The sequence below is a fragment of the Streptomyces sp. RGM 3693 genome (genome assembly GCF_050471125.1).
In the GTDB taxonomy this organism is placed as follows: domain Bacteria; phylum Actinomycetota; class Actinomycetes; order Streptomycetales; family Streptomycetaceae; genus Streptomyces.
The window spans coordinates 1144742-1201245 of sequence record NZ_JBMPPQ010000003.1 but is presented as its reverse complement, the minus strand read 5'-3'; the positions used below and the strand labels follow the sequence as shown (position 1 = coordinate 1201245).

Annotated in this window: 51 protein-coding genes and 4 pseudogenes (1 of these 55 cut by a window edge); 33 read left to right on the top strand and 22 right to left on the bottom strand. The window is 70.5% G+C overall.

Features of this window, described 5'->3' with window-relative positions; translation table 11 throughout:
- Window positions 1–30 precede the first annotated feature (30 nt).
- Complete coding sequence (locus tag ACO0M4_RS33650) at window positions 31–525, bottom strand: nucleotide triphosphate diphosphatase NUDT15 (RefSeq protein WP_430375351.1); 495 nt, start codon at window positions 523–525, stop codon at window positions 31–33.
- A gap of 154 nt (window positions 526–679) precedes the next feature.
- On the opposite strand from ACO0M4_RS33650, the gene ACO0M4_RS33645 reads away from it, so the two are divergent.
- Entirely contained in the window at window positions 680–1747 is a 1068-nt protein-coding gene (locus ACO0M4_RS33645; protein ID WP_430374862.1) for a DUF5954 family protein, read from the top strand.
- Between the two features lie 35 nt (window positions 1748–1782).
- Here ACO0M4_RS33645 and ACO0M4_RS33640 read toward each other — a convergent pair whose 3' ends face one another.
- The 4 genes from ACO0M4_RS33640 to ACO0M4_RS33625 form a co-directional block, all read right to left on the bottom strand.
- Entirely contained in the window at window positions 1783–2379 is a 597-nt protein-coding gene (locus ACO0M4_RS33640) for a hypothetical protein (RefSeq protein ID WP_430374861.1), read from the bottom strand.
- 172 nt (window positions 2380–2551) lie between these two features.
- The gene (locus tag ACO0M4_RS33635) at window positions 2552–2794 is read right to left on the bottom strand and encodes a hypothetical protein (RefSeq protein ID WP_430374860.1); all 243 of its coding nucleotides are present in this window, start codon (window positions 2792–2794) and stop codon (window positions 2552–2554) included.
- Between the two features lie 242 nt (window positions 2795–3036).
- Complete coding sequence (locus ACO0M4_RS33630; RefSeq protein ID WP_430374859.1) at window positions 3037–3231, bottom strand: hypothetical protein; 195 nt, start codon at window positions 3229–3231, stop codon at window positions 3037–3039.
- A 10-nt stretch (window positions 3232–3241) separates the two neighbouring features.
- Window positions 3242–3727: a MarR family winged helix-turn-helix transcriptional regulator gene (locus ACO0M4_RS33625; RefSeq protein ID WP_430374858.1), complete on the bottom strand. Its 486-nt coding sequence runs from the start codon at window positions 3725–3727 to the stop codon at window positions 3242–3244.
- 98 nt (window positions 3728–3825) lie between these two features.
- Here ACO0M4_RS33625 and ACO0M4_RS33620 point away from each other — a divergent pair, with 98 nt between their 5' ends.
- From ACO0M4_RS33620 to ACO0M4_RS33610, 3 genes are all read left to right on the top strand, one after another.
- Window positions 3826–4200 (top strand): cupin domain-containing protein, encoded by a 375-nt coding sequence (locus ACO0M4_RS33620; protein WP_430374857.1) that lies wholly within the window; start codon window positions 3826–3828, stop codon window positions 4198–4200.
- 58 nt (window positions 4201–4258) lie between these two features.
- Window positions 4259–5032: a nuclear transport factor 2 family protein gene (locus ACO0M4_RS33615; protein ID WP_430374856.1), complete on the top strand. Its 774-nt coding sequence runs from the start codon at window positions 4259–4261 to the stop codon at window positions 5030–5032.
- Window positions 5033–5141: 109 nt separating this feature from the next.
- Window positions 5142–5951 carry a transposase family protein gene (locus tag ACO0M4_RS33610; RefSeq protein ID WP_430374855.1) on the top strand — a complete coding sequence of 270 codons (810 nt, stop codon included), beginning with the start codon at window positions 5142–5144 and terminating at the stop codon, window positions 5949–5951.
- A gap of 27 nt (window positions 5952–5978) precedes the next feature.
- Here the strand turns inward: ACO0M4_RS33610 and ACO0M4_RS33605 are convergent, their stop codons facing one another.
- On the bottom strand, window positions 5979–6272 hold the full coding sequence (locus tag ACO0M4_RS33605; RefSeq protein ID WP_430374854.1) for a hypothetical protein: 294 nt from the start codon (window positions 6270–6272) through the stop codon (window positions 5979–5981).
- 152 nt (window positions 6273–6424) lie between these two features.
- Between ACO0M4_RS33605 and ACO0M4_RS33600 the strand changes: the two genes are divergently transcribed.
- Window positions 6425–7816 (top strand): IS1380 family transposase, encoded by a 1392-nt coding sequence (locus ACO0M4_RS33600; RefSeq protein ID WP_430371067.1) that lies wholly within the window; start codon window positions 6425–6427, stop codon window positions 7814–7816.
- A gap of 279 nt (window positions 7817–8095) precedes the next feature.
- Here ACO0M4_RS33600 and ACO0M4_RS33595 read toward each other — a convergent pair whose 3' ends face one another.
- The gene (locus ACO0M4_RS33595; RefSeq protein ID WP_430374853.1) at window positions 8096–8467 is read right to left on the bottom strand and encodes a hypothetical protein; all 372 of its coding nucleotides are present in this window, start codon (window positions 8465–8467) and stop codon (window positions 8096–8098) included.
- A 30-nt stretch (window positions 8468–8497) separates the two neighbouring features.
- On the opposite strand from ACO0M4_RS33595, the gene ACO0M4_RS33590 reads away from it, so the two are divergent.
- The 4 genes from ACO0M4_RS33590 (at window position 8498) to ACO0M4_RS33575 (ending at window position 12244) form a co-directional block, all read left to right on the top strand.
- Window positions 8498–8797, top strand: coding sequence for a hypothetical protein (locus tag ACO0M4_RS33590; RefSeq protein ID WP_430374852.1), 300 nt, complete (start codon window positions 8498–8500; stop codon window positions 8795–8797).
- Window positions 8798–9092: 295 nt separating this feature from the next.
- Window positions 9093–9557 carry an IS200/IS605 family transposase gene (gene tnpA, locus ACO0M4_RS33585; protein WP_430374851.1) on the top strand — a complete coding sequence of 155 codons (465 nt, stop codon included), beginning with the start codon at window positions 9093–9095 and terminating at the stop codon, window positions 9555–9557.
- Window positions 9541–10752 (top strand): RNA-guided endonuclease InsQ/TnpB family protein, encoded by a 1212-nt coding sequence (locus tag ACO0M4_RS33580; RefSeq protein WP_430374850.1) that lies wholly within the window; start codon window positions 9541–9543, stop codon window positions 10750–10752. The genes tnpA (ACO0M4_RS33585) and ACO0M4_RS33580 overlap by 17 nt, the downstream gene beginning before the upstream one ends.
- Window positions 10753–10939: 187 nt before the next feature.
- Window positions 10940–12244, top strand: coding sequence for an alpha/beta hydrolase family protein (locus ACO0M4_RS33575; RefSeq protein ID WP_430374849.1), 1305 nt, complete (start codon window positions 10940–10942; stop codon window positions 12242–12244).
- Window positions 12245–12347: 103 nt separating this feature from the next.
- Here the strand turns inward: ACO0M4_RS33575 and ACO0M4_RS33570 are convergent.
- A pseudogene (locus ACO0M4_RS33570) lies at window positions 12348–13147 on the bottom strand (transposase family protein).
- A gap of 436 nt (window positions 13148–13583) precedes the next feature.
- Window positions 13584–13862: a hypothetical protein gene (locus tag ACO0M4_RS33565; RefSeq protein ID WP_430374848.1), complete on the bottom strand. Its 279-nt coding sequence runs from the start codon at window positions 13860–13862 to the stop codon at window positions 13584–13586.
- Window positions 13863–14367: 505 nt separating this feature from the next.
- On the opposite strand from ACO0M4_RS33565, the pseudogene ACO0M4_RS33560 reads away from it, so the two are divergent.
- A pseudogene (locus ACO0M4_RS33560) lies at window positions 14368–15095 on the top strand (IS5 family transposase); the annotation flags it as partial.
- 82 nt (window positions 15096–15177) lie between these two features.
- Here ACO0M4_RS33560 and ACO0M4_RS33555 read toward each other — a convergent pair.
- The 7 genes and pseudogenes from ACO0M4_RS33555 to ACO0M4_RS33525 all read right to left on the bottom strand — a co-directional run bounded on the left by ACO0M4_RS33555 (window position 15178) and on the right by ACO0M4_RS33525 (window position 26866).
- Window positions 15178–15924, bottom strand: a complete 747-nt coding sequence (locus ACO0M4_RS33555; protein WP_430374847.1) for a phosphotransferase family protein — start codon at window positions 15922–15924, stop codon at window positions 15178–15180.
- A gap of 347 nt (window positions 15925–16271) precedes the next feature.
- Window positions 16272–18236, bottom strand: a complete 1965-nt coding sequence (locus tag ACO0M4_RS33550; RefSeq protein WP_430374846.1) for a hypothetical protein — start codon at window positions 18234–18236, stop codon at window positions 16272–16274.
- 186 nt (window positions 18237–18422) lie between these two features.
- A complete protein-coding gene (locus tag ACO0M4_RS33545; protein WP_430374845.1) occupies window positions 18423–19694 on the bottom strand; it encodes a TIGR02679 family protein in 1272 nt (423 codons plus the stop codon).
- Entirely contained in the window at window positions 19691–21172 is a 1482-nt protein-coding gene (locus ACO0M4_RS33540; protein WP_430375350.1) for a TIGR02680 family protein, read from the bottom strand. Before ACO0M4_RS33540 ends, ACO0M4_RS33545 begins: the two co-directional genes overlap by 4 nt.
- Before the next feature lie 107 nt (window positions 21173–21279).
- A pseudogene (locus tag ACO0M4_RS33535) lies at window positions 21280–23928 on the bottom strand (TIGR02680 family protein); the annotation flags it as partial.
- A complete protein-coding gene (locus ACO0M4_RS33530) occupies window positions 23925–25250 on the bottom strand; it encodes a TIGR02678 family protein (protein ID WP_430374844.1) in 1326 nt (441 codons plus the stop codon). The gene ACO0M4_RS33530 and the pseudogene ACO0M4_RS33535, both read right to left, overlap by 4 nt.
- On the bottom strand, window positions 25247–26866 hold the full coding sequence (locus ACO0M4_RS33525) for a TIGR02677 family protein (protein WP_430374843.1): 1620 nt from the start codon (window positions 26864–26866) through the stop codon (window positions 25247–25249). The genes ACO0M4_RS33530 and ACO0M4_RS33525 overlap by 4 nt, the downstream gene beginning before the upstream one ends.
- 50 nt (window positions 26867–26916) lie before the next feature.
- Here ACO0M4_RS33525 and ACO0M4_RS33520 point away from each other — a divergent pair, with 50 nt between their 5' ends.
- The 6 genes from ACO0M4_RS33520 (at window position 26917) to ACO0M4_RS33495 (ending at window position 31604) form a co-directional block, all read left to right on the top strand.
- Entirely contained in the window at window positions 26917–27039 is a 123-nt protein-coding gene (locus ACO0M4_RS33520; RefSeq protein WP_430374842.1) for a hypothetical protein, read from the top strand.
- A 167-nt stretch (window positions 27040–27206) separates the two neighbouring features.
- Entirely contained in the window at window positions 27207–28430 is a 1224-nt protein-coding gene (locus ACO0M4_RS33515; RefSeq protein ID WP_430374841.1) for a sensor histidine kinase, read from the top strand.
- Between the two features lie 83 nt (window positions 28431–28513).
- A complete protein-coding gene (locus tag ACO0M4_RS33510) occupies window positions 28514–29149 on the top strand; it encodes a response regulator (protein ID WP_430375349.1) in 636 nt (211 codons plus the stop codon).
- Between the two features lie 161 nt (window positions 29150–29310).
- A complete protein-coding gene (locus ACO0M4_RS33505) occupies window positions 29311–30327 on the top strand; it encodes a DUF418 domain-containing protein (RefSeq protein ID WP_430374840.1) in 1017 nt (338 codons plus the stop codon).
- A gap of 267 nt (window positions 30328–30594) precedes the next feature.
- Window positions 30595–31314 (top strand): HNH endonuclease family protein, encoded by a 720-nt coding sequence (locus tag ACO0M4_RS33500; protein WP_430374839.1) that lies wholly within the window; start codon window positions 30595–30597, stop codon window positions 31312–31314.
- Entirely contained in the window at window positions 31311–31604 is a 294-nt protein-coding gene (locus ACO0M4_RS33495; protein WP_430374838.1) for a hypothetical protein, read from the top strand. The genes ACO0M4_RS33500 and ACO0M4_RS33495 overlap by 4 nt, the downstream gene beginning before the upstream one ends.
- Before the next feature lie 247 nt (window positions 31605–31851).
- Here the strand turns inward: ACO0M4_RS33495 and ACO0M4_RS33490 are convergent, their stop codons facing one another.
- Both ACO0M4_RS33490 and ACO0M4_RS33485 read right to left on the bottom strand, forming a co-directional pair.
- Window positions 31852–32253: a DUF4345 domain-containing protein gene (locus ACO0M4_RS33490; protein WP_430374837.1), complete on the bottom strand. Its 402-nt coding sequence runs from the start codon at window positions 32251–32253 to the stop codon at window positions 31852–31854.
- Between the two features lie 57 nt (window positions 32254–32310).
- On the bottom strand, window positions 32311–32742 hold the full coding sequence (locus ACO0M4_RS33485) for a protein phosphatase (RefSeq protein WP_430374836.1): 432 nt from the start codon (window positions 32740–32742) through the stop codon (window positions 32311–32313).
- Window positions 32743–33147: 405 nt separating this feature from the next.
- On the opposite strand from ACO0M4_RS33485, the gene ACO0M4_RS33480 reads away from it, so the two are divergent.
- From ACO0M4_RS33480 to ACO0M4_RS33450, 7 genes and pseudogenes are all read left to right on the top strand, one after another.
- Complete coding sequence (locus tag ACO0M4_RS33480) at window positions 33148–33351, top strand: hypothetical protein (protein ID WP_430374835.1); 204 nt, start codon at window positions 33148–33150, stop codon at window positions 33349–33351.
- Between the two features lie 243 nt (window positions 33352–33594).
- Window positions 33595–34821: a helix-turn-helix domain-containing protein gene (locus ACO0M4_RS33475; RefSeq protein WP_430374834.1), complete on the top strand. Its 1227-nt coding sequence runs from the start codon at window positions 33595–33597 to the stop codon at window positions 34819–34821.
- Window positions 34818–35369 (top strand): hypothetical protein, encoded by a 552-nt coding sequence (locus ACO0M4_RS33470; RefSeq protein WP_430374833.1) that lies wholly within the window; start codon window positions 34818–34820, stop codon window positions 35367–35369. The genes ACO0M4_RS33475 and ACO0M4_RS33470 overlap by 4 nt, the downstream gene beginning before the upstream one ends.
- 444 nt (window positions 35370–35813) lie before the next feature.
- Window positions 35814–37667, top strand: a pseudogene (locus ACO0M4_RS33465) (ABC transporter ATP-binding protein); the annotation flags it as partial.
- The gene (locus tag ACO0M4_RS33460) at window positions 37644–38168 is read left to right on the top strand and encodes an NUDIX domain-containing protein (protein ID WP_430375348.1); all 525 of its coding nucleotides are present in this window, start codon (window positions 37644–37646) and stop codon (window positions 38166–38168) included. The pseudogene ACO0M4_RS33465 and the gene ACO0M4_RS33460, both read left to right, overlap by 24 nt.
- A 212-nt stretch (window positions 38169–38380) precedes the next feature.
- Window positions 38381–40069: a peptide-N4-asparagine amidase gene (locus ACO0M4_RS33455; RefSeq protein WP_430374832.1), complete on the top strand. Its 1689-nt coding sequence runs from the start codon at window positions 38381–38383 to the stop codon at window positions 40067–40069.
- Window positions 40070–40280: 211 nt separating this feature from the next.
- Window positions 40281–40457, top strand: a complete 177-nt coding sequence (locus ACO0M4_RS33450) for a hypothetical protein (protein WP_390014051.1) — start codon at window positions 40281–40283, stop codon at window positions 40455–40457.
- Between the two features lie 238 nt (window positions 40458–40695).
- Here the strand turns inward: ACO0M4_RS33450 and ACO0M4_RS33445 are convergent, their stop codons facing one another.
- A complete protein-coding gene (locus tag ACO0M4_RS33445; protein WP_430374831.1) occupies window positions 40696–41292 on the bottom strand; it encodes an AAA family ATPase in 597 nt (198 codons plus the stop codon).
- Between the two features lie 176 nt (window positions 41293–41468).
- On the opposite strand from ACO0M4_RS33445, the gene ACO0M4_RS33440 reads away from it, so the two are divergent.
- Window positions 41469–41729, top strand: coding sequence for a PH domain-containing protein (locus ACO0M4_RS33440; RefSeq protein ID WP_430374830.1), 261 nt, complete (start codon window positions 41469–41471; stop codon window positions 41727–41729).
- Window positions 41730–41792: 63 nt separating this feature from the next.
- Here the strand turns inward: ACO0M4_RS33440 and tnpA (ACO0M4_RS33435) are convergent, their stop codons facing one another.
- Window positions 41793–42209: an IS200/IS605 family transposase gene (tnpA, locus tag ACO0M4_RS33435; RefSeq protein WP_430374829.1), complete on the bottom strand. Its 417-nt coding sequence runs from the start codon at window positions 42207–42209 to the stop codon at window positions 41793–41795.
- A 26-nt stretch (window positions 42210–42235) separates the two neighbouring features.
- Here tnpA (ACO0M4_RS33435) and ACO0M4_RS33430 point away from each other — a divergent pair, with 26 nt between their 5' ends.
- Window positions 42236–43456 carry an RNA-guided endonuclease InsQ/TnpB family protein gene (locus ACO0M4_RS33430; protein ID WP_430374828.1) on the top strand — a complete coding sequence of 407 codons (1221 nt, stop codon included), beginning with the start codon at window positions 42236–42238 and terminating at the stop codon, window positions 43454–43456.
- Window positions 43457–43652: 196 nt separating this feature from the next.
- Here the strand turns inward: ACO0M4_RS33430 and ACO0M4_RS33425 are convergent, their stop codons facing one another.
- Entirely contained in the window at window positions 43653–44879 is a 1227-nt protein-coding gene (locus ACO0M4_RS33425) for an NAD(P)/FAD-dependent oxidoreductase (protein ID WP_430374827.1), read from the bottom strand.
- A complete protein-coding gene (locus ACO0M4_RS33420) occupies window positions 44876–45196 on the bottom strand; it encodes a bifunctional 3-phenylpropionate/cinnamic acid dioxygenase ferredoxin subunit (RefSeq protein ID WP_430374826.1) in 321 nt (106 codons plus the stop codon). Before ACO0M4_RS33420 ends, ACO0M4_RS33425 begins: the two co-directional genes overlap by 4 nt.
- A 282-nt stretch (window positions 45197–45478) precedes the next feature.
- On the opposite strand from ACO0M4_RS33420, the gene ACO0M4_RS33415 reads away from it, so the two are divergent.
- The 8 genes from ACO0M4_RS33415 to ACO0M4_RS33380 form a co-directional block, all read left to right on the top strand.
- Window positions 45479–46222 (top strand): IclR family transcriptional regulator, encoded by a 744-nt coding sequence (locus ACO0M4_RS33415; protein ID WP_430375347.1) that lies wholly within the window; start codon window positions 45479–45481, stop codon window positions 46220–46222.
- Between the two features lie 255 nt (window positions 46223–46477).
- On the top strand, window positions 46478–47563 hold the full coding sequence (locus ACO0M4_RS33410; RefSeq protein ID WP_430374825.1) for an S-(hydroxymethyl)mycothiol dehydrogenase: 1086 nt from the start codon (window positions 46478–46480) through the stop codon (window positions 47561–47563).
- Window positions 47560–50022: a GcvT family protein gene (locus tag ACO0M4_RS33405; RefSeq protein WP_430374824.1), complete on the top strand. Its 2463-nt coding sequence runs from the start codon at window positions 47560–47562 to the stop codon at window positions 50020–50022. Before ACO0M4_RS33410 ends, ACO0M4_RS33405 begins: the two co-directional genes overlap by 4 nt.
- A 49-nt stretch (window positions 50023–50071) precedes the next feature.
- Complete coding sequence (solA, locus tag ACO0M4_RS33400; protein ID WP_430374823.1) at window positions 50072–51259, top strand: N-methyl-L-tryptophan oxidase; 1188 nt, start codon at window positions 50072–50074, stop codon at window positions 51257–51259.
- Between the two features lie 11 nt (window positions 51260–51270).
- Window positions 51271–52431: an aromatic ring-hydroxylating oxygenase subunit alpha gene (locus ACO0M4_RS33395; protein ID WP_430374822.1), complete on the top strand. Its 1161-nt coding sequence runs from the start codon at window positions 51271–51273 to the stop codon at window positions 52429–52431.
- The gene (locus ACO0M4_RS33390; protein ID WP_430374821.1) at window positions 52424–53890 is read left to right on the top strand and encodes an aldehyde dehydrogenase family protein; all 1467 of its coding nucleotides are present in this window, start codon (window positions 52424–52426) and stop codon (window positions 53888–53890) included. Before ACO0M4_RS33395 ends, ACO0M4_RS33390 begins: the two co-directional genes overlap by 8 nt.
- A 12-nt stretch (window positions 53891–53902) precedes the next feature.
- On the top strand, window positions 53903–55468 hold the full coding sequence (locus ACO0M4_RS33385) for an APC family permease (protein WP_430374820.1): 1566 nt from the start codon (window positions 53903–53905) through the stop codon (window positions 55466–55468).
- A gap of 61 nt (window positions 55469–55529) precedes the next feature.
- A protein-coding gene (locus ACO0M4_RS33380) for a GMC family oxidoreductase (RefSeq protein WP_430374819.1) crosses the window boundary here: on the top strand, window positions 55530–56504 show its 5' portion. Its footprint extends 609 nt past the window's final position; the window shows 975 of its 1584 coding nt (coding positions 1–975); its start codon is at window positions 55530–55532; its stop codon lies off the right edge, out of view.

The following is a 56504-nucleotide window of genomic DNA, read 5'->3' as shown; positions in this document are numbered from 1 at the left end:
CCACCGGCGCCCAGCCGGCCGGGGGCTCCGTCAGATCGTCCCGACGCACATCACATCGAGCCGGTGCGCCGCCGGAGCGACGATCGCCAACTCCGGGCGCCACACGGTGAGGATCTGCGCGGACGGCGTGAACAGCGGCCCGGGCAGCGCCGTGGGGGAGTGCCACTCCCAGCGGCTGATGTGCTGCGGTTCCGCGACGTGCGGCGTCCCCCCGAAGCGGGTGACGAGGGACGCCATCGTGATGCGGTTCAGACCGTGGACGTCGTCGTGCAGCATCGCGAAGACCCGCACGTCGTCCGGCTCGGTGCGCAGACCGGTCTCCTCGCGGAGCTCCCGGGCCGCGGCGGACCGCACGCCCTCGCCCGGATCGACCTTGCCGCCGGGCAACTCCCAGGTCCCCGCGCGATGCAGACCGAGCAGGACCCGCCCGTCCGCGTCCAGCACGATGACGCCGACCCCGAACACCGCCTGTGCCTGCGGCGGTCGGTCCCCCCGCTGTCGGCTGGTCACCGCACCCGTACCCATGCCCGTTCCGCTGCCCATCCCGTCCCTTTCTCGGTTCTTCAGCGACCTGCCCCGTCACCGGGACGGCAACACTTTCCCGCACATTCACCCACAGGAGTGGGTCACATCCCTCGTTCCGGCCGAACCCGGCGCGCACAGCGGCCACAATGCGCGCATGACCGATGACTGGAAGCGACAGATCGATCGACTCCACCAGGACTTGCTGCGGCGCGACGACCCGGCCGAGTGGGTCGCCGAGGTGGATGCCGTGGACGCGTCCCGTCGCTATCCGGACCTGGCGCTCCGCGGCCCGGTCTTCGGTCTAGCCGTCCTCGACCCCGCGGGCACCGCGGATGCTACGGATGCCGCAGATGCCGCGCAGAAACCCGAACGCGGGCCGGAATGGCGCCTGTTGAAACCCGTCACGGACGGCACGCCGCAGGACACCCGGGACACACTCAACTCCCACCTGTGGTTCAAGGCCAAGGACGACACCGACGATCCCGTCGTGCGGCGCGAACTGCTTGGCGCGGTCGCGCGGTTGGAACGCGAACCACTCGACGAACTGACGGTCTGCGACGCCCGCTACCGGATCGTCCGCGGCGACGAGTTCGCCCGCACCGGCCAGGCCGGTCTGGAACCACCCCGGCCCACCGACCTCGAACCGGTCGACCGCACCTGGGACGGCCGGAGCGACACCACCCCGTCGCCGGACCGGGACTTCGCCCTCGTCCCCGGCCGCGAGACCAGCCCCATGGCCGCCGCCATGAAAGTCGCGCTTCAGGGCTTCGCCTACTCCGGGGCGCGTTTCCCCACCGCCGTCCGCGAAGAGTCCGAACGCGCCCGCACGGCTTACCCCGACGTCGTCCTGCTGCCCGTCGGCTTCGGCGTGGCCGAACGCCGCTTCGGAGGCTGGCAACCGAGGGGAGCACTGATGCCGACCCCGCACGAAGCCCGGCGGCTGCTGGTCGACGCCATGGTCGAATTCTGGCCCGAGCTGTACAAGTTCGGCGACGCGGAACGGAAGCGCTACGCGCAGGCCGCCGAGGAATTCAAGGCCGCAGGCCGCGCCAATGAGGTGCGGGTGGGCGACAAGGCGTTCCAGATCTGCCGCATCGAACGGATGGTCCGGACCGGCCCCGACGGCCCGGAGCCGCCCCGCCCGTCGGACGTCGACGACTACGGCCCGACGAAGATCCACCCGACCATGGACGAGGACGGCACGCTCCACTACGACAGCTGACCGCCGGCGCCCCGGCCTGGTGCGGGCCCCGCCGCTCAGCCGAGACCGCGGCGGGCCCGCTCGGCGTCTATGAGTTCGTCGGTCAGCTCCTCCGGGTCCACCGTGAACTCCAGCTCGTCGAGGGCGTCATAGTCGGTCACGCCGAGCGGCAGACCGAACTCGGCGAGCTGGGCGGACAGCAGCGCGAACGCCCGCCGTTCATCGGGATCGTCATGGTATTCGGCCTGGTCAGCGGCGCATGCCTCGGCAAGGGTGCGGCCGGCCATGCTCCAGTAGGTGAACTCGGTGTCGAGCTCGATGAGGGGCGTGGGGCCGTCCGCCGGCTCGTCGGGGTGGTGCCAGTAGCCGATCCAGCCCTTGCCGCCCTCGGCGACGAGTTTGACGTACCGGGCCATCTGCGCGGCCGCGGCGTTCACGGCCTGCATCTCGGGGTCGGCGCGTTCCTGTTCGCTGAGGTAGCTGGTGTCGAGGAGCGGGTGAAGCTGCCCGGCTTCGAGAAAGGCGAGGTCCAGCAGATCACTTATCTCGGTGCGGCCGCCCCACTCAGCCAACAGCATCGCGCGCAAGTCGTCCGGGATCGGACGGCCGTCCAGTCGCTCGCGGGAGAACTCGGCGAGCCGCTCTTCGAACATGGTCCCTCGTCACTGTCGAAACCGAAGCAGGATGCTGAGACGACTCTACGGGCGGCCACTGACAACCGGACTTGCCGCCTCCCACAACTCATACGTGGAGGAATGCGGTTCAGCTCCATGCCGGGGCATCAGCAGCCACCCGAACCGCCGCGTCAGGGCTGGGCGGGGCCGTTCAGCCGTTGTCCCGGCAAATCCGCCAGGCGGTCCGCTCAGCCATTTCCTCACCGACGGTGCGGGCCTCGTCGTGGAGGAACCGGTGCCCGAACTCGGGATCGTCGCGACGCGCGTGGAACAGGGCGTTGGCCCGGCACGCCTCGGCCAGCTCGGCGTCGGTCACCGGATGGGCCGGCCACCGGTAGTAGGGCTGGCGGGCCAGCCCGAGCACCCGGCACGTCACCGCCACCGGCACCCGCACGGGGCATCGGCGGCGGCCAGCTCACGGACGAGCGGGTACATCATTTTGCCGGGAGGTTCGCCTGCGACAAGTAGGCCGCTGACGCAGCGGAACAGGCCGCCAACGAGGCCCGTGCGGCAGCCAATCGAGCCGACGCGGACGCCACCGCCGCTGAAGAGGCAGCCAAGGACGCTCAGAAGCACGCGGAGTCCGCTCAGCAGGCAGCCGAACAGACCGAGCGCGGGGACGCGAACAAGCAGGTCTCAACGGGCGCCGGAACCGGCGTCGGCCGTCTGCATGCAGCCGCGCTCACCACTGCGCACCAAGCGCCACATCGCTTCCAGCCAGGTCGTCTTCGCCTCCGGTGGCGTGGGGTACCGGCCCTGGCCCAGCATCATCACCCCGCGGCAGCGCCACACCCTGGCCTCGGTGGGGGTGGGCTGACCTCGCTGGGACATGCCGGTGCGCTCACCACACCGGGCGGAACGGGACGGGCTGATCACCGTAGACGTGGTCGATGTAGGCGCGCAGGTCCCGGTCGAGTGCGGCGAGGCGGTCGGGGCCGATGACCTCGGCGAACCGCTGTTCCACCTCCGCCCACAGCTGGTCGGCCAGGCGCACGTACTCGCGGCCCCGCTCGGTGAGGGTGAGCGACTGGGCCCGCTTGTCGAGGGGGTGGGGCTGGCGTTGGACGTAGTTCCAGTCCTGGAGCTCGGCGACGGCCTTGGAGGCGGCCTGCTTGGTGATGCCCAGATGGGCAGCGAGATCGACGGTGGTGGCGCCCGGGTGGCCGGCGAGATAGCGGAAGGTGTAGCCGTGCGCGGGACGTAGTGGTTCGCGTCCGAGTTCGGCCAGGCGGCTGTGGAAGTCGTCGGTCATCGCCCGGTTCGTGATGGCCAGCAGCAGGGGCACCTGCCCCGGGCGGCGCTCGGCGAGATCGGGGTTGGTCGGCATGGCCTCTCCTTCAATTGGTCAACCAGGTTGACGTGTCTCTGTGTGCGGCATATCGTCAAATGGTCAAGTGGGTTGACTGTATCGCCTGGAGGAGCACCATGCCCCTGTCCCCCCTCGCCGGTGCGCCGGTCTTCGACCGCGACGGCTTCACCTTCCGTCCACTCGCCGTGCCCTCCCGGGGCAGCACCGAACTGGCCGTCTGGTCACTGGAATTGGCACCGGGTGCACGGAGCGAACCGCACCACATGGACCGCGAAGAGGTCTTCGTCGTCCTCGACGGAGAAGTGTCGGCCAGCATCGCGGGCGAGGAGGTGCTCGCCGGGCCGGGCGACGCCGTCATCGTCCCCGCCAACACCGTCCTGCGGCTGCGCAACGCCTCCGCGCAGGCCCCGGCGGCGGTCACGGCGGTGACCTCGGCCGGCATGAAGGCGACCGTCGGCGGTGCCACCTTCCCGCCGCCGTGGGCCCAATGAGCCAAATCCTCCACGGTGGGCACGCCACCGCGAATCCGTCCAGCAGAAAGGTCCGCTCATGGATGACGTCACCGAGGTGTCACAGCTGATCCTGCACGAGCGCCGAAGCCGCGATCGGGGCTGGTGGTCGCACATGCGGGAGTGCCTCGCAGTCGACGCGGCCGTCCGCCTCAGCTGGTTTCGCGGCAGCGGCGCCGACTTCGTGGCCGCGTCGCGGGAGATGGCCGCCCGCGGTGACGGTGCGGCCCACACCCTCGGCCCGCCCGCCGTGGACGTTCTCGGCGCGAGGGCCGTGGTGGAGGTGGCCGCCGCCATCCACATGCGCAGCGAGCTCGACGGCGTGGAAGTGGACCTCACCTCACATACACGGCTCCTCTACCGCGCCGAGCGGCGCACCGGCCGCTGGGTGATCGTCTCCCTGGATCCCATCTATGAGCGGGACAACCTGCTCCCCAGCGTGCCAGGAACACACCTGGACATCGACCCGGACGCCCTGGCCCGGGCGCGGCCCACCTACCGGATGCTCACCCACCTGCTTAACGCCAGGGGCTACCCCATCGCCGATGACCTCTACGGCGACGACCGCCCCGCACCGGTCCAACGGCTCTACCGATCCCTTTTCGACTGGCTCGGCCCCAGGGCTGATCTGTCGCCCGCGACCGCCGCCAGGGGGCATCAGGAGGAACCTAGCCCTGCGCAATCGGTGACGGGCCAGCAAGGTGATCCAGTGCGGGAGAACTTCTCCCCATGGCCGGACCAAGCCGAGCGTGAGGAGTGCGAGTGCCTCGCTGATCACACTGAGGGTGATCGGCAGGCCACACCCCAGCGGTGACGCCCAGGGCTACGTAGCCGGCCTCGGTGTATCCGACCCAGTGACCGGTTTCCAGCAGCGGCGCCATGGTCTTTTGCGCAAGATCGTCCGCTGAACCAGAGGCTTCACATTGGTCACCTATGTTTCCACGCTCGACGTCCCGCGCCACGTCGTCGAGTTCCTCGCCCGTCTACTGGCCGCACAACGGCGGCGGATCGGCACACCGAAGGGCTCCCGAGCACTGGGCCCCTATCGGCAGGCCGTGCTCGTCCTGCGCTGGTTCCGCGAGCGCGGCTGCGTGCACTGCCTGGCCCGCGACGCGGGCGTCTCCCAAGCCACCGGGTACCGCTACCTGCACGAGGACATCGACGCCCTTGCCGACCAGGCCCCCGACCTGCACGACGTCCTGAGCCGCTGCCAACGCGAGGGCATGACCCATGTGATCCTCGACGGCACGCTGATTGAATCCGACCGGCTCGCGGGCCTCCGGGACAACGGCAACGACCTGTGGTTCAGCCAGAATCACAAGGCATTCGGCGGCAACATCCAGTTCCTGTCAGCCCCGGACGGCACCCCGCTGTGGGTCTCCGACGTCGAGCCCGGCTCCACACCCGACATTACCGCCGCCTGCCTCCACGCCCTGCCCGCCCTTTACATGGCAGCAGCCGACGGCCTGCCGACCCTCGCGGACAAGGGCTACATCGGCGCTGGCATCGGCATCCTCATCCCCGTACGGCGCCCAAAGGGCAAGTCGGAGCAGGCACTTCACGTCGACACCCGCATGTTCAACAACCTGCTGCGACATGTCAGAGCCCTCGGCGAGCGCACCGCCGCCGAGCTCAAGCAGCGAAGGCGCACCCTGCAGTACGTCACGCTCAGCCCCAGCCGGATCGGCGACATCGCCCGCACCGCACTCGTCCTCAACGGAATCTGGAAATAACACCTTTGAGAAAACCTCATTGAGCAGTCATTCCGAGGACGCCGCGTTCGTCACGCCGACCGACATGTGTGTTGCATTCCAGCGACGACTTTGTGATGTAGATAACCACTCTTGAGGGGGTGAAGCGGTCTCGATCACGCGCCGTTTCTTCCACGGTGATCTCCGGTGCCTGTTCAGCACACACAGGCGACTCGGTCGACGCTTGCTGGTCGCGGCGACTTGGGAAGGCGGTTTGGTCTTTATGGCCTCGCGAGCGAGACGGTAGTGGTCAGCCTCACGAATCAGCTCGCGGTAACGCAGCTGATGGATCTCGATGTCCATCCTCGCTCCTCCTCATGCCGGGTGCTTCAGCCCCGATCCACCGGTCGGTGATCGAGGCGGGCGGGGGCCGGGAACGAGGAAGTGCCTTGTGACCTGCGATGATGGGAGTTCTTGAGGCTTCCACCACGCACGATCGACAAGGCACTTCCGGGATGCGATCTTCTCACAGCACGGCGAGGGTTTCCGCACGGTTCGATGATCCGAATCTGGTCGCGTACGGTGGGCTGGCCCCGGTGGTGCGCCTGGCGGAGCGGTGCGGGTTGCCTCGGCTGGCCGGGCAGTTGATCCGGCTGCCGAAGAACCGGGACGGCACCGGTGCGTTCGCCGCGGCGAAGCTGATGACGCTGATCGCCGGGATGGTGGCCGGGGCGGACAGCATCGATGACATGGACCGGTTGCGGCACGGTGCGATGGGGAAGCTCTTCGGCGGGGTGCGTGCGCCCTCGACGCTGGGCAGCTTCCTGCGGTCCTTCACTCACGGGCATGTGAAGCAACTGCACGCGGTGGCACGGCGGTTCCTGCCCGAACTGGCCGCGCACACCCCGCTGCTGCTCGGCATCGACACGGTGGCCTACGTCGACCTGGACGACACCATCAAGCGCACCTACGGCTACGCGAAGCAGGGCACCGGTTACGGCTACAACAAGGTCAAGGGGCTCAACGCGCTGCTGGCAGTAGTCTCCACGCCGATGGCCGCCCCGGTGATCGCGGCCAGCAGGCTGCGCAAGGGCGCGACCAACTCGGTGCGTGGTGCGGCTTCGTTCGCCGCTGAGGCGATCCGCGCTGCGAGGGCCTGCGGCGCCGGTGGTCTGGTGGTACTGCGGGCGGATTCCGCGTTCTACGCCGCCGAGGTGATCGCCGCCTGCCGGTCCCTGGGCGCGAAGTTCTCCATCACGGTGCGGATGAACGCCTCCGTCAAGAAGGCGATCGCGACGATCGACGAGGACGCCTGGAGGCCGATCAAGTACCCGAAGGCGGTGTGGGACCAGGAGGAGCAGTGCTGGATCTCGGACGCCGAGATCGCTGAGGTCACCTACACCGCGTTCACCTCGAAACCGAAGAAGCAGCAGGTCACCGCCCGTCTCATCGTCCGCCGTGTCAAGCGCCTCAACCCGGACGCGGCCCCGCAGGGCCAGGGTGAGCTGTTCACGCTCTACCGCTACCACGCCGCGTTTACCGACTCCCCGCTGCCGCTTGTGGAGGCCGAAGCCGATCACCGGCGGCACGCTGTCGTCGAGCAGGTGATCGCCGATGTCAAGGGCGGGCCGTTCGCGCACGCACCCTCCGGCGACTTCCAGGCGAACGCCGCCTGGCTGGCGCTGGCCGCCTGCGCCTTCAACCTGACCCGCGCCGCGGGCACCCTGGCCGGCACCTTCCACGCCAAGGCGACCACCACCACCCTGCGCGACCACCTGATCAACGCCCCGGCCCGGCTGGCGCGTTCAGCCCGCAAGCTGACGCTGCACCTGCCCGAACACTGGCCCTGGAAGGAGGCGTTCGACAATCTCTTCGCCGCCGTGCACGCCCCACCCCAAGCGGCCTGACGCCCCATCCGACCCGCCCGCGAGGGCCCGACACCTGTGGACATGTGGAAAAGCTGGGCAGACCAGCGGACACCCCACACCCTCCACCGGATCAACCAACCTCAAGGACCCGAACCCACCGAAACGATCACTCCGGAATCAAGCCGGTGGATCGGGGTTCAGCCGGCCCGCTGATGCTGTGGCTTCCCCCAGGGACAAGGTCAACCAGCGGCCGTGTCTGGTCGCAAAGGGAGCAAGTCTTCGACGGCCGAAGGGCCTGATCACGGTGATGTGGGCTTCTCAACTGCACGATCCAATGACCGTCGCTGACGGCCGGGCGGAGCGGAGCCGGGCGACGCGGCTCGCGCCAGCGGTCGTCTGCCGAAGATGGACGATCTCCTCGTACTGTGCAGCGAGCCGGGCCAGGGCCTCGGTGCGGAAGTCCGAGAGGTCGTCGATGCTCTGCTCCGCCTGGGCGAGCCGTTCCTTGAGCTTGCCGTTCTCCGTCTTGAGGCGTGCGATCTGGGCTTCGCGGGGGCCGGGGATCTCCCCGGCCTGCTGCAGGGCGTGATGACGCCGCTCGAACTCGGCATGGAGGCGGGCATAAGGGCGGGTTCCGTAGAACGCCGTGCGGCCGCTGCCCGATGCCCGCTGCCCGATGGCTGCTGGCAAACGCTGCCGGAGCGGGCGCCGGCGCTGGAGATGTACGGCGAGCTCGACAGGCTCGGCGCGCCTGGTGTCACCGCCTGGCTGGAAGGGGTGGCGTGCCCGCTCCTGCTGCTACAGGCTGGCTGTCCTCAACCGCCGGGGCCCACGGCGAACTGGTTCGCCGACCTCACCGTCGGGTTCGCACGGGGGCTGTCCCATGAACTGGCCGAGCTCTCCCGTACCCGGCCGACGATCACGGTCGCCCAGGTCGACGCGGGACACCCCATGGTCCTGCAAGCCCCCGAAGCAGTGGCGATGCTGATCACCGGATTCGTCCGGGGCCTGCCGGGCTGAGTACGAGAGCAGACAGGCGACCGTGGGCGCCCCGCCGTCCAGGAGGGCGCCATGGCCGACAACACCGACGCCCATTCACCTGACGATGTTGGGCGGCAGCTTTCCTCAGGTGAGGGGTGCTACCCCCATCACAGTTGGCGGGCCTGCTGGATGGGTTGCCGTTGCCATCAGCTATCTAGCGAGGGGACCCGCGCCTTTAGGCGTGGGGGGAATCGCTTCTCTGGGCTGCTCTGACCTCAACTGTGCGCACGGGTCTGCACTGTTGACCCCAGCCGACTAGATGCGTGTCACGCGTATGGTGATCGTTGTGACTGTGACGCGGAAGGTTCGCCGGTATTCCGGTGGTGTGTACGACTTGGGGTTGCACGTGGTGTGGTGCCCGAAGTACCGCCGCCGGGTCCTTGGTGGCCGGGTCGCGGTCCGGCTGCGTGAGCTGATTGAGGCCAAGGCCGCTGAGAAGGGCTGGGAGATCATCGCTCTTGAGGTGATGCCCGATCACGTGCACCTGTTCGTCAAGCACGAGCCGAAGGCTTCCGCGTCCTACGTGGCGAACCAGTTCAAGGGCTTGACCTCGCGCGTGCTCCGCCAGGAGTTCCCGCATCTGAAGTCGAGCATGCCCACGCTGTGGTCGTCGTCGTTCTTCGTCGCCTCGGTCGGCGCCGTCTCGGCGGACACGGTGGAGAAATACATCAACACCCAGTGGGAACGCCCCTGGACGAAGAAGCAGAAGGGGGACGCCGGGCGTGCACCGGGCGTATAAGTTCCTCCTGCGCCCCACCGTCCGGCAGACGCAGGCCCTCGGCGAGATGCTTCGGGATCACTGCTCCCTCTACAACGGGGCCTTGCAGGAACGCCGCGACGCCTACCGTCACGCCTCGAAGACCAGCATCAAGTACGGCATGCAGTCCGCCCAGCTCAAGGACATCCGGGCGTTCGATCCGGAGCGTCAGGGGCGGTGGTCGTTTAGCTCGCAGCAGGCCACGCTTCGCCGTCTGGACAAGGCGATGCAGGCGTTCTTCCGCCGGGTCAAGGCCGGAGAGAAGCCCGGCTACCCGCGCTTTAGGGGAGTGAACTGGTTCGACACGGTGGAGTTCCCGAAGGATGGGGACGGCTGCCGCTGGGACGGCACGCCGCACGAACCGGTGACCCGCGTGCGCCTGCAAGGCGTCGGACACGTCCGCGTGCACCAGCACCGCGCCGTGAAGGGCCGCGTCAAGACGATCTCTGTCAAGCGCGAGGGGCGGCAGTGGTACGTGATCCTCGCCTGTGACGAGGTGCCCGCCGAACCACTCCCCGCAACGGGTGCGGTCACCGGGATCGACATGGGCATAGCCCACTTCCTGACCACCTCCGAGGGCGAACACCAGCCAAACCCCAGGCACGGCAAACGCAATGCCGACGCCCTCGCCGACGCGCAGCGCGCCCTCAAGGCATTCCCCCGCCGTCGGCGCGAGGACCGCACCGCCAAGCACCGCCGAGCGATCGAGAGGGTCTCCGCTCTGCACCGCAAGGTGCGGCGTCAGCGCACCGACCACGCGCACAAGACCGCGCTGGCGATGGTCCGCACCTACGACGCGATAGCCCACGAGCGCCTGAGCATCGCGAACATGGTCCGCACCCCCAAACCCAAGCCCGATCCCGAGCAGCCAGGCGCCTTCCTGCCGAACGGCGCTGCCGCCAAGGCCGGGCTGAACAAGAGCATCCACGACGCGGGTTGGGGGGTGTTCCTGGGCATCCTCGCGCACAAGGCTGAAAGCGCCGGACGTCGACTGATCCCGGTGGACCCCCGCAACACCTCCCGCACCTGCCCCGCCTGCGGGCACGTGTCCGGCGAGAACCGCCCCACGCAGGAGAAGTTCGAGTGCACCCGGTGTGGACACACCGCCAACGCCGACCACGTCGGCGCACTCAACATCGCCATCAGGGCCGGGCTGGTCCTTCCCGACGTGGCCTAGCCACCGACAGGAGAAGCCCCCCGGATTTATCCGGGGGAGGAGTCACGCGAAGCAGGATCGTCGAGAAGTACCCAACCGAGGCTTTCGGGAGGGAGTTTCTTGAAGATCGGGGGACGGTATGCGGGTCCGGTGGGCTATATGTCTGATTGCGGTGCTGGCCGCCCTGGCGGTAGCAAGTGGGGTAGCCGTGGCGCGTCCTGCCGGGCAGGGCATCGGGGAGAGCGTGGAGTTCCGCAGTGCGGGCTTGACGCTGCACGGTACGGTCACGGCACCTGCTGGGGCGGCAGGACGGCGGCCCGGGATCGTGCTGGTGCACGGTTCGGGTCCCGAGAAGCGGGCGAAATACCAGGCCGAGGTCCAGGCCATGGCGCGAGCCGGGTTCGTGGTTCTCAGCTACGACAAGCGCACCACGGGGTACTCGCTGACACAGCGGTCCTACGCCCAACTCGCTGAAGATGCCCTGGCTGGTGTGCGGTTGCTGAGCAGGCGAGCTGATGTGGATCCCCACAAGATCGGGCTCTGGGGATTCAGCGAGGGCGGCTGGGTTGCTCCGCTGGCAGCCTCGCGCTCGACGCAGGTCTCGTACGTGGTACTGATCGGAGCATCCGGGGTGTCCCCGGCCCGGCAGTCAGCGTGGTACCTGGAGAACAAACTTCGGCACGAGGGCGTCGCAGGATCACTGCTGCAAACCATTCCGGTTACCGGGACGCGGTTTCTCAGGGATGCCGGTCTGTTGCCCGAGGCGGATTACGACCCACTGCCGGTGCTGCGGCGGCTGCGCCAGCCCGTGCTTGCCATGTGGGGAAACGACCAGCAATCGCCTCCTGCGGAAAGCGCCAGCGCCATCGAGAAGGCACTGCGCGACGGCGGCAATACCGACGTGACGCTCCGCTTTTTCTCGCACGCCGATCACAAACTGCACGCCTCACCCGACGGTTTCCAGCGAGGTAAGCAATTGACGCCCGGGTATGTCGCCACCATGGCGTCCTGGGTGGCAGGAAGCGGACACCGGACCAGCGACGCCCTGCCCCGCCAGGTCCGGCAGAGCCATGCTCTGGCCCCTCTCCCCGGATACCAGTCATCCGCGGCGCAGGCCGCAGTCTTCTTGTTCATGGTCGTTTCGTTCGCCGCGTACCTGCTGGGGGAACTGATACGGCGCCTGCGCGGGCGCCCCTGCGCTCCTGGGGCTGGCCGGGCACCGCGATGGCTGGCGACGACAGGACTGGCTACAGCGCTCGGCTTCCTGGGCTACTTCGGCTTTGTAGCGATGACGCTGACCCCCGGCCCGGTGATCGGCAACCGTCCAGTGCTCTGGCTCGTGCTGCAACTTCTGACGGCCGGGACGGCGCTCACGACCGCGGCAACAGCACTGGGCTGGTGGCGGGCCAGAGCCTCGGTACGGGGCCGGACCCACGCCCGTCTCGGGCTGCTGGGGCTCGCCAGCGCAGTGTTCGTTCCCTGGGCACTGTTCTGGGGCCTGATGACGCCGTAGTTGACACACTCAAGGACGGCTCCGTACACAGCACGCGTACACGACGCCTCGCCCCGATATAGGACAAGGGCCCGATGGCCCAGTGAGGTTTTCTCAGTGCAGATCATTTCCAGTGTCCGTTGAGGACGAGTGTGGCGCGGGCTATGTCGCCGATTCTGCTGGGGCTGAGTGTGACGTGCTTGAGGGTTCGCCAGCGTTCCTTCAGTTCCGCCGCGGTCCGCTCGCCGCGCGCCCGCACGTGTCTGATCAGCGCATTCGTGGCGCGGGTTCCTCGGTCCAGGGCGGTCTCGGAGCGGCTTTTGGGGCGGCGTACGGGCACGTGAATACCGATGCCGGCGCCGATGTAGCCCTTGTCGGCGAGCGTGGGTAGCCCGTCAGCGGCGGCTTTGTACAGTGCGGGAAGCACGTGGATACGGGCGGCGGTGATGTCCGGGGTGGAACCCGGCTCGACGTCAGAGACCCACAACGGGGAGCCGTCCGGCGCGGCCAGGAGCTGGATGTTGCCGCCGAAGCTCTTGTGCTTCTGGGAGAACCACGGGTCATTGCCGTTCTCCCGGACCCCGGCCAGCCGGGCACAGGCGATCAGCGTGCCGTCGAGCACCACGTGTGCATCCCCTCGGCGCGGCAGCGGTCCAACACCTCGTGCAGCTCGGGAGCTTGGGCGGCCAGCACGCCGATGCCCTCATGGAGGTAGCGGTAGCCGGTGGCCTGTGAGATCCCGGCGTCCCGGGCCAGGCAGTGCACGCAGCCGCGTTCTCGGAACCAGCGCAGCACCAGTACCGCCTGGCGGAACGGGCCCAGGGCGCGAGAGCCCTTCGGAGTGCCGATGTGGGTGGCCAGCAGCCGGGCGAGGAACTCCACGATGTGACGTGGGACGCCGAGCGCGGCAGCGTAGGTGGCCAACGTGAAGCCTCTGGTTCGAGCGGACATGGTCTTGGCAGACCAGTCCCACCAGGGGCTTTACGCCTGCCCAGCCTCGTGGCCCACCCGCAGATCATTTCGCTGGGGAAGCCTCAGCGGGGTAAGAGCCGGCTGGGCTCAGCCCCCGGTCTTGCCGGCCGGCTCATCCGCTGCCGCTGCGCACACCAGTGGGTCGAGCGCGAACTGACCTGTGCGGACTACCTGACGATGATTGGGGAAGGCATCGGTCAGGACTACCCGAGCCTGGAGGCCGCAGCCCAGGCTGCGGGATACGAGGGCACGCTGGCCGGCACCTATCTCGCTGAGCCCTGTACGGAGTGAGGGCTCATCAACAATGCCCGAAGATTTGGCTGTGTCCCGCACACCAGCTGAGTGGGCCCTTCGTCTGGAGGACGGCGTGCTATCCGGTGGGCTTGGCTCAAGTCTCGTCTTCCATCGCACTGTCGCAGCTACCGCAGACCCGGTCGGCGTACGCCTGCGGGTACCACGGTGACCCCGGGTGTCCCGAGGGCCGCCAGGAGGATGCCTCCATGGCGAAGGTGTCCTTGCCGCACAAGGTCCGTGGGCCGGGGGAGGAAGGCGCTCCTGGGGCGCCGGGCGCTGCGTGCACTCGTCGGACCCGGGCCCCGGCCTCGCCGGGGCTGGTGTCTGTCGTGCTCGCCGGTTGGTCGAGCTCGTACACGACGATGATCTCCATACGCCGACCGTAGTCCGCCGGCAGCCGCGCAGGCGGTAGCCAATCGCCGTGATCCGGTATCTGATGGGGATCCGGGCTTCAGCGTGGTGGGACGCCGTGCCGGTGTTCGGCCGAGGTGGGCCTCGCAATGACGGCAAGACATCACGGCGGCCGAGGAACCACCATTGGCGGGCTGTCGGTGGCAGCGTCGCGGTGAGACGTTCTCGCGACCGGTGCCGGCACTGCCTTTGGGACGGGCCGTCGCCGGACGAGCGGGAAGGGCTACCGGGGCGGGCGTTCCCAGGGCATGAATGATGCGGGCGGTTCCGGGGAATGGCGCCCGCGCTGGCCCAATGGTGCCTCGTCGATCTTCCGGGGCACGGGCGGTCGTTGGATCGGTGGTGATCGTCCGGTGGTGGGTTGGGGTGTTTCTGAGGGGCGGCTGGTGGCGGGTATGAGAGGCTGCCTGGCCCTTGCAGGCCAGACGGTCGAGTGGGGAGCGGGCGCATCAAGGGCGCGTGGGCCCCCGGGATGGCTTGTGCTTTATCGGCGCAAGGTGCTGTGTGGGATCCTGTTCGTTCTCTACACCGGGATCTGCTGGGGTTTCTGCCCCAGGAGTTGGGCTTCGGCTTGGGGATGACCTGCTGGCGACGGCTGCGTGACTGGAACGAGGCCGGGGTCTGGCAGCGCCTGCACGAGCTGCTGCTCTCCGAGCTGCGGGCCGCAGACCTGCTGGACTTCTCCCGCGCCGCGGTCGACTCCAGCCACATCCGCGCGATGAAGGGCGGGCCGGCCACTGGTCCGTCCCCGGTGGACCGGGGCAAGGCCGGCAGCAAGCACCACGTGATCGTTGAGGCGCACGGCATCCCGCTCGCGGCAATCACCACTGGCGGCAACCGCAACGATGTCAGCCAACTGATCTCGCTGATCCAGGCCGTCCCGCCGATCCGCGGCAAGCGCGGTCAGCCACTGCGCCGCCCCAAGCACCTGTACGCCGACCGCGGTGATGACCACGAGGTCTACCGGGACAAGGTCCGCCGGTTCCAGATCACCCCGCACATCGCCCGGCGCGGCACCGGGCACGGCTCCGGCCTGGGCGTGTACCGCTGGGTCGTGGAAGGAGCGATCGCGCTGTTGTACTGGTTCCGCCGCCTGCGCACCCGCTGGGAGGTCCGCGACGACATCCACCACGCGTTCGTCACCCTCGGCTGCGCCGTCATCTGTTGGCGACGACTGCGCACCGCACTCTGTTGAGAGTAAGGGCAGGCGATGTACCCGAGGGGATGGCCTGCTCGATGCGTCAGAACGCACTCGCAGCAGTCGGGCCCGCGCAGCCTCACATGCGGGATCTCAGCACGTCGACCTCACAGCCCGGCGCGAACGGGTCGAAGCCGTGCTCGACCAGCCAGCGAACCGCCAGCAGGCTTCGCAACGACCACCACGCGCGGATCACGTCGAGGTCGACGTCGGTGCCATAGCCGGCGATGACGTCGTCAAGGTGCTCCTCGTGTCCGAGCGTGAAGGTGGCGAGGTCGTACAGGGCATCACCCTGGCCCGCCTCGGACCAGTCGATGATGCCCGTGACCTCGTCGCCGTCGACGAAGACGTGCGCGATCTGCAGGTCGCCGTGTGTGAACGCCGGAGTCCACGGCCGGAGTGCGGCCTCGGCGACCTGGCGGTTGCGGGTGACCAGGTCCGCGGGCAGGACGCCGTTCGTCACGAGCCACTCGCACTCGTCGTCGAGTTCCGCCACCAGCGCGATGATGCTCCGGCCAGCCTGGCCCGGCCGGGGCGGCAGCGGTGCATCGTGCAACTTCCGGATGGCGGCGCCCGCCGCGGCCCATGCCGTCGGCGACCCGGTCGACGGCCCGCCGAGGCGTCCAAGCGTCGTCCCTGGGAGTGCGGCGATCGCGAGCACGGGCGGCTTGCGCCACAGGACCACCGGGGTTGGGACTGGCGCGAGGGACATCGCCTCGACCTCGACGTCGATGCGCGCCTGATCGGCGTCCACCTTCAGAAACACATCGCCGACGCGCAGGGTCGCGCGCTCGGAATGGGCGACGACGACTTTGACCTCATCCATGGGCGACCAGTATCCCGGGGATGATCGTCGACGTCGCCGGGTTTCTCACGTGCGATTACGCGGCTGACCGCGTCCCGCTACCCGGCGGCCTCGTGCACGACACCGACCGCTGACCAGGTCAAGCCCACCACTTTTGTTAGGAGTCCTGAATCTGCCGGGAAAGTCGCAGCTCATGGGAGTCTCTGCGCTCGCGCGCAAACCGCTCACATCGACGCTGCTGAAGCGCCCCGGAACCGGGGTGGCTCCCCGACGGCTCCTGAGGAGCCAATCGTCCAAATCGTGCCGTTACTTGGCCAGGCGCTCAGGGTTCATGTCCACGAGGCTGGGACTGATCGGCATGGCTGCTGTCATCGTCCCGGTGGAGGCGTCGGCCACGCGGTCCCCTCGACTGCCGCGTCGAGGAGGTCGCCGAGCCGATACCAGGCGCCTGGGCCGGCGTGCGACATGGGGCTCGCCGCGAACCGCTGCCATGCCGCGTCACTGTCGCCGAGCGCCTCGGTGACGTAGGCGGCGACTGCGGGATGAGTGGTGTCGTAGCGCGGGCCGCGGGCCTTCAGCGCTGACCGGGCAGGCAGCAGCCGGAGCAGCTCCGGAGGGCACTCGGGCCGGGCCAGCATGATCTCGGCCCAGCTTCCGCGCAGGTCGGGTCCGCCGCCCAGGCGCCTGCGCAGGTGCAGCGTGAGGTCGAGCAGTGTCTGCTGCGGGGCGGAGTGGCGGGCCAGTACGTCGTCGAAGGTGAGGGACTTTCGATAGGAGCGGGCGGCGAAGGAGAGCAGGGTCTCCTCGACGAGCGTGTCGTTGCCCGTGTGCCGGTCCAGGTAGGCGACGAGAACGTCCTCGTCGGCGTCGGCCAACTTCTTGAACCCGATGCCTTGTGGGTCGCCGAGGGAGGCCGTGCGTCGGCCCGGCAAGGCAGGGACGGGATCGGTGACGAGCGGCATGATGGTGGCGATCAGTTCCTTGGCCCGCCGGTTCTTCTCCCACGCGGAATGGCTGGAGGGGTAACCGTACGCACCGGACCCGGTAGACAGGGCCCGCTGGGTCTCCTGAACCACGAGATGCGCCTTCTGCCGCGCCTCCTCTGGGACTTCGGGGAGATGTACGAGGAGCGCGTGCAACCAGCCGAGGTCGCGCACGACCGGATAGCGCGAATCGGGGTCCGGCTCCCAGAGGCTCAGAGCGGTAAGGCAGATGGTCGCGAACTGGGTGCCGAGAGCGGCGACGAGTTCCTGGGACGCCAGCCATTTCTGGGGCCGGCCGTAACGCTGGGCCTCGCCGGGGTTGAGGAGGAACCGCCAGGTTTGGCAGCCTGCCCGCTCCACCCAGGCGACAGCGGAGCGGCAGCGCACGGTCAGGAGGTACTCGGACTGCATCTCCTCGTCCAGGAATCGCTCCACGTAGTCCCGCTCCTCCTGGGACGTGGCCGCCAACTCGTCGGCGTAGCGTTCCCGTGCCTGCGCGGGCGTCAGCCCGTCCCGGCAGGACCGGGAAATCCGGGTGACGAGGACCGCTCGCCCGAAGGACTCCAGGTCGTGTGCGGCGACTTCCTCCAACAGGGCCGGTTCGACGTGCCATGGCAAGGAGCCGAGCAGGTGCTTGCGCACCACACGATCGGCGGCGGAATGCCGCGCGGACCAGGCCAGTAGGCGGCGGTAATGCCCGGTGTGCGCCCGGAGGACGCCTGACCACATGCTGTCCCATGCCTCGGATGCGGCACGGTCGCGCTCCATCCACGCATCGATGTCCTCTTCGCCGGCATACTCGCCCGGCCCGAACGGGAGGCAGTCGAGGGCCGCGACGAACACGTCCTCGTGCAGGCCGTGTTCACCGAGTACGACCTGGGCGGGTGTCGGAGCCGTCAGCAGCTCGGGGGTGATGGTCAGGCCCGTTGCCGAGCGGCGGTGGAGCTCAGCGACGACGCCGTGGATGAGCGCAGCCCCACCCTCCCTCCGGCCAAGCACACCGAGTTGCGCTTCACTGCATTCCTGCAGAAACCGCGCCCTGTATGTGTCCGGGCAGGTTGGGTGCGACAGAGCGACGCGGGTCAACTCCATGCGGTCGGCCGTCATGTGCGGCTGCGGTTCGCGCTGGAGATCGCTCTCCACTGCCGTGGCCAACAGCCACTCGGGGGCCGACTGCGCGAGCGGTCCCGTGAGCAGGGATGTGAGCAGGCCGTCCCGGTCTGTGCCCGGAGATGCCGTCCGTATCGCCTCGATGGCCATGCGTGTGGGCGGGGAGTCGTCGGACGCCTGCGCGATGATGGTGCGCAGGAAATCGAAGGGGAGAGACGTACGTGATTCCGCCGCGGCCATCGGACTCCAATCTCCGACACCGCGCCCCTGGCCTCTGGTCGGACCCGCCCGGGCACGGTGATGTACCAGGTGTTGACGCCAATCATGCCGAAGGGGACTGACAGGGCAAGCAGTGACGAACATACGGTTCCGGAGGGGGCTTGCGGAGCAGGTTGGCTCCCCAGGTTCGGCACGACGCCGACGTCTCTACGCCTGGCGTGACAGGTCGGCCACCAAGAGATCGAGGGTGGCCTCCTCATGGAGCGCGATGCCGAGGGCGGTCATGGCAGGGGCGAGATCCGGGTCCCAATCTGCGCTGACAGGCGAGCCGTCGAGCGCCAGTTGAGGGATGCCCTCAGCCTGACTGCGCGCGGCCAGGTGTTCGTAATCCGCGGCCCTCATGCGCCACGACACAGCTTCGTAGCGGCGGATGACCCGGTTGGCCAGAGCGACCCCTGGCCAGTCGAAGTCGCCGTGGTAGGCGAAGCGGCAGCCCGTGGCGGCGAGGGCGTCAAGAAGAGTGAAGACCACCGTGGCGGCGCTGCCTGACGTGCATACGAGGGGCTGTGCGCAGGCCGCGTCCGCTGCGGCTTCCACCACGCGTGGATTCTCACAGATGCGGATGAGCGTTCCGGTGGGGAGTTGCAGCCGCAGAGTGTGCAGGTCACGCGGTGTGAGGTGGGCTTCGGCGTGATGCTCGGCTCGCTCCCGTAGGGCACGCTCCCGCCAGCCCTCGCCGTCGGGTCGCAGCCCGTAGGTCAGCACCGTGCTGGAGACCTCGTCCGGCGTGACGGCTACCTGCCGCCACAGGGCGCGTCGACCGGCCGCGTCGTCGGGGAACTCGGTGCCATGGGCAAGGGCGACGCCGCGTTGGACGAGGCGTGCGAGCCAGGTGCCGTCGTCCAAGCCGTGAGCGGAGCCGGTCGCCATGGCGGCGAGTTCTCCTCGGCCGAGTACGCCGTCGCGCGGGGGCCCTAGGAGAGTGGTGAGGACGTGGACCGCCTGCTGGAGTGTCCCTATGGCCGCTTCGGGCGACACTCCTCTCGGAACACCGGCGCGGCGCAACAGGTCGTACCACCGCCGGGGCCATTCCTGGGCGGCGAGCGGTGAGGCGTCCAGCGACATGGCGAGGGACGACCACACCTGCTCCCGCCGTGCCGCCACGTCCGCGCGGGCGGCACGGCGGTCGGTGAGTGGCGGGCCGAGTTCCTCCAGGGTCTGCCTGAGGCCGAGTCCGGCGGCCGAGGCCCTCAGCCGTGCGTCGAGCATGTCGAGCCGCACGGTCACGGTCGGCCCTGTGAGGGGTTTCCCCAGCAGAAGGGACAAGTCGTTGCGTTCCTGGGCGTTCATCGCGGTCAGCCGGAGCGAACCCGTGGCCTGTACGCCGTTGCTCTCCAGGCGCTTGCGTACCCCCTCCCAGAGCCGGGTGAGTCCAGGTCCCGTCAGCCAGTCACGCGTTGCGGCGGGCAGCCCGCTCATACGGACACCAGACGCCGGTGCCGACCGTTCCAGGTGTAGTGCAGAGTGGCCACCCCGCGCACATGGGGGTCACGGAGGCACTCGTAGATGTGCAGGGACGGAACTTCGGGCCAGTTTCCCATGAGCCGCTCGCTGGTGAGGACGAAGTCGAGATCGAGGTCGACGAGGATACGGCCCAGTCGTCCATGGGTGGGTTCGTCGACCTTCGCGAAGGCGTCGTCCAAGAGGATCAACCGCGGCGTGTGCGGTGCTGACTCGGCGAGACTGCTGAAGTGGGCGGCAGCCGCGGCGAAGAGCACGAGGTAGGAGAGCACCCGCTGCTCGCCCTGGCTGAGCCCGGTCCGGCCGGTCAGTTTCCGACGGCGGCCCGGGGCCGCGTCCTCGACCACAAAGGTGTGAAAACGGAACCAGTCGCGGTAATCCAGCGCGGTCCGCAGATGGGCGGCGTAACCGGCTGACGGGTCGGCACGACGGGCGTCCTCGATCCGGCGTTGCAGGACCTCGCGCAGCTGCTCAGTCTGCTCGCGCGTCCTGAGGCTTGATGGACTGCGCAGCAGCTCGACGGCCGCGCGCACATCCGCGTCCACGTCTTCGTCCAGCTTCCATAGCAGCTCGACACCGAGACCGTGGGACGTGCGTACGGTCCGCAGGGTGCCGTTGAGCGCCGCGACCAGATTCGCCGCGGTGATGACCTGCGCCGAGAGATGATCGCCCAGTTCTCCGGTCAGGAACCTCTGAAATACCTCACGTTCGCGCTCGGTGAGTCGGCCCCGGGCCTCCGCGGCCTGGACCGCGATCCGCTCGCCCACGGCCGCGACGTCATGGGACCCGTGGTCGTCGACCAGGCGGCACACCTTGATCCCGTCGCGTTCTTCAAGCTGTGCGTCGAATCCGCCGGCCAGTTGGTCGCGCAGCTCGGTATGGCGGTTGAGCAGGGTGCTGTCCGACACTTCGCCCTTCGGGCGGCCGAGGGCCTGTTCTACTGCGTCCGCGAGTGCCCGCAGTGCTCGCAGACGGGTGCGGACGTCCGTGCCGGGATCGTCCGACACGTATGCGGGCAGTGAGGACCGGTCAAGGCTGGCGCCGCGCAGCACCTCAGGTCGGCAGAGAGCACCACGAAGTGCGCTGCCGGTGTCGATGACCGTCGTCTCCTGGTCTGCCAGGTTTCCGCGCAGGCGCTTCTCGTCCTCTTCCGCGCGCACGCGCAGGTCGTGGAGCTCGTCGCGGGCTCGTTGTGCCCCGGGGAGGGCATGGACGGCGTTCGCGATGCGCCGCTTGGCCTCCTGCTCGCGGACGAGGATCTCTTCCTCGGACGAACCGATGGCCTGCTCGCGGGTGTGCAGGTCTTGTGCCGCGGTGCGCAGTCCGGCGAGACGGAGCCGGTAGCTCTCGTCGGCGGCCAGGCGATCTTCTCGCGCGCGTCCGTACCGATCGGCATCGGTCTGGTTGGTGCCGAGCCGCTCGCCCGTGCCGCTGATGGCCCTGCGCAGATGACCGATATCGGTAAGCAGGGCAGCCAGCGCGTGCGTGCGCGGTCCAGGGTGGTGGGGTCGCCGGGCAGGTCGTGGGCCGTCGCGGTGGCATCCGCCTCGGCACGCGCCGATACCGCGAGAGCGCGGGCCTCCTCGGCCAGCCGTGCCGCCCGGGTCGCCTTGACGGTCAGGTCACGCAGCGTCCTCTCCGCTGATTCGGTCCTGCTCCAGGCGTCCGCGAGACTCCGTGGCCGGGGGAAGTTCCGTTCCGCGAACGTGAGCGACCGGCGCATGGCATCGGCTACGTCGAGCTCCTCGCGGATGCCGGCCAGCCGCTGTTCTGTCTGTGCGATCCGTTCCTCCAGCTCGGCGAGGCTGCGCCGCCGCGTCTCTGCGCGTACTGCGGCTCCCACGTACTCGGTGTCGCCCTTGTCATGACGGCCGCCGAGCACGCCCAGACGCCAACTGCCGTCGTGAAAAGCCGTGTTGTGAGCGGAAGTCTCCTGTGCTGGTGCGAGTGCAATGCTGGCCAGCAGGCACCCCACCTGCTCGGCGGTCACGCCGCAACCTGGTTCAGGGGCCGGCCGCAGGACCGAGGCGAGAGTCGGCCCGTCCGACAGCACGGGACCGGGCCGCAGGACGGTGTCCCGGGTGCAGGGATCGAGAAGGACACCGTCCGCGCCTACCCATGCGTCCAGGATTCCACTGGCCTCCAAGGCTCCTTCCAGACCCGCCCGGTCGGCCGGAACAAGGGCATCCGCGAAGTCCACAAGCCGGTAGAAGGGCGCTCCCGTGCCCGGCGTCCTTTCGGCGACGCGATGGTGCGGGGCCGGCGGCTCAGGATCGGTCGTTTGCTCCCAGTCCCGTTTCTGCTCCGTCAGGTGGTCCAGATCCTTACTGAGCTGGCTGACGTCGAGCGCCAGGGCGTCCCGGCGTCCGGTGAGTTCTTCGCCGTACGGCTCCAAAGCGGCTTGAGCCGTTCGCCACGCCGGGCTGTCGATGTCGGGCGGTAGCGTGCGGTCCGCGAACGGTGCGTCGGCAGAGGTCTCGCAGCTGACCGAGGCGTGGACGGCGTCCAGCGGCGGGCAGTTGGGACCCAGCGCAGTCCGCGAGTGCGTCGCCCACTCGGCGACTTGGCGGGCGTAGGCGCCGCTCTCCTCAGCGACCCTCTGACGGCTGCCGTCGAGATGACCGGCGGCCTCTTCCGCTTCGCCCTCCAGCCGTTCCCGCTCGGCATCGGCCTGAGCCGCCCCGGCCCGGGCCTCGTCCGCCCGTGAGATGAGGCGGGTCACCTCCTGGGCCATCCGGGCCCGGTTTCTCGCGACCGCCTCACCGTCCTCCAACTGGTTCTGCCAGGTCCGCAGCCCTTCCTGCGTCGTGACCGTGTCCACGCGGGCCACCGATCCGTGTCTTACGGTGCGTGCCTCCCCGTCCGGAGTCGTCAGCTCAGTCTCCGTGGCCTGGGCGAGAACCGTGCGCGACAGGGCCACCGCCGCGCCGAGATGGCCGGTGGGAAGTCCGGCCTTCTCCGCCTGCGTCAGCAGCCCCCGGTGTTCTGATCCCAACTCGGCCAGCCGGCTTCCGATATGTTCGACGCCTTCGGCCAGCCGTTCCGCCGAGCTCTCCTCTGCATCATGTGCGTTTCGCAGGGTGGTGAACGCAGCCACGGCGGCGGTATGCAGAGCCTCCACCGTGCCACGACGCTCCGACAGTTCGCGCAGACTGCGATAGGCATGACTGGTATGCAGGGCGGCCAGGTCGGTCCGGGCAGCCTGTTCCTCTTCACGCAGGGTCTCCAGACGGCCATCGGACTCCTCCTCCTGCGTCCTCAGGTCGCTCGTCCGCTGTGCGGCGTCTCCGGCAGCCCGGCGCCGCTGTGCGAGGACACCCAGCTCGTGACCGACTCTCTGCGCGGAGGTACGCAGGACGCCGGACAAGTAGCCGCGGTAACTGGTGAGGAAGGTGCGCAGCGCCGCGTCGGTGCGCTCCAGGCGGCCGAGTTCGTCTCGTACGGCGTCGAGGTCGTGGAGGTTGCGCGCCACCTTCTCGACCACGTCCTCGTCGAGCCCTGGCAAGGTTTCGCTGAGCAGGGAGGCCAGGCCCCCGTGTTCGATGCGGTCCCCGACCGTCGGACGCCGTAGCCGGTGGAGGAGCTGGGTGAGGTTGCGGTAGCGCGTCGGGTCGGCGATGCCGAACAGCTCGCGGGCCACACGGGAGCGGTGCAGGACCGCACGGTCGGTCGCGTTCTCGGAGCCGACGATCTCTTTGAGCCGGTCGACCGACAGCGGCTTACCTGCCTCGACCAGATGCAGGTCCTCACCGATCCGCAGCGGGGTGACGAAGAACGTCGGCAGCGCCCTCTGCGTCGACTTCGAGGCACGGATGGCGGCACCGAGCGTCAGGTGGCGGTGACCGCCGTCGTCGGCCGTGCCCCGGAACTCCACCCACAGATACCCGAGACGGTTGGTCTGCTCGAATCCGTCCAGCATCAGCCAGGCAAGCGTGGTGCGGCCGGTGCCTGTCGCGTCCAGTGCCCGGGAGTCGCCATCCAGAAGATACGGAAGCAGCATCTCCAGGGCCTTGGACTTGCCTGCGCCGTTCTTGCCACGCAGAAGCAGCCGCCCGTCGCCGAAGGAGAACTCCTGCTCGTCGTACTGCCAGACGTTCTGGATGCCCGCCCGGTGTAGCCGGAAGCGGGCGCCGGTGGTCGTCGCGGCCCCGGCACGCGGCAGCGGAACGGGGCCACGCGCGTCGGTAGTCATAGCGGCAACTCCTCTTGGACGTCCGTACTTTTGCCAGTTGCGGTGGCCGGGCGCACGGTGACGTGGGTGGCGTAGCGAGCCGCTGCGGCCAGCAGCACGCAGCCACCTCCGCCAGGCCGTGCGCCATGGACATCGGTCACCGTGCGACCTTCCGGCGCTTCTTCGACGTATCCCTGCGGCAGTCCTTCTCCCTCAGCGCGCAGCCGGCCACCACGGGCCATCAGCCGCATGCGGACCAACAGGTCCAGCACTGCCTCGCGCAGGGAAGAAAGGTCCTCCAGGTAGCCACGTTGCCAGTTGCTGCGCTGCCCGTACTCGGCGATCAGCCCGGCCAGCACCTCGTCCACCAAGCCGTCCGGGACAGCCACCCCGATCATGAGCGTCCCGCCCGTCGCAGGATGCCCCGGCTCCTGCGGCCGAAGCCGTTCCACGAGCCGTTCCGCCAGTAGCAGCGCGGCTTGTGCGACGGTCCCGGTGCCAGGCAGGTGCAGATCTGTCAGCTCCTCCTCAGGGTCCACCAGCGCCACGCCCTCGGCACGGATCTCCATTTCCAGACCCAGGAGTTCGGAGAAAGCCTGGGCCTCCCGGCGCTGCCGGGTGCGCAGCCAGTCGCGCTCGGCGTCGGTGAGCTCGTCGAGGTGGACGACGGGTGTCTCGACGAGCATCCGGCGTACATAGGTGCGAGGTCCGCCGAACCCCGGGTCCGCTGCTCGCTGAACCAGCTCGGCGCCGTCCCGGGCTTGTGCGAGCGGGCCGGCGACGACCACGCGTGCCAGTTCGCGATCCACCGTGATCAAGGCTTCCCCGCCCGCTTCCTGCGCGATCGCGGCCACCTGGCCCTCGGTCTCGATGAGCACGCCCCAATCGACCAACTGCCGCAGAGCCGCGACCAGGGTCCGCTTCCCAGCCACCCGACCCGTCTCCTCCAGTTCGATCCCTGCGTCGGCCGCGGCGGCCCTGATGTCGGCGACCAACTGCGACAGCAGCATCTGCTCGGGAGCGGTCACGAGCACAGACAGGGCCAGCGCGAGGCAGGCGTACGTGTGTGGGGTGAAGGGGGTGCCGGTGGAGCGCTCCAACCGGTGTCCCGAGCCCGCCCCCAGCCCCGCCTTGAACAGCCGGGCGTATGAGCTGTCGACCAGTAGGCGGTAGCCGAGAACTTGCTGAAACCGTTTGCCCAGCCAGTCGGCGTGCCTGCGGATCAGAGGGAAGAGGTCGGCATGGGGGCCGTCCGACGCCACCAGGGGGTGGGCAAGGAGCAGTCGGGCGGCGCTGCGGCGCTCGGCGGCCAGAGCCACGTCGTGAGTCGAGGGAAGGGTCATGACACGCTCGCCTTCGCTTCGCCTCCACCCGCGACGGAGATGCGACCGATGTCCAGCTCCAGGTGATCCAGCAGCAGGTCGCCGTCGGCCGAGTGCAGCACCGTCTGTGTGCCCTCAGCCCGACGCACGGTGAGCCGGATGCCCAGTTCGGCGTCCTCGCTGCGCGCCGAGTCCAGGGCGAAGCTCGCTGCCTCCCCGCCAGTATCGGCGCGACTCCTGAGTTGGGCGTTTCCGAGTGCCGTGGCCAGCAGCTCCAGGAGCAGCCCGAGCGCCGCCGACGTGAGGTGCACCTCGGCGAACCGGCCAGACGCGCTGCGCAGTTCGTCCGCCGCCGCTGCCCTGGCTGCCGCCCGCTGACGGGCGGCCTCCCGAAGCCGCTGCTTCTGCGCAGAGTGGTCCTCCACCGCGGACGTCCGGCCCCGCTGGGCGCGGCTGCCCCTCTCACGCAGGGCCACGGGCACCTCGACCACCGGCCCGGTCCACCAGCTCGTGTAGGCGGGCACCACCTCGTCGGTGGCAGGAGGTATGCCCAGATGGCGGGCGCCGTACAGTCCGAACGCGGCGACGGCGATGTCGTGTGCGTCCTGCGGTGCCGCTTCGTCGAACCAGCGGGCCAGCCGCAGCAGATCCTTGCGCCGGGACATCTCCCCGGTGGCCGACCGCAGCATCCGCTTGGCGTTGGCGAGCAACGACTGCAACGCGCGCAGCGTGGCGTCCCGTAGTTGGTCGACCTGGCTGCCCTGACCGTCGGCGTCGCTGAACCAGCCGCGCAGACCCTCCCAGTCCGCGAGCTCGCGGCCCCGGCTGCGCTGGACTCGGACCTCCAGGCGGTCCTCGCCCTGCGCTGAGAGCCCGGTGAGCCCCTGGGCGTGGGCGTCCAGGCGGTCCAGCAGAGCCGGGATGTGCGGCCACAGGGTGTCCAGCGCCGCCGAGATGCGGGGCGCGCGGAACGCCACGTCCTCCGTGATCGCCTCGACGTAGTCCAGGAGCAGTTCCTTGAAGCCCTGGTACTCGGCGCTGTCCAGGTCGTAGCGGGACAGCACTTGGCCGAGATAGGCGTAGAAGTCGCGTATGGAGTCTGCGAATTCGGTGAACTGCACGAACAACGTACTGATCCGCTCCAGTCCGTCCTGGGACTCGATGCCGCCCGGTACGGTCACGAGGCCGGCCAGCTCCCGCAGTCCGCGCTCGACCAGTGCCAGCAGTTCGTTGCTCACCTCGCGGGCCGCGTCGGCCTCGGCCAGGACACCATCAGCGTCCCGCTGGATGCGTTCGCCCAGTTTCGACAGCTGGTAGCGAGAGCGGGAACGCTGGTACTCACTGATGCTGGAAGCCTTCACCGTGTGACTGCTGCGCAGCAGATTTCCCCACTGCACCAGCTGTTCCAGCCGGACCGTGAGAGTGTCGGCGTCGAGCCCTGCAGCAGAACCATCGGCCTGGCGCAGCTTCGCCATGATGTCCGGGACGGCGAGATCCGCCAGCAGCGTTCCACAGAAGACCCGCATGATCGCGATGTGCTCCAGCCGCTCAGGCGCACTGAGGTAGGTGTACACGTTCAGCCGCCGGCGTGCCTCCTCGTCGGTGTCCTGCGCTGCGTCGGACGTGGATCCCCCCATGCGCGCGAGGTTACGCGGCCCATGGGGCCGCCGCCGTTGTGTGACCGAAAATGCCACGGATACGTGCCAGACAACGGCTCGGTCTCGTCAACGAACAGGGTTTGGCCAACTTCGCTGGCGACGAACTGGGACAGCGGACGACGATGGTGGTGACCAAGCGCTACGACGCCTGACCGGCTGCCCAGCAAGGACGTCGTGATGCAGGTGTGGCGGACGAGCCATGGCCGGCTCCTGTGGGTCTCGCTGGTGCTCCATCCGCCGCGACCTGCCACCGCGGGCAGCCGGCAGATCGGCCATTCGGCCGACTCGTCGCGGGCCGCTGCTTACGTAACCTGCCGGAGTGGAACGTCATGCACCCTTCCCACGTCGTGCCCGGTGGCTGGCCACCGGCTCGCTGTCCCTGGTCCTCGCCCTGTTCTGGCTGGCCGACTGGGCGAGCGTCCAACCACTGACCGGCTATCCGCACAGTCCGGCGGACTTCGTCCCCCTCGCCACCACACCGCTGTTCGCGGCGCTGCTGCTGGTGCCCGACGGGTGGCTGACCGTAGGGCGCCGGGCCGCGGTCGCGGCGGCCGGTTCGTGGGCGGTGACCGTCGCGCTCGCCCTCGTGCCCGGCCGGAGCGCCGCCGGGACGTGGGGCCTGCCGGAGACCGGGGCGCTGCTGGGCCTGCTCGTGCTCACCGCCCGGCGGGCCGAACCGCCGCGGGTCGCCGTCGCCCTGTGCACCGCACTCGGCACCGCCGTCGTCGCGGCCCCGCTGCGCCTCTGGCACCGCGGCGAATTCATCAACTTCGCCTTCCTCCTCACCCTCGCCGTCGGCGCGGCGCTCGGCCTGGGCTGCTACCTGCGCGCCCTGGACGCCCGCCGGGCCCGGGCCGTCGTCGCCGTGCGCGAGGGCGAACGGCTGGAACTCGCCCGCGACCTCCATGACTTCGTGGCCCACCACGTGACCGGCATCGTCGTCCAGGCCCAAGCCGCCCGAACGATCCGTGAGATCGCCCCCGAGCGCGTCGACACCATGCTGCTCGGGATCGAGAAGGCGGGACTGGAGACGCTGGACTCGATGCGCCGCCTGGTCCGGGTCCTGCGCGAGGAAGAGGGTCGCGCGGTTCGCCCCGGTGAGCTCTACGCCGCACTGGCCGAACTGGCCGCCGACTTCGCCCGGGGCGGCGGGCCGGACGCCACCGTCCGGATCGACGCCGCCGCCCGCCGCGCCCGCCTCGCACCCGAAGTGGAGACCTCCGTCCAACGCGCGGTGCAGGAGGCCCTGACCAATGTGCGGCGGCACGCGCCGGGGGCGACCACGGTGGCCGTCCGCGCCGCCCTTCGCGCCGGGCACCTTGCCGTCGAGGTGAGCAACGGCCCGCCCGCCGAGCGCGCCGCCGCGCCCGCCGGGGGCCGCGGCGGTTTCGGACTGGTCGGCCTGCGGGAACGCGCCGAGGCGGTCGGCGGCTCGCTGACCGCCGGGCCGACCCCGGAGGGCGGCTGGCAGCTCACCGCGACGTTCCCGGTGCTGGAGCAGGGGCCGGACGCCGACACCGGCATGGCACGATCGGACCCGTGAGCACTTCCCCGACGTCCCCAGCCGCGCCGGAATCCGCGCACCGGGCCCCCGCGACCCGCGTGCTCATCGCCGACGACCAGGAGATGGTCCGTACCGGCTTCCAGCTGATCCTCGACGCCCAACCCGACATCGAAGTGATCGCCGAGGTCGCCGACGGCGCGGCGTGCGTGGAGGCCGCCCGGCGGCTGCGGCCCGACGTCTGCCTGGTGGACATCCGGATGCCCAAGCTGGACGGCCTGGACGTCACCCGGATCCTCGCCGGACCGGACGCCACCGATCCGCTGCGGGTCGTCGTGGTGACCACCTTCGACCAGGACGACTACGTCTACGGCGCCCTCCAGGGCGGCGCCTGCGGTTTCCTCCTCAAGGACGCCGGCCCTGGCCTCCTGGTCGAGGCCGTCCGGGCCGCGGCCCGCGGCGACGCGCTGGTCTCGCCGTCGGTGACGGTACGGCTGCTGGAGCAGCTCGGCCCGCACCAGGGTGCGGCACCCGGCGCGGACGTCGACGGTCGCCCCGCAGGACCGCTCACGGACCGCGAGATGGACGTGGCCAAACTGGTCGCCCGGGGGCGCACCAACCAGGAGATCTGCCAGGAGCTCCACGTCTCCCTCGGCACCGTGAAGACACACCTCGGAAGCATCCAGACCAAGCTGGGCGTCCGTAACCGCGTGGAGATCGCCGCCTGGGCCTGGGAAACGGGCGCGGTGCGGTCCCGCTGACCACTGCCGGCCGACCTCCCCTCGCCGCTCGTCCGCTGCCGGGCCTGACGCCGGGGTGAGTGCCGGGGCGGCGCCGGGTCGGCCGTTCGGCCGAGGGCGGCCGGGCGACTCCGGCCGAACGGCAGAGGCCCCGGGCACCCCCGCCGGCCGACCGTGGTTCCATGCAGCAGACCTCCACCGCAGCACCGCCCGCACCGGTCCAGGCCCAGGCGCCAGGCCGGCACCGCATCCGCGCCCTCGACGCCCTCCGAGGGTTCGCGCTGTGCGGCATCCTCCTGGTCAACGTCCCGCAGATCACCGACATGCACTTCGGGCCGAGCACCGGGGGCCTGCACCCGATCCGCGCCTTCTTGGACCTCACCGTCCAGGAACGCTTCTTCCCCATCTTCTCGTTCCTCTTCGGCATCAGCTTCGCGCTCTTCCTCGACGGTGCGGCCCGCCGCTCGGACCGGCCGCGGCTGCTCCTCGTACGCCGCCTGGTCGCGCTCGGTGTCCTCGGGGCGGCACACCAACTGCTGCACCCCGGAGAGGCGCTCACTCCCTACGCCATCATCGGGCTGATGGTGCTGTTGCCCGCCACCTGGCTGCCCACCCCGCTCGTCCTCACGGGCGGCGCCGCCCTCACCCTGGCCTCCGTGACGCTCGCCTCGGGCGGCATCATCACCATCCCGGGCCTGTTCCTGCTCGGCCTGGCGGTGGCCCGTCTGGGCCTGCCGCGCGCCCTGGACCACCGCACCGGCCGGCTCGCCGCGGTGCTCACGGTGATCGCGCCGCTCGCGGCGGCGGCGGTCTGGTGGCAGCACACCGTCGATCGCGCCGATCCCCACGCCACCCGGATCGCGGCCGAAGCCGGACTTCTGGCCGCCGTCGCCTACGCCGTCACCCTGCTCCTGCTGCTGCGCACCCCGCTGGGGACGCCCTTGTCCGCGGTCCTGGAACCGCTCGGCCGCATGGCGCTCACCAACTACTTGACCGCCACCCTCCTCGTCGTCGCGGCCGCCCCGGTGCTCGGGCTGCGGCACTCCCTCCACTGGGGCGCGGCCATGGTGTTGGCCCTGGTGATCCTCATCGTCCAGACGCTCTTCAGCCGTTGGTGGCTGGCCCGCTTCCGGTACGGCCCGGTGGAGTGGTGCCTGCGCTGCGTGACCTGGTGGGAGCGCGTTCCCAACCGCCGCTGAACGGGCCCGCGTTGCCCGGCGGAGTGCCGTGCCGGTGCCGGCGATGGAGTAGTTCCCCTCAAGCGGGTGAGGTGTCGCCGACTTGAGGGGAACCACGGCCAGTCATCGGAAAGTCGTACGTCCCGGTGCCGAGCCGCGGTCATTTCCGGTGGCCGGGCTGCGCTTCATACTCGGCCGAATTCTCGGCGGAATGCCGGACTCCCGAATTTACCCACAAAGGAGTGAATGTCGGGATGCGGAATCGTTTCGCCTGGTGATGCTCTCCAGGTGTCGACCCATGCCTGGTGGCGCCGCGCTGCCACCACAACAGCCCTGATCATCGCCGCAGTTCTCCCCGTCGCATCGACCACCGCAATAGCCGATCCCGTTCCGCGACCGGCCCCCGCCCCCGAATTGCGGCCCGCCGCGACCGCATTCGGCGCCGTCCCGCCGGAACTCCCCGAGCCGCCGTCCGCGGCGGTGGCGCGCACCGAACTCGCCGGACTGCACATCGCCGCCCCGCATTCGATGAACGGCTACAGCCGAGCGAAATTCCCGCACTGGATCAAGCAGTACGGGGAATGCGACACCCGCGAGGTGGTCCTCGCCCGGGACGGCGAGGACGTCAAACAGGACGAGAAGTGCCGGGCCATTTCCGGTACGTGGTTCAGCGAGTACGACGCAAAGGTCTTCCACGTCTCCGGCCAGCTCGACATCGACCACATCGTGCCGCTGGCCAACGCCTGGCGTTCCGGTGCCGACGAGTGGACCACTCCCGAGCGCCGGAAGTTCGCCAACGACCTCGTCCACGCCCAGCTGATCGCCGTATCGGCCTCCTCCAACCGGCAGAAGGGCGACCAGTCACCGGACCAGTGGTCCCCGCCGCGGCACGCCTACTGGTGCACCTACGCCCGCGCCTGGACCGACGTCAAACACCTCTACCACCTGAACATCACCGAACCGGAGAAGGCCAAGCTCACCGAGATGCTGGACACCTGCGAACAGTGACCACCCCCGAGCACGACGCACTCACCGACCGGGTCACGGCCGGCCCCGGTGGTGCGATGACGGTCCAGGTCGGCGTCATCACCGGCGACCTGACCGTCACCACCACCGACCGGGGCGACGGTACCGCCGGCGTCGTCATCCACTACACCGGTGCCGAGGAGCACTACGACCTCGAAGGCGGCCCGGTCCGGATTCCGCCCGGTGGCATCGACGCGTTCCACCGGGTGGTGCTGGACGCGGTGCGCGCCGGCGGTGCCGCCCAGATGCCCGGTACCGCCCCGCGTCCCTGACGCCGGCGCTGACGGGACAACCGACGGGGACCCGGCCGAACAGCCGCGGTCCCCGTACCCACGCCCCACGGACTGCGCGGCGCCGAACCACTCCGCGTCGGCCGCTCTGCGCCTGACCCATCCTGACCGTGGTGCGCGCCGGTGATGACGAGGTGTCAGTTCATCCCGCAACGGTCGGTACCGAGCACGACGGAAGGGATACCGCCCCGCACCGACGGTGGCCCCGCCTTCGCATCAGCGAAGCGTGTCAGTCGCGTCCCGCCGCGGCTGCCTTCTCGTCGGCGTCCGAGAGCCAGAAGTAGAGCGGCGGGAGCAGGAGTTCAACGGCCGCCAGGGGGATCTGGAACCAGTGCGGCCAGCCGTGGGCGAGCAGTGACAGCACCCGGCCGACCCCGCCGAGCAGGAAGACCGCGGTCAGCAGCCGCACCGCCGCCGACGGGACCGGTGACTGCCGCGCCGCCCAGATCCAGGCCAGCCCGAACCCGAGGAAGATTGCGTTGTAGAAGCGCTCCCGGCTGTCGACGGTGGCACCGGTCAGTTCCTCGCCGGGCACCGACGCGATGCCGAGCACGAGGTGGTAGGCGCCGATCGCGACGCAGGCCACCCCCATGACCCAGGCCAGCCCCTTGAGAACCTTCACCTTGTCCATGTGCGCCGTCCTCCTCGTCGTGTGCGCGTTCCGTCGTCCTGCGGTGCGGCGGGCTCGTCAGGGCGAGAAGTGGTGGACGTACCGCTTCTGCCAAGGGGTTTCCACGGCGTGCCGGTCGTAGTGCCGGCGGACGTATTCCACCGCCTGGTCCGCGGGTACGCCGTCGAGGACGGCGAGGCAGGCCAGGGCGGTACCGGTGCGGCCGCGGCCGCCGCCGCAGGCGAGCTCGATCCGTTCCGTCGCCGACCGCTCCCACGCTTCGCGGAACACTCGCCCCGCCTCCGCGCGGTCGCTCGGCAGGCGGAAGTCCGGCCAGCGCAACCACCGTGCCGGCCAAGGGACTTGGGGTGGCTGCTTGCCGAGCAGATACACGGCGTAGGCGGGCGGCGGGCCGTCGGGGAGTGGTCGGCGCAGGCCGCGTCCGCGGATCAGTCGGCCGGAGGGGAGTTTGAGCACTCCGGGATCGGTGGTGTTCCAGGTCTCGCTCACCCGTTCACCCTAGTTCTCCCGAGGGGGAGTTGGGTGGGAAGTCGCGGCAACAGGGGGTATGCACCCGCCTCCGGAAGAAGGTCGAACGGGTGTTGCAGCAGGAGCTGGATTCGCAACTGGAAACGCAACGGCAACCGCAATCGTGCCATTAACCGACTGTAGCGTTGGTGGATCGGTTCTGTGACGATGTACCGTCCCGGGACACGAGGTGGCCCTGGCAAGGCTGGGAACCGGTGCCAGGGCCACTCATTCGCATCCATCTCGATCAAGGAGGGACAGATGCCCCCTGACCGAACACCTCACTGGCGCCCGAAGGCGGCCCAGTTGAAGCGCTACGAAGCTAACATCCCTCGCAGGGGCCCGGTTGAAACCGGGGGCCGGCGTGACTTCCCGGTCAACGAGCCGGTGAGTGCCCGGTCCGCGGTCCGGCTCGGCATCCGGTGCGACGTCCAACTCACCGCACCGTTGGGTGCGTTCCTCGCGATTCCGTATCTCGGGAACATCCTGGTGCACGGTGTCGACGCCCGTTGGGTGCCCGTCGTGGCGCTGGCCGCGCTGATCGCGGCCTGCCGTCCCCGTCTCCGCCACCAGCGCCGACGCGCCGGCTGACGCAGTACGGGGCGTAGCCGCCGGTCCCGGCGGACTGCGCGCGGACGGTGGTCCGAGACCCGGGCCCGCCGTGGCACCGGAGGTCCTTCCGGTGCCACGGCGGGCCACCCGGCGCGGTGCCGGTGTCGCGCCGCGGGGCCCGACGGCCCGCGGCGCACGGCCACGAAGCCGGCCGGCAAACCGCAAATCGCCCAATTCTGCGGCGAGTTCACGGTGGCACATCCCCCAGAAGGATTACAGCTGATGACTCCAAAGGATCCTGGACCGGTCCCCTGCGCCAGGACCGGTTGCCCCAACGAGGTGGAGAGCGGGTCCGGTCCCGGGCGGCGCCGGAAGTACTGCAGCGACTCCTGCGGTCGGGCCGTCCGCAAGATCCGCAGTTCACGGCGGACACCGGACATCGAGGCCCATGACAAGGAAGCCCGCCAGGTCGCCGACGACATGGCCTGCCGGATCGCCGTGCTACGGACCCAGATACGCGACGGCGACGCACTCGCCGGGCTACGGCAGGTCGTCGAGCTCACCAGCGACCTGGACTGTGTGACCGCCGCCGTGGTGCAACAGGCCCGCGACCGCGGGCACAAGGGCCCGGCCATCGCCGAGGCCCTGCACGTCACGGTGGACAAGGTGGGTCGGGCGTACACGGCGGAAAGCATCGCCCGGAAGATCACCAAGCGTCGGGCGCGGCGCGCTGCGCTCACCGGCACCGCGACGCTGCCGCAGCCCGCCGGCCGTGCGGAACCGCCGCCCGCCCCCGGCCGGCCGGACCAACTGACCGCACCCGCCCGCCCGGACCCGCTGACGCCCGCCGCCCGGACGGACGTCGAGCGGCGCCGGGCCGTCGTCGTCCGCACCTCCCCGTCGCGCCGCGCGTACCCGGAGGGCGAGGGCGGCGAAGGCGGGGGCAGAGCGGGCGGACCGGACAGCGGGCCACCGGGTCAGGACTCCCGTACCGCGCTCGCCTCGGCGCTGTCGCACCTCCAACGCGCCAGCGACAAGACGCTCCGGGTCCTCGCGGACGAGGCGCGGGTGAGCGCCTCGTACATCTCCCGGATCCTCTCGGGCGAGCGCAGCCCCACCTGGAAGGTCACCCGCCGGATGGTGCACGCCTGTGGCGGTGACCCGGAGGCCGTCCGCCCCCTGTGGGACGCCGCCCACGGGCGGCGCCCGGCCCGTGCCGGGAGCCTGCACGCGGCGCTGCGCGGGCTGTATCTGTCCGCGGCCTGCCCGGACCCCACGCAGATCTGCCTCTCCAGCGGACACGCCCTCACCGAGCGTGAGGTCAGGGGTCTGCTGCAGGGCTCCCTGATCCCGGACTGGGAGACCGTCGGTGCGGTCGTCGGCGTCCTGCACGGCCGTCCGGACGACATCCGCCCGCTCTGGGACCACGCCCGGCTCGCCCAACTCTCCCGATTTTCCTGCGGATTGGTGTCCGAGCGGCGTACGCCGCGGGCCGAGGCGTTCGGATGACGCCGGCCCCCTCCCGTGCGCCGGCCAGGGGCGACCGCCGGCCCGCGACGCCCGCCGCCCCGCCCGCGGTCGCCCTGCCGCCCGCCTTCGAAGCCTTCTACGCCCTGCACTGCGCGTGCTATCTCGGCTATGCCCTGGCCCACGTGGCGGAATCGGCCGCGCCCCGGGTCCTGGGGGAGGCCATGGGGGAGGTCGTCATCCGTTGGGCCGACATCGTCCGCCGACCCAACCCGGCCGCCTGTGCCTGGACCCTGGTGAGCACCCGCATAAGGCAGCGGGGCGGGGGCCCGGGGCACGACCTGGAGGACCTGGCGTTACGTCATCTTGAGCAGACGGCGTTACGTCATCCCGCCCTGGAATACGACGCGTTCGTCCTGCACGACGTGCTCGGCCACTCGGTGGAGGACGCCGCGGAGGCGATGGGGCAGGAGGTCAGCCGGGTCCGCTACGCGCTGGCCGCGGGGCGCGGCCGGGCGCGCCCGGGGGCCGTGGGGCACCCGCCCGCAAGCCGTCTGCCGGATCCCGCCCGCAATACCCCGCAGGAGTGACCCGAGCTGTTCGAGTGGTCGTCGGCGCTCCGATGTCAGGTCCCCCACGGCCTCCCGCGAGCGCGGGAACGTCTGTTCATCGTGTGCCCCCGGATCACCCGTTACGGGGGCCGGTTCGGGCCGTTCTTTAGGGCACCTGTGCCCCTCGTGCGCCTCGGAAGAGGAGGGCGAGCCGGGTGCCCGTGTCTGAGCGGGGTCCGGTTCCGTTCGAATTCCTCTCCGGCGGCGCGTCCGGGCGCGGCGCGCGGTTGACACCGCGGGATCCGGAGCGGCCCACCCCACGGGCCGGTCGTCCCGGCGGTGCCGCGCCGGCAGCGGGCACGAGCCGATGACCGTGGAAGGGGAACGAGAACCATGCGGATGAAACGTGTTGGGGGAGACGGCCTGGTGCGGAAGGAGAAACCCGGGCCGGTGACCGGCGAGGAGCCGACCGGCGGCGAGGAGTTGCAGTTCGTCGACCGGACTGGCAGCCGGGAGCGGGCCGGGCGGCAGATCCGGCTGGTGGACATGGCGCGGCGGCTGCCGCAGTTGGTGCGGCGGTCGGTCGCGTTGGCTTGGCGCATCGACCGCTGGGCGGCCCTGGGACTGCTGGTCTGCCAGGCAGCCTCGGGAGCGGTGCAGGCGCTCGGCCTGTTGGCGGTCAGCGGGACGATCACGGCGCTGCTGTCCGGCGGGGACATCTACGGACGGCTGCTCGGGGCCTGGCCGTCGGTGCTCCTGTTGGCGGTCGCCGCCGGGGTGCGGGCGGCGCTCGGGATCGTGGTGGTCTGGCTGTCGTCCCGATTGGGACCGCAGATGTCCCGGGAGGCCGAACTCCGGCTGTTGCAGGCGGTCACCGAGGTCGAGTTGGCGGCCTATGACGCGCCCGGGTTCACGCACCGCAAGGAGGCGGCGGACCGGGGCGCCGAGATCGTCCAGGACCTGGTCGGGGAGGGGCAGGACCTGATCGCCTCGGTCGCCTCCCTGGCCGCCGGTGCGGCGGTGTTGACGGCGCTGCACCCCGCGCTGCTGCCCTTGTTGGCGCTGGCCAGTCTGCCCCAGGCGGTGGCCCAGGTGGGCGCGGCCCGGGTGCGGTACCTGGCCCGGCTGCGCGCCGGGGGCGACTACCGTCTGCTGTCGATCCTGCGCTGGCACGTCTGCGACCGGTACGCCGCCGACCAGGTCCGGGCCGGCACCATGGCCGACTTCCTGGTTGGGCGCTACCGCCAGATCACCGGGCGCATCAATCGCGCCGACCGGCGCGCGGCGAACACCGGGGCACGGATGTCCGCGGTGGGCGCGGTCTGTGGCGGGTTGGCGTCGACGGCGGTTTGGGGCGCGGTGGTGTGGCTGCTGGCCACCGGCCGGATGAGCGTCGGGCACGCCGGTACCGCGGTGTTCGCGCTGCAGACGGCCGGGTCGGCGCTGCGCGGTCTGGTCGCCGGGGGCGCCCGCATCATGCGCACCGGGCTCTACATGGACGACTGGTCGGAATTCCTGGCGGAGGCCGGCGGATTCCGGATGCGCCGCGGCACCGCCGTGCCCGCGGCCCCGCGCGAGATCCGCGTGACGGACCTCGTCTTCCGGTACGAGGAGGCGGCCCAGGACGCGCTGCGGGGCGTCTCGTTCACCCTGCGGCGCGGTGAGGTCGTCGCCCTGGTCGGCTACAACGGCAGCGGCAAGACCACGCTGGCCAAGCTGCTGAGCGGGCTGTACCTGCCGACCACCGGGGCGGTCACCTGGGACGGCGTCCGCACCGACGACCTCGATCCGCAGGCCATGTGGACGCAGGTCGCGCTGGTTCCCCAGGAATACGCGCGCTGGCCGCTGACCGCCCGGGAGAACATCACCCTGGGCCGGCCCACCGACGGCGGTGACGCCGACGTTCGCGCCGCCTGCGCCCGGTCCGGTGCCGATGAGGTGATCACCGAACTGCGGTCCGGACTCGACACGGTGCTGGCCCGTGACTGGCTCGGCGGACAGGAGCTCTCCGGCGGGCAGTGGCAGCGGATCGCCCTCACCCGCGCGTTCCACCGGCCGGCCGGACTGCTCGTCCTGGACGAGCCGACCTCCGCGCTGGACCCGCTCGGTGAGCACCGCATCTTCGCCGGCCTGCGGGAGATCGCGGAGACCCGGGCGGTGGTCCTGATCACCCACCGGCTCACCAATGTGGCGGTGGCCGACCGCATCCTGGTCCTGGACAAGGGCCGGGTCGTCCAGCACGGCACCTTCCCCGAACTGGTCGCGCAGCCGGGGCTGTTCCGTGAACTGTGGACCTACCAGCACACGCGGGAGGTGCACCGGCCCGAGGGGGACGGGCCGGTCGCCACGGAGGTGGTCCCGCTGGCTCCGGCGAAAACCGTGGACGAGGTGCGCCGACCCGAGGTGACCGGCACCGCGGCGCTGCTCGTCAACGACCGGGGGCAGTACCTCCTCCACCTCCGGGACGCGCACAAGGAGATCTGCGACCCCGGCACCTGGTCGCTGCTGGGCGGCGCTCCGGAACCGGGCGAGACCGCGTACCAGGCGGTCACCCGGGAGCTGCGCGAGGAGGTCGAGTTGACGGTGCCCGACCTGGTGCCGTTCGCGCTGCTGCGCTGCTCGACACCGGACGGCACCGTGCAGGGGTGCATCCAGGTGTTCCTCGGGCACTGGAACGGTGATGCGGCCGCGCTGCCCCTCACCGAGGGCGTGCTGCTGCACTGGTTCGACGTCGGGACGCTGCCCCGACTGACGATGTGCGACTGGGCGGCGGAGGCCGTCCGCCGGCACCAGGACGAGCTGTGCGGGGCCACTGAGGGCTCTCGCGGCCGAAGCTGACGGGGACGGGCCCGGGCCGCTGCACCAGCGGCCCGGGCCCGGCTCGTCGGCCCTGGTCGGGCAGGGCCGCGGGTGGCGGGTGGGTGTCGACGGTCGGCCGGAGGCTGGTCGCCGAGGTGGGGAGGTCGCGGGGGAGACCGGTACGGCACCCGTAGGGATCAGGCCAACAGGGCACTGGTGCACGGCAGTACGAAGCGCTTGACTCCTGATCCATGAGACGAGCGCTTCTCGCTTTGTGCGCCGCCGTCGTCGGACTGGTGCTGGGCGTGGTCCCGGCCGTGGCCGCGACGCCGCCCACCGAGTTCGGCAACGGCTGGCACGACCCGATCACCGCGGGTCCACCCGTGTCCGTCCCCGACACGCCTTCCTGCCGCGTCACGGTCGCCGACACCGAGTTCCGTGACTACACGCCCTACAAGGGCACCTACATACCGCCGGGCAGTCCGGGAGCCCCCGGAAACCCCGAGAAACCCGGAAACCCCGAGAACGCTGCAAACCCCGGACATGCCGGGAAGTGCGGTCACCGCTGGAGCAAGGTCGTCCTGAGCCTCGAAGGATCCGTGGCCGGGCGGCAGTTCGACCGCCTCGGCTATCTGCACATCGGCGGTGTGGAGGTCCTCCGCACCTCGACCCCGGAACCCTCACCCCAAGGCATCACCTGGCACGTGGAGAAGGACGTCACGCGGTACGCCTCCGTGCTGCGTACGCAGCAGCCCGTCGAGATGCTGATCGGCAACACCGTCGACGGGACCTATACCGGAGTCATCAAGGTCAAGGTCACGCTGACCTTCTACGCGGCGCAGGGCCGGGTGAAGGCGGCCACCGCCCCCGACAAGGTCCTCACCCTCCAAGGCGCCCACACTCAGGACGCGGTGTACCAGGGGCAGTTGACCACGCCGCGCAACAGTGAACGCATCGTCGCCGAGGTGTACGCCACCGGATCGGGCGGCGGCTGCGAGGAGTTCTGGTACCTGACGGTGCCGGACGCGGCGCCGTATTCGTGCCGGGCCAAGGACGGCCCGTACCGCGAGGTGCAGGTGCGGATCGACGGCCGGCTCGCCGGCATCGCGGCGCCCTTCCCGACCGTGTGGACGGGCGGCTGGTCCAATCCCTTCCTGTGGTACGTGATCCCCGGCCCGCGGGCCTTCGACGTCCGGCCGCTGGAATACGACCTCACGCCGTTCGCCGGGCTGCTGAACGACGGGCGTCCGCACCAGGTCGCGGTGTCGGTCACCGGTCTGCCAGCCGGGCAGAGCGGCTGGAGCACCCCCACCAACATCCTGGTCTGGCAGGACGCCAAGGCGGCCCGTGTGACCGGCGCGCTCATCACGAGCCAGGCGGGCGACCCGGTCAACAAGACCGCGTACGAGCCGGGCGCCGAGCGCCGGTTGACGGCCGAGGGCGGGCACGCGCTCACGGTCGCGGGATACCTCGACACCTCGCACGGTCGGGTCACCACGACCGTCACGCGCAGGCTCACCGGGAGCTCCACGCACCGCTGGAACGCGGACGAGACGACCGACGCGCTCCGGGCACGCTGGCACGACGCGGAAACGGTGACCGTACGCGGCCGGGGACCCGCGACCACCACCCGTACCCAGCGCACGTACACCATGGACGGTGCGACGACCGTGGACGCCGCCAACCGGCTGCGTACGACCATGACCATGGGGGATCGCGCGGACCTCGCCACCCTGCGCGGCGGACGGCGCACCGACTGGACGCGGCTGGACGACACCTACACCGGCGACGCCGCGTACAACCAGAACGTGCCCCGTGACCAGCGGCACGCCACCGGAGTCTCGCGCGAGCGCTACCGCGTGCACGGTCCCGGCTCCTGCTACGACCGGACGCTGGCCACGGCGCAGGGGGAGTTGACGGAGGACCGGTACGGCTGCTGAGCGGGTGGCGGTGTGACGGGTGTTGCCGAGGGCATTTGCTTCATCGCGAAAGTGAAGCGAAGAGGGCTGACTTTCGGTCAACTTCAGCCAGGTGTGGCCGGAGGGGCGCCACTCTCTTCCCTCTTGGCGCACGTTCCGTAATAAGTTTCCTACTCACCGCAGTCGGCGGGAGAGGCCCGCCGCCGAGATCTGTCCGTCCACGGAGGAAGCGATGCCGCAGGGAACCATCGTGCTGTTCAACAAGAGTGACTGTGTGGGCATCATCGCCGACGAGCGCGGAGAACGGCTCCCGTTCTCGGGGATGGAGACGCAGACCACCGACGTCGGTCAGCAGGTCATCTTCGATGTGCACGGTGCGAAGGCCACCAATGTGATGGCGGTGCGCTGACGGTTCGGTGGCCGTGGACGGCGTCGCCCCCGGGCCGTCCACGGCCACCACCACGACGACGGCGGCCGGTCCGCCCGGCCCCGCTGGACGAGCGGGGATCCGAGCGGGGACCGACGGTGGAGCACCGGCCGGCCCGCTCCGTGGTGATCGGGCCGGCCCCGCGCGGCGCCGCGGCGTGGGCCGAGCCGGTGGCGTTGCTGACGCACAGTCGGCGGGAGCGGAAGCCCCGCCCCGGCCGTCAGGCCACCGATCCTTCGGTCCACGCCCGGTCGAGGATCGTGTCCACCGTCTCGTCGACGGTCTGCCGCGAGGTGTCCAGCCACAGCCCGAGGTCCCGGGGCGTCTCCGCCCGCAGCAGCACGTCCAGGTCCTCCACGCTCCAGTCCGGTCCGTACGCGGTCTTGGGCCGGGCCGCCTCGCGCCCGGCGACCGTCTCCGGATCGGGCAGCAGGGCGACGACGGCGAGCGGGCGGGTCGCGATGTCGCCGGCCAGTTGGGCGAGGTGCTCGCCGAGGAGGATGTCCTGCACGACGACGGTGAAGCCGGCCCGGGCGTACTCGTCCGCGCAGGTGGCCGTCAGCCGGTGCCGCAGCCGCAGTTGGGCGAGGGCGTCCTCTCCCGCGTCCGGGGTCATGCCGACCTGGCCCCGGATGATGTTGCGGCGGAAGCCGTCACCGCGCAGGTGCACCGACCGGGGCAGGCGCTCGGCGAGGGCCTGCGCCACGGTGGACTTGCCGGCGGCCTGGATACCGGTGATCACCACGACTCCGGGCGCCAGCCAGGGACCTTGCGGGGTGACCCGCCCGGGGGCGGTGTCGGGAACGTTCACAGTCATGGCGTCGATTATGTCCGCCGCGGCCCCGCCGGTCCTTCGATTTTCCTCCTGTTGCGGTGGCCGTCGGGGACGCGCTCCGACGCTCCGGCACCCGGTCCGCCCCGCCACGGTCGGTCTCCGTATGCTCGCCCTACCGGAGCCGGAAGTTGACCACTTCCGGAGGGAGGAAGGCGGATATGACGACCACCTACTACCGGGATCGCTGGATCACCTGCACCCCGGACGCGCTGCGGATCCGCGGCTACTACTTCCCGTGGGGCACCAAGACCATCCCGTACACCGCGATCCGCTCGGTGCGGCGGGTGGAGATGGGCGTCCTGACGGGGCAGGGCCGCATCTGGGGAAGTGGGCACCCCCGGTACTGGGCGGGCCTGGACCCGCGGCGGATGACGAAGAGCACCGCGCTCGTCCTCGACGTCGGCCGCTACTGGGACTAATCGCAGTGCTCCCCCGTTTGCGGGGGGGGGGAAGCGATTCTGAGCGCTGGTCTGACTCGCAGGCTAGAGCGGGCGGTTTTGCTGCTCGATGTACTGACGTACGGTCGACAGTGGAGCGCCGCCGACCGATCCGGCGAAGTAGGAGCCGGACCACAGCCGTTGTGCCCGCCAGTAGTGCCGGACCAGCTCGGGGTACTCCTGGCGGAGCCTGCGGGAGGAGACGCCCTTGAGGGAGTTGACCAGCTTCGATAGGGCGACCTTCGGCGGGAAGTTCACCAGCAGGTGAACGTGGTTGGTCTCGCCGTTGAACTCGACCAGCTCACATTCGAAGTCCTTGCAGACCGCCCGCATGATCTCTTCCATGCGCGTCAGGTGCCGGTCGTTGAAGGCCTTATGCCGGTACTTCGTCACGAAAACCAAGTGTGCGTGCATGACGAACGCGCAGTGCCTGCCAGTGCGGATGTTGTCGTACTCAGCCATAAACCAACTGTAGTACGCTGATCGACATGCAGCTTCGGTACTCCTTCCGGATGTATCCGAACGGCCCTCAGTGCTCAAGCCTTGCCAGGGCGTTCGGATGCGCACGGGTGGTCTACAACGATGCGCTTCGGGCTCGCGAGACCGCCCGCGCCGACGGGAAGGCGTTCCCGAAGGCCGGGGACCTGTCGAAGCTGTTGATCACCGAGGCGAAGAAGACCGGGGAACGGGCCTGGCTCGGCGAAGTGTCTGCCGTCGTGCTCCAGCAGTCCCTTCGGGATCTGGACACCGCATACCGGAACTTCTTCGACGGGCTGAAGGGCAAGCGCCCGCGCATGGGCGCGCCCCGGTTCACGTCCCGCAAGGACAACCGGCAGGCCGTACGGTTCACAGCGAACGCCCGCTGGAAGATCACGATGGGTGGTGACCTGTCGCTCCCGAAGGTCGGGGATGTGCGGGTCAAGTGGTCCCGACCCCTTCCTTCCGCCCCGTCCACGGTGACCGTGGTCAAGGACGCGGCCGGGCGGTACTTCTGCTCGTTCGTCATCGAGACCGGGCCCGGCGAGGCCCTACCCGAGGCAGAGGGGCAGGTCGGTATCGACCTGGGCCTGTCACACTTCGCGATCCTCTCCGACGGCACGAAGATCGACAGCCCCCGCTTCCTGCGCCGGGCCGAGAAGAAGCTGAAGAAGGCACAGCGGGACCTGAGCCGGAAGGCTAAGGGAAGCAGGAACAGGACGAAGGCCCGGCTCAAGGCCGCCCGCGCACACGCGAAGGTGGCCGACGCACGCCGCGAGTTCCACCACCAGCTCTCAACGAAGATCATCCGCGAAAACCAAGCGGTTGCCGTTGAAGACCTGGCGGTCAAGGGACTCGCCCGCACGCGCCTGGCCAAGTCCGTCCACGACGCCGGATGGTCCACGTTCGTCGCGATGCTGGAGTACAAGGCCGCCCGGTACGGGCGCACCCTCGCCAAGATCAGCCGGTTCGAGCCGACCTCTCAGGTCTGCTCACAGTGCGGCGTCAAGGACGGCCCTAAACCCCTCCACATCCGCGTGTGGGAGTGCGGGGCGTGCGGGGCCGTCCTGGACCGGGACATCAACGCGGCGGTCAACGTCGCCAAGGCGGCCGGACTGGCCGTGTCAGCCTGCGGAGCGCGGGTAAGACCGGGACTCGTCCCGGCACAGCGCGATGAACCAGGAACCCACCGAGACGGTCAGAAGACCGTGGTAGGAATCTCCTCCCTTTAGGGAGGGGAGCGGAAGTCAAGTCCGGCCGTTCCTCACCCTCGACGATCCGGACGCGGTGGAGGCGGTGCTCCGCGAACGGATGCCGCCGGGCTCGCCGGCGGAGGGCACCCGCCGGCCGTAGCGGCTGCCGCGGGTGGCGGGCGAGTCGTCTGGGGGGCGTGATGGAGAGGCCGGGGGCGGCGGTGCCGCGGGTCGGTCAGGCGGTGGGGGCGGGTTGGGTGGCGCGGGCGAGTTCGCGGCGGAGGCGCATGAAGGGGCGCGGGCGGTTGAGGGCGAGGACGGCGGTGGTGCGGCCGTCGCGTTCGTAGCGGGCGAGGAAGCTGCGGTCGTCCGGGGAGCCTTCGACGATGCGCGGTACGTCGCCGGGCCGGTGGTGGCCGGCGAACTGGAGGCGGACGCCGTACTGGTCGGACCAGAAGTAGGGGAGTGCGCGGTGGGTGCGGGCGGTGCGGCCGGCGAGGAGGTTGTGTACGGCGGTGGCGGCCTGTTCGGTGGCGTTGGTCCAGTGTTCGGCGCGGGCGCCGGCCACGTGGGCGACGTCGCCGGCGGCCACGATGGTGGGGATCGGGGTGACGCAGCCGGCGTCGCAGCGAACGCCGTCGCCGAGCGGCAGGCCGGAGCCTTCGAGCCAGTCGGTCGCGGGGCGGACGCCGATGCCGGTGACGACGACGTCGGCGGGGAGCAGGCGGCCGTCGGAGAGTTCCACGCCGGTGACCCGGTCGTCGCGGCCCGCACTGTGCAGTCCCCGGACGCCGGTGCCGGTGCGCAGGGCGACACCGTGATCGCCGTGCAGTCGGGAACACAACTCGGCCATGGCGTACCCGAGTTGGGGAACGAGGGGGAGTGGTGCGGCCTCGACGACGGTGACTTGATGGCCGAGGGCGGCGCACGACGCGGCGACCTCGGCGCCGATGAAGCCGCCGCCGATGACCACGACCCGGGCCGGGCCGCCGCAGGTCAGGTCGGCGCGCAGGGCCCGGGCGTCGTCGAGGGTCCGCAGGGTGTGTGAGCCGGCCGGGGCGGGGCCGGGGAGGCGGCGCGGGGCGGCGCCGGTGGCCAGCACGACACCGTCGGTGGTGAGGGTGCGGCCGGTGTCGAGGCGGATGGTGCGCTGGCGGGGGTCGAGTCTGGTGGCGCGGGTGCCCAGGAGCCATTCCGCGTCGAGTCCGGCGACCTCTTCGGCGTCGGTGAGGGCGAGTTGACCCTCGGTGGACAGGTCTTCGGTGGACGGGTCCTCCGTGGACGGGTCCTCGGCGGTGGTGGCCGGTGCGGTGAGGAATTCCTTGGAGAGCGGCGGGCGGTCGTAGGGGCGGTGCGGTTCCGCCCCGACGATCGTGAGGCGGCCGTCGTAACCCTGGGCGCGCAGCGCCCGTGCGGCGTACAGCCCGGCCAGTGAGGCTCCGATGACGGTGACCGACTTCATGCGGCGGTGCCTTCCTCGGCGGTGAGGTGGACGTAGACCATGCCGTCCTCGACCGTCACGGGGTGGGTGCGGACGGGGCGACGGGCGGGCAGGCAGGTCGGAGCTCCGGTGCGGAGATCGAATGAAGCGGCGTGCAGCGGGCATTCGACCAGACACCCCTCCAGCCAGCCGTCCGCGAGTGAGGCGTCTTGGTGGGTGCAGGTGTCGTCGATGGCGTACAGCTCTCCGTCGGCGTGGAAAACGGCGATCGGAGGCGTGATGTCGAGGCGAACGGACTCGCCGGCGGGCAGATCAGCGAGGTGGCAGACGGGTATCACTGGGCCCCCCTGTTACTGTTCGGTACTATCGAGTTTCGCAATCCGCACGACAGAGCGTTATGCGCAACAGAATCCAGACGGGGGCTCGGCGCGTCAAGCGGTCCCCGGAAAAGTCGGCCCGATCGGGCCGCTGGATGGTGGCAGCGAGCTGGGTGGTGACACGGACCTATGACGAAAACGGCCAAGGCGGAGGCGCGGGCGGAGAAGCAGCCGGCGGGCAGGCCGGACCCGAAGCCGCACGACACCGTGGCGGGAAAGCCGCCCAGAGGTGCGGTGAGCGCGGTGCAGTCGGTGGATCGGGCGGTGACCGTGCTGGAGATCCTGGCCAGACTCGGCGAGGCCGGGGTGACCGAGATCGCCGACGAGCTGGGCGTGCACAAGTCGACCGCGTTCCGGCTGCTGGGCGTGCTGGAGAACCGCGGTCTGGTCGCCCAGGAGCAGGAGCGCGGCAAGTACTACCTCGGCGCGGGGGTGTTGCGGCTGGCCGGGGCCGCGGCCGTGCGGCTGGACATCTCCCAGGAGGGCGCGGCGGTCTGCCGGACGCTCGCCGACGAACTGGGTGAAACGGTCAACATCGCGGTCCTGGAGAGCGATGCCGCGGTCAACATCATGCAGGCCCGTGGACCGGCCTCGGTGACCGCCCAGAACTGGCTCGGCCGACGGACCCCGCTGCACGCCACGTCCAGCGGCAAGGCGCTGCTCGCGTACCAGCCGCCGCCGGTCCAGGAGGCCGTACTGGCGCGGAAGTTGCCCCGGCTGACCGAGCGGACGGTGACCTCCGCGGTCGCGCTGCGCGGCCAGTTGGCCGAGGTGGTCGAGCGGGGCTTCGCGGTCGCGGTCGAGGAGCTGGAGCTCGGGCTGCGCGCGGTCGCGGCACCGGTCCGGGCGCACGACGGCTCGGTGATCGGCGCGATCAGCGTGTCGGTGCCCGCGTACCGGCTGGACGAGGAGCGGCTGCCGGAGGTGGTCAAACGCACCGTTGCCGCTGGTGAGGAGCTCTCCCGGCGGATGGGGTACGCCTGTTGACGGGATCCGGGCGGAGCGGGCGCAGGGTCCGCTGACCGCCGGGTGACGGTCGTCCGGTGGCGGGGTCGGGTGGTGGCACCCGGCCCCGCTTCCGTGTGCGCGGGGCGTGCGCGGGCGGCGCGTGGTGCGTCCGCATGCGTAACCAGCCCTTTACAAACCGCCAGCGCGCACCTCTTGACGCTGCCGATACGCCGTTCCCAGTATGTCTCCCATCGCGCAACTAGTCGTGCAGGGCGCAACACTGAGGGGTAGGGCATGCCACACGAAGTCCATGCCGTCGTCGCGGCGAAGAAGGGCGCACCCGTCGGTCCGCAGATGATTCTGGTCCCGGATCCCGGTCCGGGAGAAGTGCTCGTCGACGTCCAAGCCTGCGGCGTCTGCCACACCGATCTGCACTACCGCGAAGGTGCCATCAACGACGCGTTCCCCTTCCTGCTGGGCCACGAAGCGGCCGGCATCGTCGAAGCCGTGGGCGACGGCGTCACCGACCTCGCGCCCGGTGACTACGTGGTGCTCGCCTGGCGGGCACCGTGCGGACAGTGCCGGTCCTGCCGGCGGGGCCGCCCCTGGTACTGCTTCGACTCCCGCAACGCCACCCAGCCGATGACCCTGCTGGACGGCACCCCGCTCAGCCCCGCCCTCGGCATCGGCGCGTTCGCCGAGAAGACCCTGGTCGCCGCCGGACAGGCCGTCAAGGTCGACCCCTCGGCCCGTCCCGAGGCGGCCGGACTGATCGGCTGCGGGGTGATGGCCGGCTACGGTGCCGCCGTCCACACCGGAGCGGTCGGCAGCGGCGACACGGTCGCCGTCATCGGCTGCGGCGGCGTCGGCAACGCCGCCATCGCCGGCGCCTCGATCGCCGGGGCCCGCCGCGTCATCGCCGTCGACATCGACGAACGCAAACTGGACGGCGCCACCCGCTTCGGCGCCACCCACACCGTCAACTCCCGCCGCACCGACCCGGTCGAGGCGGTCCGGGAACTGACCGGCGGGCACGGCGCCGACGTGGTCATCGACGCGGTCGGCCGCCCCGAGACCTACCGCCAGGGCTTCTCCATGCGGGACCTCGCCGGCACCCTGGTCCAGGTCGGGGTGCCCGACCCCGACATGAAGATCGAGCTACCGCTCATCGACCTCTTCTCCCGCGGCGGCGCACTGAAGTCCTCCTGGTACGGCGACTGCCTCCCCAGCCGCGACTTCCCCGTCCTCATCGACCACTACCTCAGCGGCCGGCTCGACCTCGGCGGCTTCGTCACCGAGACCATCGCCCTGGACGACGTGGAGGCCGCCTTCGACAAGATGCGGGACGGCCAGGTGCTGCGCTCGGTGGTGGTCCTGTGACCGGTCCGCTGCGCAACCCCGCCGACGCTCGCGTCGTCATCATCGGAGCCGGCATCGTCGGCTGTTCGCTCGCCGACGAGCTCACTGCCCGCGGCTGGCGCCGGGTCACCGTCCTCGACCAGGGCCCGCTGCCCGCCCCCGGCGGCTCCACCTCGCACGCCCCCGGCCTGGTCTTCCAGACCGGACCGTCCAAGACCATGACCGAGTTCGCCGCCTACACCGTCCGCAAGTTCGGCTCCCTCGACGTGGACGGCCTGCCCTGCTTCAACCCCGTCGGCGGCCTGGAGGTCGCCACCACCGAGGCCCGCTGGGCCGACCTCCACCGCAAGGCCGGCCTCGCCGCCTCCTGGGGCGTCCGCGGCGAACTCATCGACCCCCGGCAGTGCAAGAAGCTCTGGCCGATGCTCGACGAGCGCCTGCTCCACGGCGGCTTCCACACCCCCGACGACGGCCTGGCCCGCGCGCTGCTCGCCTGCCGCGCGCAGCAGGCCCGCGCCGAGAGCCGCGGCGCCCGCTTCCTGGGCCGGCACACCGTCACCGGCATCGAGCGCGCAGCCGGCCGGGTCACCGGCGTCGTCACCGACCGCGGCGCCTTCCCCGCGGACCACGTCGTCTCCGCCGCCGGCTTCTGGGGACCGGTGATCGGCGCCCTCGCCGGAGTGGACGTCCCGCTGCTCCCGTTAGCCCACCAGTACGCGACCACCGCGCCGCTCCCCGAACTCGACGGCGTCAACGACCCACGCACCGAAGCCAGTAGGCCGATCCTCCGCTTCCAGGACCGCGACCTCTACTTCCGCGAGCACACGGACCGCCTCGGGATCGGCTCCTACGCCCACCGGCCGATGCCCGTCGACCCCTACACCCTGCCGGCCTTCGACGACGCCCCCGTCATGCCGTCCGCACTCCCCTTCACCGAGGAGGACTTCGCTCCCAGCTGGCAGGACAGCATCGGCCTGCTGCCGGCACTGGGCGCGTCCCGGGTCGCCGAGGGCTTCAACGGGGTCTTCTCCTTCACCCCCGACGGGATGCCGGTCCTCGGCGAAACCCGCGCCCTGCGCGGCTTCTGGCTCGCCGAGGCGGTCTGGGTCACCCACTCCGCCGGTGTCGCCAAGGCCGTCGCCGAATGGATGACCGACGGCCGGCCCGCCACCGACATCCACGAATGCGACCTCACCCGCTTCGAGGACGCCCAGCGCTCACCCGCCTATACAGAGGAGCGCGGCGCCCAGAACTTCATCGAGGTCTACGACGTCATCCACCCCCTCCAGCCCATGGCGCAACCCCGCCCGCTGCGCACCAGCCCCTTCTACCCGCGCCAGCAGGAACTCGGCGCGTACTTCCTGGAGGCCGGCGGCTGGGAACGTCCCCACTGGTACGAGGCCAACGCCCCGCTCGCCGAAGGGCTCCGGCTCCCCGAACGGGACTCCTGGTCCGCCCGCCACTGGTCGCCGATCGCTGCCGCCGAGGCCGCCGCCACCCGCGAGCGGGTCGCCCTCTACGACATGACCCCGCTGCGCCGCCTGGAGGTCACCGGGCCCGGCGCGCTGGACTTCCTCCAGCGCATGACGACCAATCAGCTGGCCAAGAAGCCCGGCGCGGTGACCTACACCCTCCTCCTCGACGAGGCCGGCGGCATCCGCTCCGACCTCACCGTGGCCCGGCTCGCCCCCGACCGCTTCCAGGTCGGCGCCAACAGCGGAGCCGACCTCGACTGGCTGCTGCGGCACGCGCCGGAGGACGTCGGTGTCCGGGACATCACCTCCGGGACCTGCTGCATCGGCGTCTGGGGCCCGCTCGCCCGGGACCTCGTCCAGCCGTTGACCCGCGACGACTTCTCACACGGCGCGTTCGGCTACTTCAAGGCCAAGCAGACCTACCTGGGCCACGTCCCGGTCACCGCACTGCGCCTGAGCTACGTCGGGGAACTCGGCTGGGAGCTCTACACCACCGCCGACCTGGGGCTCCGGCTCTGGGACACGCTCTGGGAAGCCGGCCGGGAACACGGCGTGATCGCCGCCGGCCGCAGCGCCTTCAACAGCCTCCGCCTGGAGAAGGGCTACCGTTCCTGGGGCCACGACATGACCACCGAACACCACCCCTACGAGGCCGGACTCGCCTTCGCCGTCCGCCCCGCCAAGGGCGACTTCCTCGGCCGGGCCACGCTGACGGGCCTTAGCGAGGAGACCGCCACCCGCAAGCTCACCTGCCTCACCCTCGACGACCCCGCCGCCAACGTCCTCGGCAAGGAGCCGGTCTACGTCGACGGCGCCCCGGCCGGCTACGTCACCTCCGCCGCCTACGGCTACACCCTGGGCCGGGGCATCGCCTACGCCTGGCTGCCGGCCGCCGCGGCGGTCCCCGGCACCGCCGTCCACATCGAGTACTTCGGGGAGAAGGTCGCCGCGACCGTCGCCCAGGAACCGCTCTTCGACCCGGAGATGGCGCGCCTCCGCCGGTAGGCCGGCGCCCACCCGTCACCGACCGCCCGTCTGACGAAGGAGCGACCGCATGGCTCCCACCTACGACGTCATCGTCCTCGGCCTCGGCGGGATGGGCAGCGCCGCCGCCCACCACCTCGCCGCCCGCGGCGCCCGGGTCCTGGGCCTGGAGAAGTTCGGCCCGGTCCACAACCGGGGCTCCAGCCACGGCGGTTCCCGGATCACCCGCCAGTCCTACTTCGAGGACCCCGCCTACGTCCCGCTGCTGATGCGCTCCTACGAGCTCTACGACAAGTTGGAGCGCGACACCGGCCGGCAGATCGCCACCCTCTGCGGCGGCGTGATGGTCGGCCGCCCCGACAGCCGCACCGTGCACGGCAGCCTGGCCTCCGCCAGGCAGTGGGACCTCCCGCACGAGATGCTCGACGCCCAGGAGGTCCGCCGCCGCTTCCCCACCCTCACCCCCGCCCCCGACGAGGTGGCCCTCTACGAGGCGCGCGCCGGATTCGTCCGCCCGGAGAACACCGTCGCCGCCCATGTCCAACTGGCCACCCAGGGCGGCGCCGACCTGCACTTCGAGGAGCCGGTGACCCGCTGGGAGGAACTGCCCGGCGGCGCCGGGGTCCGCGTACACACCCACGAGAACACCTACACCGCCGGCCAGTTGGTGATCTGCCCCGGTGCCTGGGCGCCCCAACTGCTCGCCGACCTCGGCGTGCCGGTCACCATCGAGCGACAGATCATGTACTGGTTCGCCCCCGACGGTGGCACCGCACCCTTCGTCCCCGCCCGTCACCCCATCTACATCTGGGAGGACGCCCAGGGCGTCCAGATCTACGGCTTCCCCGCCATCGACGGCCCCGACGGCGGCGCCAAGGTCGCCTTCTTCCGCAAGGGCACCACCTGCACCCCCGAGACCATCGACCGCACCGTGTACGACCACGAGGTGCGCGCCATGGCCGACCAGCTCGGCCCCCGGATCCCCACCCTCCCCGGCCGCTTCCTGAAGGCCGCCACCTGCATGTACTCCAACACCCCCGACGAACACTTCGTGATCACCCGGCATCCGGCGCACCCGGACACCGTCACGGTCGCCTGCGGCTTCTCCGGCCACGGCTTCAAGTTCGTCCCCGTCGTCGGCGAGATCGTCGCCGACCTCGCGCTTACCGGCACCACCGCGCACCCCATCGACCTGTTCGCCCCTTTCCGCCGCTTCGCCGGGGAGCCCCCTGGCCGGCCCGCCGCCCCGGTCGCCTGAGGAGAGCAGCTATGACGACCACATCCGCCGAGACGCAACCGACGGCCCCCGCCCCCGCCGCACCCAGCCTGATCCCCACCCTCCCCGGCCGCGCCTACACCGACCCGGACGTCTTCCGGCAGGAACAGGAGGCGATCTTCGAACGGCTGTGGTTCTGCGCCGTCCGCAGCGCCGACCTCGCCCGGCCCGGCGCCTTCCGCACCGTCCGGGTCGGCCGGGAGAGCGTCCTGATCACCCGCAACCGCGCCGGCGAACTCCGCGCCTTCCTCAACATCTGCCGGCACCGCGGCGCGCAACTGTGCACCGAGGAGTCCGGCGAGCTCCACCGCAACCTCCAGTGCCCCTACCACGCCTGGACCTACGACCTCGACGGCCGCCTGATCGCCGCCCCCAACCTCCAGAAGATGCCGGACATCGACCGGACCGAACGTGGTCTGGTCACCGTCCCGCTGCGGGAGTGGCTCGGCTACGCCTGGGTCTGCCTGGCCGCCGACCCGCCGTCCTTCGAGGACACCGTGATCGGCGCGGCCGTCGAGCGGCTGGGCGACACCGCGGCCATCGACCGCTACCGCACCGAGACCCTGGCCCTGGGCCGCCGCATCAGCTACGACGTGCGGGCCAACTGGAAGCTGATCGTCGAGAACTTCATGGAGTGCTACCACTGCGCCACCATCCACCCCGAACTCACCGACGTCCTCCCGGAGTTCGCGGACGGCTTCGCCGCGCAGTACTACGTGGGGCACGGCGCGGAGTTCGCCGAGGAGGCCCGTGGCTTCACCGTGGACGGCAGCGCCGGCTTCGACCGGCTGCCCGGCATCGACGACAGTCAGGACCGGCGGTACTACGCGGTGACCGTCCGCCCGCAGGTCTTCATCAACCTCGTCCCCGACCACGTCATCCTGCACCGGATGTTCCCGCTCGCCGCCGACCGCACCCTGGTCGAGTGCGACTGGCTGTACCTGCCCGAGGTCGTCGACTCCGGCGCCGACACCGCCAAGTCCGTCGAACTCTTCCACCGCGTCAACACCCAGGACTTCGACGCCTGCGAGCGCACCCAGCCGGCCATGGACTCCCGCGCCTACCGCGACGGCGGGGTGCTGGTGCCCAGCGAGCACCACATCGGTGCGTTCCACGCGTGGGTCACCGGGCAGTTGGCGGGCGGGCGTGGCTGACCTGTTCATCGGCGGGCACTGGCGGTCCGCACGGCACGAACGCACCCGGGAGATCCGCTGCCCCGCCGACGGCAGCCTGGTCGCCGTCGTCGACGAGGGCGACGGCGAGGACACCGTGGAGGCCGTCGCCGCGGCCCGCCGCGCCTTCGACGAGGGCCCCTGGCCGCACACCTCCGGTGCCCGGCGCGGCGACCTGCTGCTCCGGGTCGCCGCCCTCCTCGACCGGGACCGGGCGGCGCTGGCCCGCGCGGAATCCCTCGACACCGGCAAACGACTGGTGGAGAGCGCGACGGACATCGACGACGTGGCCGCCTGCTTCCGCTACTTCGGGCGGCTGGCGGGCACCGACGACGGCCGGGTGGTGGACGCCGGCGATCCGGCGATCGACAGCCGGATCGTGCACGAGCCGATCGGCGTCTGCGCCCTGATCACCCCCTGGAACTACCCGCTCCTGCAGACCGCCTGGAAGGTCGCCCCGGCCCTCGCCGCCGGCAACACCTTCGTCCTCAAACCCAGCGAACTCACCCCGCACACGTCGCTCGGCCTGATGCGGCTGCTCCAGGAGGCCGGGCTGCCGGACGGCGTGGCCAACCTGGTGCTGGGCGCCGGCCCGGAAGCCGGCGCCCCGCTCGCCGACCACCCGGACGTCGACCTGGTCTCGTTCACCGGAGGGCTGCACACCGGCCGCCGGATCATGGCCGCGGCGGCCGGCACCGTCAAACGCGTCGCCCTCGAACTCGGCGGCAAGAACCCCAACATCGTCTTCGCCGACGCCGACTTCGACACCGCCGTCGACCACGCGCTGACCGCCGTCTTCCTGCACTCCGGCCAGGTCTGCTCGGCCGGCGCCCGCCTGTTGGTCCAGGACGGGCTGCACGACCGGTTCGTGGCCGAGGTGGTGCGCCGCGCCCGCGGCATCCGGCTCGGCGGCCCCTTCGATGAGCAGGCCCGCACCGGCCCGCTGATCTCGGCCGCGCACCGCGCCAAGGTCGAGGCGTACGTCGCCGCCGGACTCGCCGAGGGCGCCGTCCTCCGCTGCGGCGGGCAACGCCCCGACGACCCCCGGCTCGCCGACGGCTTCTACTACCTGCCGACCGTCCTGGACGAGTGCCACGGCGCGATGTCCGTCGTCCGTGCGGAGTCCTTCGGTCCGGTCCTCACCGTCGAGCGCTTCCGCACCGAGGACGAGGCGGTACGGCTGGCCAACGACACCGTCTACGGCCTGGCCGGCGCGGTGTGGACCACCGACCAGGCACGGGCCGCCCGGGTTGCCGCGCGGCTCCGCCTGGGTACCGTCTGGATCAACGACTTCCACCCCTACCTCCCGCAGGCGGAGTGGGGCGGCTACAAGCAATCGGGCACGGGGCGGGAACTGGGCCCCGGCGGGCTCGCGGAGTACCGCGAGATCAAGCACGTCTGGCGCAACACCGCGCCCACGGCGCTCCATTGGTTCGACTGAGGAGGACGGCCCTTGACCGCACCCGACGACACCCCATCGGAGGACGACACCGGCCTGGCCGAATTCGGCTATCGCCCCGAACTCCAGCGCTCCCTCGGCAATTTCCACACCTTCGCCGCCGGCATCAGCTACATCTCCATCCTCACCGGCACCTTCCAACTCTTCTACTTCGGCTACGGCCACGGCGGCCCGGCCTACTGGTGGTCCTGGCCAATGGTCTTCGTCGGCCAGCTGATGGTCGCCCTCTCCTTCGCCGAACTGGCCGCCCGCCACCCGGTCGCCGGCTCGGTCTACAACTGGGCGAAGAAGCTGGGCAATCCGCACATCGGCTGGCTGGCCGGCTGGATGATGCTGGTCGCCTCCATCGTCTCGCTGGCCGCGGTGGCCCTCGCCTACCAACTGACGCTCCCTCAGATATCGGCCGCCTTCCAGTTCGTCGGCGACGGCACCGGCACCTACGACACCGCGACCAACGCGGTGCTGCTGGCCGCCGTGCTGATCCTCTTCACCACCCTGGTCAACGCCTTCGGCGTGAAGCTGATGGCCCGGATCAACACCGCCGGGGTCTTCATCGAGCTGATCGCCACCGTCGTCCTCATCGTGCTGTTCGCGGTGCACATCGTGCGCGGCCCGGACGTGCTCCTCCAGACCCACCACACCGGAGCCGGCCAGCACCTCGGCTACTTCGGCGCCTTCCTCACCGCCTCGCTCGCCTCCGCCTACGTGATGTACGGCTTCGACACCGCGGCCTCGCTCGGCGAGGAATCCCTGGACCCCTCGCGCAACGCGCCGCGCGCCATCCTCCGCGCCCTGATCGCCTCGTTCGTGCTCGGCGGACTGATCCTGCTGCTCGGGCTGATGAGCGTCAGCAGCCTGAACGGCAAGGGACTGACCACCGACGGGCTCCAGTACGTGGTCCTGGACGTGCTCGGCGACACCGGCGGCAAGGCGATGCTCTGGTGCGTCCTGATCGCGGTCACGGTCTGCGCGCTGGCCGTGCACACCGCCGCCATCCGGCTCACCTTCGCGATGGCCCGCGACACCAACCTCCCCTTCGCCGCCCGACTCGCCCGGGTCAGTCCGCGCTTCCGCACCCCGGTCCTGCCCGCGGTGATCATCGGGGTGCTCTCGCTGGCCGTCCTGATCCTCAACATCCGCCAGCCGCAGATCTTCTCGGTCGTCACCAGCATCGGCATCATCATGATCTACGCGGCGTACCTGCTGGTCACCGCGCCGATGCTGGTCGCCAGGGTGCGTGGCCGGTGGCGGCCGGCCGGCGGCGGCCGGTTCAGCCTGGGCCGCTGGGGACTGCCGGTCAACGTCGTCGCCGTGCTCTGGGGCGCCGCCATGATCGTCAACCTGGCCTGGCCGCGCGACGCCGTCTACAACGCCGCCCCGCCGCACCACTGGTACCTGCGCTGGGGCGCGGTGCTCTTCGTCGGCCTCGTCGCGGTCGGCGGCTTCGCCTACTACTGGTGCGTCCAGCGCCACCGCACCGGTGTCCTCGCCGACCACGCGGCCCGGCCGGCCACTCCGCCCGGCAGCGACACCCCGGTCACCGTCCCGGCACACGACTGATCCGCCCGCGCTCGGATCCGCCCGCCCCGGATCCGTACGTCCGTAAGGAGGACACCTCCCCATGTCCCACGAAGAGTTCGACGAAGCGTCCGGCGACGAGTTCGATTACGTGATCGTCGGCGGCGGCACCGCGGGGAACGTCGTGGCCGCCCGGCTCAGCGAGGACCCGTCCGTGACCGTCTGCGTACTGGAGGCCGGCCCCTGTGACGTCGGCGACGACAACGTCCTGCGGCTGGACCGCTGGATGGGCCTGCTGGAATCCGGTTACGACTGGGACTACCCCGTCGAACCCCAGGAGAACGGCAACAGCATGATGCGGCACGCCCGCGCCAAGGTGCTCGGCGGCTGCTCCTCGCACAACTCCTGCATCGCCTTCTGGGCCCCCGCCGAAGACCTCGACTCCTGGGCGGAGAACGGCTGTACCGGCTGGTCCGCGGACGACTGCTTCCCGCTCTACCGGCGCCTGGAGAGCAACGACGCGCCCGGTGCTCACCACGGCCGGTCCGGCCCGGTCACCCTGCGCACCCTCAAGGGCGAGGACCCCTGCGGCACCGCCCTGCTGGCCGCCTGCGCCGAACGGGGCATCCCCACCACCCCGTTCAACACCGGCACTACCGTGCTGCGCGGCGCCAACTGGTTCCAGATCAACTCCGACGAGAACAACACCCGCCAGTCCTCCTCCGTCGCCTACCTCCACCCGATCCTCGGCAAGCGCCCCAACCTGGAGGTCCGCACCGGGGTCCGCGCCCGGCACCTGCTGATCGACGCCGCCCGCCGCTGCACCGGCGCCGCCTACCTCGACCCCGACCTGATCCACACCCGCACGGTGACCGCCCGCCGCGAGGTGATCGTCTCCTGCGGCTCGATCGACACCCCCAAACTGCTGATGCTCTCCGGCATCGGGCCCGCCGAGCACCTGCGCGCGACCGGCATCGAGGTCGTGGTCCACTCGCCGGGCGTCGGCGAGAACCTCCAGGACCACCCCGAGGGCGTGATCATGTGGCAGGCCGAGCGGCCGATGGTCACCACCTCCAGC

Bases quoted from the DNA above. Each gene is read 5' to 3' on its own strand.
- ACO0M4_RS33650 (WP_430375351.1), bottom strand. From the start codon at position 525: ATGGGTACGGGTGCGGTGACCAGCCGACAGCGGGGGGACCGACCGCCG.
- ACO0M4_RS33645 (WP_430374862.1), top strand. From the start codon at position 680: ATGACCGATGACTGGAAGCGACAGATCGATCGACTCCACCAGGACTTG.
- ACO0M4_RS33640 (WP_430374861.1), bottom strand. From the start codon at position 2,379: ATGTTCGAAGAGCGGCTCGCCGAGTTCTCCCGCGAGCGACTGGACGGC.
- ACO0M4_RS33630 (WP_430374859.1), bottom strand. From the start codon at position 3,231: ATGTCCCAGCGAGGTCAGCCCACCCCCACCGAGGCCAGGGTGTGGCGC.
- ACO0M4_RS33625 (WP_430374858.1), bottom strand. From the start codon at position 3,727: ATGCCGACCAACCCCGATCTCGCCGAGCGCCGCCCGGGGCAGGTGCCC.
- ACO0M4_RS33620 (WP_430374857.1), top strand. From the start codon at position 3,826: ATGCCCCTGTCCCCCCTCGCCGGTGCGCCGGTCTTCGACCGCGACGGC.
- ACO0M4_RS33615 (WP_430374856.1), top strand. From the start codon at position 4,259: ATGGATGACGTCACCGAGGTGTCACAGCTGATCCTGCACGAGCGCCGA.
- ACO0M4_RS33605 (WP_430374854.1), bottom strand. From the start codon at position 6,272: ATGGACATCGAGATCCATCAGCTGCGTTACCGCGAGCTGATTCGTGAG.
- ACO0M4_RS33600 (WP_430371067.1), top strand. From the start codon at position 6,425: ATGCGATCTTCTCACAGCACGGCGAGGGTTTCCGCACGGTTCGATGAT.
- ACO0M4_RS33590 (WP_430374852.1), top strand. From the start codon at position 8,498: ATGTACGGCGAGCTCGACAGGCTCGGCGCGCCTGGTGTCACCGCCTGG.
- tnpA (WP_430374851.1), top strand. From the start codon at position 9,093: ATGGTGATCGTTGTGACTGTGACGCGGAAGGTTCGCCGGTATTCCGGT.
- ACO0M4_RS33565 (WP_430374848.1), bottom strand. From the start codon at position 13,862: ATGGAGATCATCGTCGTGTACGAGCTCGACCAACCGGCGAGCACGACA.
- ACO0M4_RS33555 (WP_430374847.1), bottom strand. From the start codon at position 15,924: ATGGATGAGGTCAAAGTCGTCGTCGCCCATTCCGAGCGCGCGACCCTG.
- ACO0M4_RS33550 (WP_430374846.1), bottom strand. From the start codon at position 18,236: ATGGCCGCGGCGGAATCACGTACGTCTCTCCCCTTCGATTTCCTGCGC.
- ACO0M4_RS33545 (WP_430374845.1), bottom strand. From the start codon at position 19,694: ATGAGCGGGCTGCCCGCCGCAACGCGTGACTGGCTGACGGGACCTGGA.
- ACO0M4_RS33530 (WP_430374844.1), bottom strand. From the start codon at position 25,250: ATGACCCTTCCCTCGACTCACGACGTGGCTCTGGCCGCCGAGCGCCGC.
- ACO0M4_RS33525 (WP_430374843.1), bottom strand. From the start codon at position 26,866: ATGGGGGGATCCACGTCCGACGCAGCGCAGGACACCGACGAGGAGGCA.
- ACO0M4_RS33520 (WP_430374842.1), top strand. From the start codon at position 26,917: ATGCCACGGATACGTGCCAGACAACGGCTCGGTCTCGTCAACGAACAG.
- ACO0M4_RS33510 (WP_430375349.1), top strand. From the start codon at position 28,514: ATGGTCCGTACCGGCTTCCAGCTGATCCTCGACGCCCAACCCGACATC.
- ACO0M4_RS33505 (WP_430374840.1), top strand. From the start codon at position 29,311: ATGCAGCAGACCTCCACCGCAGCACCGCCCGCACCGGTCCAGGCCCAG.
- ACO0M4_RS33490 (WP_430374837.1), bottom strand. From the start codon at position 32,253: ATGGACAAGGTGAAGGTTCTCAAGGGGCTGGCCTGGGTCATGGGGGTG.
- ACO0M4_RS33475 (WP_430374834.1), top strand. From the start codon at position 33,595: ATGACTCCAAAGGATCCTGGACCGGTCCCCTGCGCCAGGACCGGTTGC.
- ACO0M4_RS33470 (WP_430374833.1), top strand. From the start codon at position 34,818: ATGACGCCGGCCCCCTCCCGTGCGCCGGCCAGGGGCGACCGCCGGCCC.
- ACO0M4_RS33455 (WP_430374832.1), top strand. From the start codon at position 38,381: ATGAGACGAGCGCTTCTCGCTTTGTGCGCCGCCGTCGTCGGACTGGTG.
- ACO0M4_RS33450 (WP_390014051.1), top strand. From the start codon at position 40,281: ATGCCGCAGGGAACCATCGTGCTGTTCAACAAGAGTGACTGTGTGGGC.
- ACO0M4_RS33445 (WP_430374831.1), bottom strand. From the start codon at position 41,292: ATGACTGTGAACGTTCCCGACACCGCCCCCGGGCGGGTCACCCCGCAA.
- ACO0M4_RS33440 (WP_430374830.1), top strand. From the start codon at position 41,469: ATGACGACCACCTACTACCGGGATCGCTGGATCACCTGCACCCCGGAC.
- tnpA (WP_430374829.1), bottom strand. From the start codon at position 42,209: ATGGCTGAGTACGACAACATCCGCACTGGCAGGCACTGCGCGTTCGTC.
- ACO0M4_RS33430 (WP_430374828.1), top strand. From the start codon at position 42,236: ATGCAGCTTCGGTACTCCTTCCGGATGTATCCGAACGGCCCTCAGTGC.
- ACO0M4_RS33425 (WP_430374827.1), bottom strand. From the start codon at position 44,879: ATGAAGTCGGTCACCGTCATCGGAGCCTCACTGGCCGGGCTGTACGCC.
- ACO0M4_RS33410 (WP_430374825.1), top strand. From the start codon at position 46,478: ATGCCACACGAAGTCCATGCCGTCGTCGCGGCGAAGAAGGGCGCACCC.
- solA (WP_430374823.1), top strand. From the start codon at position 50,072: ATGGCTCCCACCTACGACGTCATCGTCCTCGGCCTCGGCGGGATGGGC.
- ACO0M4_RS33395 (WP_430374822.1), top strand. From the start codon at position 51,271: ATGACGACCACATCCGCCGAGACGCAACCGACGGCCCCCGCCCCCGCC.